This window comes from Streptomyces sp. NPDC001714 (genome assembly GCF_042892755.1).
Lineage (GTDB): Bacteria > Actinomycetota > Actinomycetes > Streptomycetales > Streptomycetaceae > Streptomyces.
The window spans coordinates 1-53,382 of sequence record NZ_JBIAUL010000042.1 but is presented as its reverse complement, the minus strand read 5'-3'; the positions used below and the strand labels follow the sequence as shown (position 1 = coordinate 53,382).

Below are 53,382 nucleotides of genomic sequence, written 5' to 3'. Positions count from 1 at the left end.
GCCCTTGCCGGTCCCGACCTGCTGACCCGCATCCTGCACCAACTCCCCTCCGGCTATGCGCTGCTGTTCGGCCGCGCCGAACTCACCCCCGCCGCGTAGCAGGCGACGTACGTGCTCGGGGCGGACACGACGATTGCCGTCGCTGTCCGCCCCATGCCCAGGCGGGCTCTCCCGGCCCATCGCGGGAACGACGGGACGTATCCCCCAAGAGAAGGGATTCGGGTTCATGTGTGTGGAGTGGCAAGGCGTCAGCCGGACGCGTTGCCCGAGACCCATTCGTTCCACGGCATGTTCCAGTCGCTGAGGCCGTTGTCCGGGGCCAGGGCGGTCTTGTCCGCGGAGTTCTTGACGACCACGACGTCACCGGGCATCGAGTTGTCGAAGAACCACGCGGCGGGCTGCTTGCCGTCGCCGCCGCCCTTGACGTCGTTCAGGCCGATGCAGCCGTGGCTGGTGTTGGCCCTGCCGAAGATCGAGTCGGCACCCCAGTAGTTGCCGTGGATGAAGGTGCCCGAGGCGGTCAGGCGCATGGCGTGCGGTACGTCGTTGATGTCGTACGCGGGCTTGCCGTCCTTCATGAGGCCGACGCTCGCACCGTTCATGTGGGTCTGCCCGAACTTCTCGGAGATGACCATCCGACCGTTGTACGTCGGGTGCTCGGGGCTGCCGGACGAGATCGGGATGGTCTTGATCGTCTTGCCGTCCCGTACGACGGTCATCTGCTTCGTCCTGGCGTCGACGGTGCTGATCTGGCTCCGGCCGATCTTGAACGTGGCCGTCTTCTGGATGCCGTGGTGGGTGAGCTTGACGGTGACGATGGACCCGGGTGTCCAGTAGTTCTCGGGGCGGAAGTCCAGGCGGGCGTCGTTGAGCCAGTGGCCGACGACCCGCTGCCCGCTGCTGGTGCTGACCTGGATCTCCGACTCCACGGCGGCCTTGTCGCCGACCGCCTTGCCGAAGGAGATCGTCACCGGCATGCCCACGCCGACGGTCGAGCCGTCCTCGGGCGAGAGATGCCCGATGAAGTCGTTGGCCGGGGAGACCGTGGTGATCGTGGCGTTCCCGGTGACGGGGCGGGCCTTGGCGTCCTCGGCCTCTGCGGCGACCTGATACCTGGTGGCTCGCTCCAGCGGGCCGTTCGGCTTCCAGGACGTGCCTTCCGCGGACAGGGTGCCCGGAATCGCGGCACCGGTCGCGACGTCGGTCATGGTCACCTTGGTGAGCTCGCCGTTGCTTACGGTGACTTCGACGGGGTCGTCGATCCCGACGCCGTAAGCGCCCTGCCCCGGCGTGATCACTATGCGGGCGTCGGAAGCGTCCTGGGTGCCCGCCTGGTCTGCCTGCGCCTGCGATGTCGGCTGGTTACCGGTGTCGTTGCCCCCGGTGGCAGCGTTGCTGGTGCCGCCGAGGGCCGTGAGCGCGAGTACGCCGCCCAGTACGCCGGCCGTAGCCATCAGCCCGGTGGTTCGCTTACGTACCGTGATCAAACGCTTCTCCCGTGACACTGGTCGTTGAGTCCCTGGAGCTGGTTACCGGCGGAGTGCAACCAGCTTTAAAGAACTACTTTTATGGGTTCATACGCTCAGAAGATAGGCATTGTGGCGAATTGCACGCGTTGCGAGACTGCCGCCGAGGCTCTGCTCGACGGTCGGATGGCGGGTAGCCGATCCGCTCTCGCTGATCGGCGCAGGCCGTAGGGCGACCGAACCGAGGTCGTGGTGCAGGCTTCGGATCGGTCTGTGGTGATCCTTTCTCACAGCGCGTACTGCTCGGCGGGCACGGGCTCGTGGGGCGGAGCCGTGAGCACGGCATGCTCGTTCGCGGCGGCTCGGACAGTCGGCCCGGGCGAGCTGAATCCCCGGCGGCGTTTCGCCCACCTGGCCAGGGCCTCACCTGTCGGTGATCTCGGAGAGCCATGCCGTGTCCTCCGGGCCCGGCGCCTCGAGGCCGGGTGCGGGCAGCCAGCGGACCTCTCCCGTGCGCAGGGCGACCGTGGCCCGTGGGTGCATCGGTCCGTCGCCCCTGCGAGACAGCAGGGCGAGTTCCCACACTGTCGCCGTCATGGCGTCGAGCCGGGTGGCGCAGTCGGTGCTGACCCGCCGCAGATCCCGGGTCCGGCCCAGGGACAGATGCGGGGTGAAGTTCTTGGCGGGCCCACGACAGCGCGGGAACCGCTGCTGCAGTACGCGGTGCAGGTCCGCCCACGGCGAATTGCCGGCTGCCGCCGGGTCGAGCCACACGGTGAAGTACGCCCTGTGCCGGAAGGCGCGCACCCCGTCCAGCCGTGCGGTGAAGACCGGCGTCCCGGCCGCCGCCGCGGCGAGATGCGGGGCGGCCCGCTCGAAGTCGGACTCCGGCACGAAGCCGAAGAGCACATTGACGTGCGGCGGCCAGCGGTGGATCTGCGGATCGTAATCCCGGCGGACGTCCTGGATCGGCGGCCACAGCTCCGCGGGCGGGATCCAGGCCACCGCTGTGCGGGCGGTCGGGGGCACGTCGACGCTGCCGGCGGGCTCGGCCCCGCCCGAGTTCGTGTCGGCACGCAGGTCCGCTTGCGGGCCCCGCAAGCGCCCGGCGCCCGACGCGTCGATGCGGTCGACCCCCGTGGCCCGGTCCCAGACCACCTCGCCGTCCGCCTCGATGAACACCACCCGGTGCCACGGAATGTCGCCTCCCGGCACGAAGTAGGGCAGTGGGATGCGTTTGCAGGCGTCCCCGCGCTGACTGATCCCCAGCACGAACCGGGCCGGGTCGAACCGTGGGTCCCAGCGGATCCAGTGATAGATCTCGTCGCTGGTTCGCATGACGCCTCCTCGACCGCCGCGGCACCCCCTCCTCCAGGGTGCCGCTCACCCTCTCCACGACCGTCTGTTCCCGCGCACCGCGACCTGACAGGTGCGGTGCGCGAGGGAGCGGGCGTGCGCCGAGGCGAGTGGTCTCGTCAGGATCGGTGATCGGTGCGGCAATGGGTGCAACGGGAGACTGTCCGCGATGCCCTGATGGGGCCGACGGCCCGACGGGAGCCGTGGAACGGTTCGATCGGCCCCTCTCCCGTCGCATGTCTGGACGGCAACAAGCAGGGGGGGGCCGGCCCGGCGTGGGCGGTCGCAGGGTGCGGACGCACACCGTGAGTGACGGCAAATTGTTGAATGAAGATCGTGCACAGTGGAGGGATGCGCGAGTCCTCGCTGCCGGGTGGCCTGATCAATCACGTAGTGCGTGTCGGCGCCACCGTGCGCCGTCCCGCCTCTGCCGGTACGCGGTTCGTCGGCGACTTGTTGACGTTCCTTGAGGCCGGCGGCTGGCCCGGTGCGCCGCGCTACCGCGGCATCGACGAGGAGGGCCGCGAGGTCCTCAGCTACCTCGACGGGCATGTGGCCTGGAAGCCGCAGCAGCCGCCAGACGTGTACTGCGACGGGAGTCTGATACGGGTCACGCGGCTCGTGCGGGAGTTCCACGACCTGACGGCGGGCACGGAACTCGCGGGCTCGCACGAGGTCGTCTGCCACAACGACCTCGCGCCGAAGAACACCGTCTATCGACCCGTCGGCGGCGTCCTGCGCCCGGTGGCCTTCATCGACTGGGATCTGGCGGCGCCGGGCGAGCGCATCCATGACATCGCCCACGTCTGCTGGCAGTACCTCGGGCTCGGGCCAGGCATCGAAGACCTCTCCGGCACTGCGCGCCGGTTGCGGTTGATCGCCGATACCTATGAGCTCGTCGACCGGCGTGATCTCGTCTCTGTGATCCTGTGGTGGCAGGACCGGTGCCGGCGTGGCATCGAGGCTGCTGCCGACTCCGGAGACCTCGCGATGATCCGTCTCCGCGAGGCTGGGGTGGTGGCAGAGGTGCGGCAGGCCTATCAGTGGGTCTCCGAGCACCGGGCGGCCATGGATCGCGCCTTGCGCTGACCGACTGGGGTGTCAGTCACCACCAAGAGCTGCGGCAGCCGGGGACGGGTGGCCGTCGTCGTCACGAGTCTCGGGGTGGCCGCGACGTCGAGTGGAGCGCGCGGATCCGGTTGATTCTCGATGCGACGCCGTCTGGTTTACCCTTCAACCATATGGTGTCGTGAGGAGGTCGCACCATGACGGAACTCGGTCTGGGGGACACGGTCGGCATCCTGCGCCAGCCCGGCGTGCGGACACGGCGCAGCAGCTCAGGGCTCGGATGGGAGCGGCTGTACCTCTCCACGCAGGTGGAGCAGCCCTACTGCGCGGCGTTCGACGCGGCCCCCACCCACCTGCTGATCCTGCACCTCAGCGGCCCCGTCACCGTCCGGCGGGGACAGGGTGCGGACGGGCGGTCACGGACGATCCCGGCCGGTGGGCTCTTCCTGCAGCCGGCCGGCCGGCGGCTCGCCGTCGAGCTCCGCGGGCGGCTGGACACGATCCACGCCTACCTCACGGACGACGCCCTGCGCGAGGCGAACGGCGGGCGGCCCGTGGAGCTGACCGAGGAGCTCGGGGCCAGCGATCCACTCGCCGAGCAGCTCATGCTCGCGCTGGAGGGCACGCTCCGCTCCTGGGAACCGTCGGCCCGCACGTACATCGACCAGCTGACCGGGATGCTCGCCGCGCAGCTCGTACGCCGCCATGGTGCCGGTGAGACCGCGCCCCCGCCCGCCCGGTCCGGGTTGTCCGACCGGCAACTCGCCGCCGTCCGCGAACTCATGGAGCAGCGCCTCGCCGAACCGCTGCCGATCGCGGACCTCGCCGCCTCGGCCGCGCTGAGCCCGAGCCAGTTCACGAGGGGGTTCCGGGCGAGCACCGGCCAGTCGCCGCACCAGTTCCTGCTCCGCCTGCGGCTGGACGCCGCGTGCCGGATGCTGCGCACCGGCTCCACCCCGATCGCGGAGGTGGCCGCCGCGTGCGGGTTCTCCCACCAGGAGCACCTCACCCGGGTGATGCGTGCCCGGCTCGGCACCACCCCGGCCGTACTGCGCCGGTCCGGCTGAGGAGCCCCTGCGGTCACGGCTCAGCGTTCCAGCACCAGGGCCAGCGCCTGACCCACCCCGATGCACAGCGCCGCAAGGCCGGTGCCGCTGCCCGCCGCGGCCAGCTGGTGTGCCACCGCTCCCGTGATACGGGCGCCGGACGCGCCCAGCGGGTGGCCGATGGCGATGGCACCGCCGCGCGGGTTCACCACCTCCGGGTCGAGTTCCGGCAGGGCGGCCAGGCAGGCCAGCGCCTGGGCCGCGTAGGCCTCGTTCAGCTCGACCGTGTGCAGGTCGCCCGGAGTCACCGCCGCCTTGCTCAGCACCTTGCGGACGGCGTCGACCGGGCCGAGCCCGAAGTACTGCGGCTCGATGCCCGTCACCGCCGCCGCCCGGATCCGGGCCAGGGGCTCGCGCCCGATCGCCGCGAGGCCGTCCTCGTCGGCGAGCAGCAGCGCGGCCGCCCCGTCGTTGAGCGGGGAGGCGTTGCCGGCCGTGATCGTGCCGCCCGCCGTGAAAGCCGGCTTGAGCCGGGCGAGTGCCTCCAGCGAGGTGTCGTCCCGGATGCCTTCGTCGCGGTCCAGGTCCACCCCCTCGACGGGCACGACCTCTCCGGCGTACCGGCCCTCGCGCCAGGCGCGGGCGGCGTTGCGGTGGCTGGCCAGGGCGAACTCGTCCTGAGCGGCCCGGGTGACGGCGTACTTGGCGCCGACGAGCTCGGCACTCTCGCCGAGCGGGATCGTCCACTCCACGGGCATCCGCGGGTTCACCATCCGCCAGCCGAGCGTCGTCGAGTACAGCTGCTGATCCTTCACCGGGAAGGCCCGCTCCGGCTTCGGCAGTACCCAGGGCGCGCGGCTCATGGACTCGACACCGCCCGCCACCGCGATGGACGCGTCGCCGAGCGCGATGGCGCGGGCCGCCTGGATGACGGCTTCCATGCCGGATCCGCAGAGCCGGTTGACCGTGGCGCCGGGCACGGTGACCGGGAGTCCGGCGAGCAGGACGGCCATGCGGGCGACGTCGCGGTTCTCCTCGCCCGCGCCGTTGGCATTGCCGAGCAGCACGTCATCGATGCGGGCGGGGTCCAGGCCGGGGCTGCGGCCGACCAGGGCGCGCAGCACTCCGGCGGCGAGGTCGTCCGGCCGTACGCCCGCCAGGGCACCGCCATAGCGGCCGACGGGGGTACGGACGGCGTCGACGACGTACACGTCACGAGGTTGCTCGATCATCGGTTGCTCCCGGCAGCATGCTCACGAGGGGTCGTCAGGGGTGTGTGGGCCGCGACCTGGCCGGCGGCCCGCGGCGAGCAGGATGCCGAGACCACGGCCGTCGACGCCGCAGTTGTTCGACACGACCGCCGGGCCGCTCGCCCCGCTCTCAGGGCAGCGATGAGCACCTCGGGCACGCCGCTCAGCCCGAAGCCGCCGACGGCGAACGACTGTCCGTCCGTCACGTCCGTCACGTCCGCCAGGGCCTCCGCGGCCGTGGCCGTCACCTTGTCCATCCTGGTTCTCTCCTACCGGGCCAGCACCCGGCGCAGTGCGCCGAGCAGCTCGTCCTGGGCCGACCGCGCGGTCTCGGGGGCGGTGGCGCGGCGCCAGGCGACATGGCCGTCCGGGCGCACCAGCAGCACGCCGTCCTCGGCGATCTCGCTGACCCGGCTCCATTCGCCGTACGCGTCACGGCAGTTGTCGTCGCCGATGCGCACCACCCGCAGTGGCACGCCGAGGTCCGCCCGGCACGCGGTCGCGGCGGTGTCCCAGACGCCGCCCGACAGGCCGGTCAGCACGGTGAAGGTGCCGTCGCCGACGACGTCCAGCGTGGACAGACGCTCGCCGTCGGCGTCGACGAGCCATGCGTGCGGCAGTTTCGCACCGGGCCGGGTCGTCGGCTGGGCCATCAACTCCCGGTCGCTCTCCCAGACTTCGGCGGGTGCGTCGTCGGGAAGCACGGCTGTGGAGACATAGCGCTGGTTCATCTCGACACCGTGCGCGTTGAACTCGTAGTTCTTGAGCTGGATGGCCTCTTCGAGCCGGCGTCGCTGCTTGGCACCCTCGGGCGTCGGCGCGCCGATCGCCGCGAGCCCTTCGGCGATGGCCGCGTGGTCACCGCCGCCGGCCAGGCCGAGCACCTCGAAGATCGGGCCGAACTGGTCGCGGCTGAGGTTGGCCCGCTCGACGATCTGCCGCCCGACGGGGGCCCGTTCGGCGGAGTAGGTGTCGAGCAGCCCGGGGCCGGCCTCGCCGCGGATCACCATCGCGAGCTTCCAGGCCAGGTTGTACGAGTCCTGTATGGAGGTGTTGGAGCCGAGCCCGTTGGACGGCGGATGACGGTGCACCGCGTCGCCCGCGCAGAACACCCTCCCGGACGAATACACCGACGCGTGGCTGTGGTTGACCGTCCACAGCGAAGTGGAGGTGATCTCCACGGGCAGGTCGGGGTCGCCGACGAGGTCGCGCACGATCTGCCGCGCCGACTGCTCGTCCACCTCCGGGGGCGGCTGCTCGATGTCGTACCCCCACACCAGCAGCCACTCGTTCCACGGGCGGACCATGCGGACCAGGCCCATGCCGATGCCGCCGGTCTCCGCCCCGGGCTGCAGCACCCAGTACAGGACACTGGGCCGGTGGGCGCAGTACCGGGTGAGGTCGGCCTTGAAGACGATGTTCATGCTGCCGGCCTTGGCCATCCGGCCGTCGAAGGGGAGGCCGAGCTGCTCGGCGACCGTGCTGCGCCCGCCGTCGGCGCCGATCAGGTAGCGGGCCCGTACGGTGAACTCGTCGCCGCGCACCCGGTCGCGCAGCAGCGCGGTGACGCCGTCGTCGTCCTGCGTGAAGCTGACGAACTCGGTGTCGAAGCGGACCTTGGCACCGCGGGCCGCGGCGTTGTTCACCAGGATCGGCTCGAGGTAGGTCTGCGGCAGGTCGACCATCTGGCAGGGGCTCTTCGAGGCGTACTCGGTGGCCGCCGCGGGCCCCGTGCCCCAGCTGTGGATGCGGCCGATCTCCGGCCCGGTCAGCGACGTGCACAGCACGGTGTCGCCCATGAGGTGGGACGGGCTGCCGACGGCCAGCGCCTCGGACTCCACTCCGAGGTCGCGCAGCACCTCCATGGTGCGCTGGTTGGTGATGTGTGCCCGCGGTGTGTTGGCGAGCCAGCCGTACTTCGTCACGAGCAGGGTGCGGACGCCGTAGCCGGCCAGCAGCAGTGCGGCGGAGCCCCCGGCGGGGCCGCTGCCGACGACGAGGACGTCGGTGTCGTACGTGTCGGGTGCTTCGGTCGTGGTCATGGGTGGGCGCTCCTCGGTCATCCGGCCAGGGGGGCGAGACGGAAGGTGTAGGCGAGCCGGCGCCACGCGCCGTCGACCTGGCGGCCGTCGGGGGTGGGGCCGGTCTGCGGCGTGAAGTCGACGATGAGTTCGTCCTTGACGCCGAAGACGGTGTCGCTGTCCATGTAGGCGCCGCCCGACACGAACAGCTGCGTGATGAGCCGGCGGTGGCCCGGCGCGTCGAACATGAAGTGCAGGTGGGGCGCGCGGTAGGGGTGGCGGCCGATCGCGTCGAGCATCTGCCCGACCGGCCCGTCCCCCGGGATCGGGTACTCCGAGGGCAGGATGGACCAGAACGCGATCCGCCCCTCGGCGTCGGTGCGCAGCCGGCCGCGCAGCACCGGTCCTTCCAGCTCCGGGAGCTGGACGTCGTAGAAGCCGTCCGCGTTGGACTGCCACACGTCCACGACCGCGCCCCCGATGGGCTCACCGTCGGTGTCCGTGACCCGCGCGTCCACCCAGAGGGGCACGCCGGGCAGTCCGCCGGAGATGTCCCCGCCGTTGGCGGTCTCGGGCGGGCCCTCCACGTAGAAGGGACCGAGCACCGCCGACGGAGTGGTGGCGGGCGTACGGGAGTTGGTGAGCAGATCCACGGCGCTGGAGACCCCCAGGGTGTCCGACAGCAGCACGAACTCCTGGCGGGTCGGGCCGCACATCTGGCCGGTGCGGGTGAGGAAGTCGATGGCGTACTGCCACTCGTCCTCGGTGACGTCGTTGGTCGCGACGAAGGTGTGCAGGTGCCGGACCAGGTCGCTCAGCAAGGTACGGACGCGCGGGTCGGAAGCCTGCTCGAAGCTCGCCACGACCCGTTCGGTGAGACGGGCCAGCCGGGCCTGCGTGGAGGGGGGACCCTCGGGGCGACGTCCGTGCCAGGCGCCGGCCAGCAGCTCCGCGATGCCCTCGGCGGTCAGCTCACGCGGGTTCGGGTACGGCGTCGAGGTGGCCAGCTCCGCGGCGCGGGGCAGACCGGACTCGGGCATGCCCAGGTCGCGCAGCGAGGTGGGGCCGCCCAGGGAGGCGACCAGGTCGTACACGCCGCCGGGGGCGTCGGGCACGCCCAGCGCGTCGGCGATGCGGCGCATCACGTCGGGCACCGCGGGCGCGTTGTAGGCCATGGCGTGCGGCAGGACGACGGTGTGCGTCTCGGCGTGCGGCAGACCGAAGCTCCCGCCGAGGGTGTGGCAGAGCTTGTGGTGCAGGCCCATACCCACGGTGGCGAGACAGGTCCCGGCGAGCCAGGCCGCGTGCAGCAGGTCGGCACGCGCCTCCCGGTCGGCCGGGTCGGCGGCGAGCCGGGGCAGCGCCCGGCCGATGCGGGAGACCGCGTCGAGGGCCTGTCCGTCGGTGACCGGGTTCGCGTCGGCCGAGTACAGGGCCTCGACGGCGTGGGCGAGCGCGTTGACACCGCTCGTGACCGTCAGGGGCAGCGGCAGGGTGAGGGTGAGGTCGACGTCGTAGACGACGGTCTCGGGCAGGACGTCCGGAGACGACCGGGTGACCTTGCGCCCGTCCCGGGTCTCACCGAGGACGGGGGTCACCTCGGAGCCGGCGTACGTGGTCGGCAGGATCACCTGCGGCAGTCCCGTGCGCAGCGCCAGCGCCTTCGACAGGCCCGTGGTCGAACCGCCCCCGACGGCGACGATGCCGTCCGCCGAGGCCTCTTTGAGCACGTCGAGGGCCTGCTGTGTCACCTCCACCGGGGTGTGCATGGCCGCGCCGTCGAACTCGGCCACGAGAAGGCCGCCGAGCGCCTGGCGAACCCGCGCGGCGGCCGCTGCGAGGGGCCCGCTGGACAACAGCAGCACCCGGGAGCAGCCGAGCCGCTCGACCTCCTCGCCGAGCCGCCCGACCGTGCCGGCACCGAAGACCACCCGCGTGGGGTGGGATGTGTAGACGAACGTCCGCATGGAACTCTGCCTCCGCCTGTCATCGGGTCGCGTCGGTCTCCTGAGCCACCGAGTATGCGAAGGACGTCCGCGTGAACTCCTGCACGATCCGCGCGCCCCACTGCACGAAACACGCATGCGTGCTGCGGCGGACCGGCTGGGGGAGTGGTCGTCTCGTCCGCTCGTTCGCCGCGCGGACCACACCGCGTGCCGGGGCGGCACGGAAGGACCGAAGGGCCTGACCGAGAGCGCTGCGACAGCGCACGCCCTCGGGCATCAACCGGGGAGGACGCGAGGGCGTCACTTCCTGGGAGCGGCGTTGGCCTCGCGCAGGGTGCCCATGGCATCGGCGAGCTTGCCCGAGAGGTTGCGATCCCGTACGGAAAGCCTCGGGTTCCCATGAGGCATGACCGTCGAGGTTGAAGAACAAGCCGAACAGAAGGGGCGGTCCGCGGCGGCGCGGTCTATCGACAGCAGGGTGTCGGTCAGGGGCACGAGCGTCTTTGACGCCGCACCGCAGGTGCGCCACAGCGAGCAGTGACCGGCACCCCGCCCCCGGTCCAGCCGCGTGGAGGCTCTGAGGGCAGGATGCCTTCATGTCCACCATGGTTGTCGAGATCCACGTGCCGTTGCTGCCGCCGTCCGACCTGCCGGACGGCTCCTATCCGTTTCCCTGGATCGACGAGGTCGAGGACTTCCTGGCCGGTCTCGAGGACCAGGGTGACGTGGAAGTCTTCGATGAGGGGGAGCAGGACGGCGACGTCTACGTCTTCTTCGTCACCGGGGCCGGTGAGGGGGATCTGTTGGCGGTGGCGTCCCGTGTGGCCACGCTGCCCGGGGTCCCTGCGGGAACCGTTGCCGTGGTCAGCAGCGACGAGGCCGAGGAGTTCGGTCTGGGACGACGGGTGACGCTTCCGCTGCCTGGGCTCTGAAGTCCGGTGCGGAGCCACCGACGTGAAGCTCCTGGATGTCGGCGGGCGGCTGACGGCGCCCTTCGGGCCCCTCGGGCCTCGATGCTTCCGTACTGGCCCATACGAATGATTCACCGGCGCCGCAGGGTGAACGACCGCACTCTGTGCCCCGAGTCGGCGGCCGGCAGCCGCTCGCGACCCTACGTTGACTCGTGTGCCGCTGAGCTATGCCTTTGTGAACCTGAAGCCCGGGGTGGGAAAGACGACCAGCGCGGTCTGGTTGGCCCACGCACTACACGAGTCGGGCATCCCACCGCTGCTGGTCGACAGCGACCCCGCTTCCTCCGCGCTGCGCTGGAGCGAACTGGCGGGTGGTTTCCCGTTTCCCGTGGTCGCTCTTCCGGTGGGCGATGTGCACCGGCGCGTCAACGACTTCCTGGGCGACCGGCAGGCCGTCGTCTTCGACGCTCCGCAACTGGAGGACCACGCGCACATCGCCCGCAGCATCATGCGATACGCAGGCGAATGGATCGTGCCGGTCACCCCAGCCCCCATCGAGCTGGATCGGATGGCGCCCATCGGCGGCGAGATGGGCGACGTACAGTCCCTGCGCGTCCAGCCGGCCCACGCCTCCGTGCTGCTGAACCGGACCAATCGCGCCGACGCCACCCGGACGGGTCCCGACGCCGACGCCCGCGAGGCGCTCACCGAGCGGGGTTTCGACGTGTTGTCCACCCACATTCCGCGGCTCGACCTGTACGCCCAGTCGTTCGGAAGTCCGGTGAAGGTCAAAGGCTCTGCGTACATGGACCTCGCAGACGAACTCATCGAGCGACAGGACAAGGCATGAACCAGCGCAAGGACACCTACCGAGCCGCACTGCAGCGCGGACCGGAGGCGGTCGTACCGCGTCCCGTCAAAGTCAGTCAGCTGCACACCCGTTACGTGCGGCTGACCATCGAGCTCGACACCGGCTTGCCGCGTGACCTCGTGCAATGGGCAAGGTCGCCGCTGTCCGCGATGGTGCGGGCAGGCGCCGCTGCCCTACGGCCCTCGAGCAGCGCTCCGTAAGCCCGGCGAGGCAGGGGGGACCCGGCGGATCTCGGAGACCGGGCCGCCCCCGCGCCGGCACGAGCGTCTCGTCGGCGCCCAACTCGCCGGTCCCCCTTCGCAGGAGCCTCGGCCGGGCGGTCGAGGGACCCGGCGTGTCCCACCGCGACCGGCTGCGCGCCATCGCGACCGCGACGAAAGCCTTTGCGCGGGCCGCCGCCGGGATGATGGGGTGGCACGGTGTTCAACCGAGATGACACGGGGGCCGTCCGACCCTTGGCCCTGGCCTGGGTGAGCCGGCATCTGGCGGTCGGCGAACGCGTCGTCGCGACCGAGGCGCTGCACGGGGGCATCACCGCCGAGATGCGGCGGCTGACCATCGGCACCCGGGACGGGGGCACCCGTGACCTGGTGCTGCGGACCTTCGCCGACCCGTCGTTCGTGGAGCACGCCGAGGACCTGCTGAACCGCGAGGCCGGCGTCCTCGCCCTGCTCGCGGGGACAGGCGTGCCGGCTCCCGGACCGGTCGCGGTCGATCCGGCCGCCGCGCACTGCGAGTATCCGTCACTCCTGATGACACATCTGCCGGGCCGGACGGTCCTCGAGGACCGGGGACTGGAGGCGCGCGTCCCCCTGCTGGCCCGTCAGCTCGTGGCGATCCACGCGTTGGGGCCCGCCGAGCGGCCCCGGGAGTACCAGGCGTGGACGTCCGCCGACGCGGTCGTCCCGCCGGACGGCGCCGACGCGGTGGCATGGGCCGCGGCGACGGACGTGATCCGCAAGCCGGCGCCGCTCTACGAAGGGCGGTTCCTGCACCGGGACTTCCACCCCGGCAACGTGCTGTTCGACGTGGAGCCGCCGGGCCTGGCCGGCCCCCGGATCACCGGGGTCGTCGACTGGGTGCAGACCTCCTGGGGTCCGGCGGATCTCGATGTGGCGCACTGCTCCACCAATCTCGCGATGCTGCACGGCCCGGCCTGGGGTCTGCGGTTCGCCGAGGCGTACGAGGAGGCCGGCGGGGTGCTGGCCGCGGCCGCGAGCGAACGGCTGTACTGGCGGCTGCTGGACGCTCTGGCGTTCTCGGGGCAGGTGCGGTGGGTGGCGCGGCCGTGGCAGGAGGCGGGCAGGACGGAACTGACGACGCGGACGGTGGAGGGGCGGCTGGATGCCTACGTCACCGCGCTACTGGACACCCTGCGCTGAGCCAGGGCGACCCGCCGGCCCCAGGACTCCCTTCCGCAGGACGAGACTCCGAGGTGCGCCTCGCGGGGCGGGCTCGAGTCGGTTGTCGCACAGCGGGCGGTCAGCGGCATCTGGATCAACCTGTGGCCAGGCTCGACCGTGCGCCTCCCCTCTCTCGTCCTGCCCGGATCAGAGTCGTTCGAGGCCACCGTGCTCCGCGAGGAACTGGTCACGGCCCTGGACGCGGCAGGCTGTGAGCACCACGTCAACGACACCCTCACCTTCGGCCGGCAATCCAGCATCCTCACCCGGCCCGCCGACGTCTGCGCGGTCTTCAGTCTCCCCGGCCGAGACAATCACGTGCCGCACCGAGACCGTCACCACCTCGACGTGATGCACAAGCACCCGGCTTGGCATGGCTTCACCACCGAGCCGGTGGCAGCGATGTTTGATCACTGACGCCGGGTGCTGGGTCAGTAGCCGACGGTGAAACGCTCGCCGATGTGCCGCGACAGTTCGATCTCGTCGAGCAGGGCGACTGCGTAGTCCTCGGCGGAGATGCGGCTGGTGCCGTCCTCGGCCACGATCAGTTGGTCCGTGGCGGTGCGGTAGGTGCCTGTGCGCTCGCCCGGCTCGATCGTCGCGGCCGGGCTCAGGGACGTCCACCTCACGTCCTTGACGGTGCGGCAGAAGTCCAGGGCGTCCCCGTGGGCGTGCATGATCTGGAGCAGGAACTCCGGCAGCCCCTCCGCGTCCCAGACCTGTGTACCGTCCGGCTTGCGCAGGGAACCGGCGCCGCCCACCAGGATGAGCCGGGGTGCGTCGTCTCCCAGCGTGCGGACGCCGGCGACCAGGGCTTCGGCGCTGGGCCTGATGGTGGCGATGTGGCCCGGCCCGTCGCCTCCGCCGACCGCGCTGATGACGACGTCCTGTCCCGCGGCGTGCGCGGCCACCGACTCCGGGTCCAGAACGTCGCCGGTGACCACCGTCAGGTTGGCGTCGTCCCGGGTGATCTTCGCCGGGTTGCGTACGACCGCGGTGACCGTGTGGCCACGACGGAGCGCCTCGTCCAGGATGCGGGATCCGAGGGTGCCGGTGGCGCCGAACAGGGCGATCTTGGACATACGAGGCTCCAGTTCCCGTTGACCGTCACAGGGCCCGCAGACTAGTGAGATCTCCCGCAGATCTCCCGCGACAGACATGCGATGTCGGACCACTCCGGGAGAACACGACCCGATCGGGCGAGATCTGCTGCCCCCACCGGCCGTCTCGATCCCCGCACTGTGCGGCGCTCAGCACAACGGTGCTCCGTCACAGCGGCGACGGGGAACTCGGCCCGGCAACCGTGGACCGGCCCGCTCGTCCTCCGGGAAGCTCCACCGGGAAGCCGTCAGGACGCCTTGCGCTGTCGCCTGATGGGTTCCCCCACCCGGTGCAGGTGCGAGAGGGCCTCGCAGTAGGACCGCAGCAGCCCGGTCTCGTGGTACGGCACACCGATCTGCGCGCAGTACTCCCGCACGATCACCTGGGCGCGTCGCAGATGAGGTGTGGGCATGCTCGGGAACAGATGGTGTTCGATCTGGTAGTTGAGCCCGCCGAGCATCACGTCCGTGAAGCGACCGCCCCTCACGTTGCGGGAGGTGAGGACCTGTCGCCGCAGGAAGTCGGGCCGCTCGTCGCCGGTGATGGTGGGCATGCCCTTGTGGTTCGGGGCGAACGTGCAGCCGAGATAGACACCGAAGAGACACTGGTGGACGACGAGGAACGCCACGGCCCTGCCGGGAGAGAGCACCAGGAACAGCGCGGACAGGTATGCCGCCAGGTGCAGGATGAGCAGCGCGCCCTCCAGCACCCGGTTCTTCATGGACGGCGAGCGCAGCGCCCGCAGACTCGACACGTGCAGGTTGAAACCCTCCAGTGTCAGCAGCGGGAAGAACAGGAACGCCTGGTGGCCGCCGATGAGCCGGGCCAGGCCGCTGCTGTTGCGTGCCTGGCCGGTGGACCACACCAGGATGTCCGGAGCGACGTCGGGGTCGAGTTCCTCGTGGTTGGGGTTGGCGTGGTGACGGGTGTGCTTGTTCATCCACCAGCCGTAGCTCATGCCGATGGCGAGGTTGCCGAAGAGGCGGCCCCACGCCTCGCTCGGGCGGCGCCGGCGGAAGACCTGCCGGTGAGCCAGATCGTGTGCCACGAGCGCCACTTGGCCGAAGACGAAGGCCAGGGCGGCGGCGAGAGCCAGCTGCCACCAGGTGTCGCCGAGCGCGAAGAAGGCCGCTCCGCCACCCAGCAGAGCCGCGATCACCAGGCCCAGCCGCACGGTGTAGTAGCCCGGGCGCCGGTCCAGCAGGCCTGCCTCGCCGACGCGTTGGGACAGCCTGGCGAAATCGCTGCCGGGACCGGAGGGCCGCGCAGGGGCGGCGGGCGCGGCGGGCGCGTCGATGGAGAAGGTCATGCCGCCGAGTCTGGGCAAGGCCCGCACCGCGCCGACAGCTGGCCAGCTACCGGATCCGCCGGGGGAATGCCTCCCGATCCTCCTGGGGCTACCACCACTCCCAAGCCGCTGACCTCGGCTTCGGATGTCGTCTCCGCCGCTGCCGTGGGCTCAACGGATCGGTCGCCGGTGCGGTTCGCGGTGTTCGGCGTCTTCTCGCCGGGCCCTTCGGGGCCGTGTCCACCGGACGGGCAGGGTCATGCCCGGTGGTGTGCCGTGTAGACGGTCGCGGTCATCGGCGCCGTCACCGGGCCGGTGCCGAGGAGGCCGGTCATCAGAGGACCGGCACCAGATGGCGTTCGTAGGCCTCGGGCATGGACCGCGTCCACCGCCGGTTCGCATCGTCTGCGGTCAGCCGACGGAGACCAGTCCCGCGGGAGGCCCTGTGGCCGGGGGCCGCGCCGGGACGCGAGACCTGGCTCCCCCCGTGCGAGGCCGTAGGAGGCCGTAGCGGGGGGCGGCCCGCCGCGCAGAGGCGGCGAGGCCCCCGGTGGGCGGACGGATCAGCGCAGTCCGGCGAAGAGGTCGTTCTCGGGCACGGCCGCACCGGTGGTGTCCTGGACCCGTACGAAGGTCTCGACGCCCATCAGCTCGGTGAACCTCTCCCGGCCCATCTGGAGGAAGAAGATGTTCTCGCCCTGGCTGGCGTGCGCGGCCAGCGCGTCGAACTTCTGGCCGCCGAACGCGGTGGTGTCCACCCAGGTGGTGATCTCCTCGTCGGGGAGCCCGATCTCCGCCATCGCGGCGGCCTCGGCGGGATCCGGCTCCGGCACGTCCGCACCGAACTCGCGCATGGTCTCCCCGAGCCGCTGCATCATCGAGCGGGGCGCCGTCGTCCAGTACACCTTCGGCGTCGGCGCGGTCATCGCCAGGGCCGCCATCGTGATGCGGTGGGCCTGAATGTGGTCGGGGTGGCCATAGAAGCCGTTCTCGTCGTAGGTGACGACCACATCGGGCCGGTAGCGCCGCAGGAGTTCCGCGAGCCGGGCGGCGCTCTCCGCCACGGGTGTGCGCCAGAAGGAGCCGGGGGCGTCGTTGGCCGGCCAGCCCATCATTCCGGAGTCGGCGTAGTCCAGCGTCTCCAGATGGCTGATCTTCAGGACGTCGCAGCTCGCCTCGAGTTCCTGACGCCGTATCAGGGCGACGGCCGCCGGATCGTGCCCGGGATCGCCCGGCTTGACACCCCCGGGTCCGTCGCCGCAACCGCCGTCGGTACATGTCACGAGGACCGTGCGCATGCCCTCCGCCGCGTACCGCGCGAGGACGCCTCCGGTTCCGGTGGCCTCGTCGTCGGGGTGGGCGTGTACCGCCATGAGCGTCAAGGGCCGGTCGTTCATGAAACAGTCCTCCTGGATGGCAAGGTCTCGGTCCGGGGCCGCGGCGGGTAGGTGAGCGGGCGTCCCTGAATAGCAGATCACCGGGTGTACCGCGGACCCGAGGGGCCCCGGATCACGCGGGGTGGGCGGCCTTCCGGTCTCCGTGTTCCCCCGGCGCGGTGCGGGTCCCTCGGTCGGTGCAACAGCGTCGGCCGGACAGGCTGTTCCCCCCGGGCAGGGCAAGATCCGGTCCAGCCGTCTCGCACACGCACCCCGCGGTCACCGGCCGTTCGCGACGTGTGCGGGTCGGCGGAGTGTGGACGCGGTGCTCGGCACCCGCGCGGGTCGGGATCATGGAATCCGAGATTTGCGAACTTCAGCAAGAAACTTGCAGTGATTGCCTGATAAATTCCTTTACCTAGTCGGAATCTGGCGGGGTGGATGGCGGCTCTGTATGGTCGGGGCGCCGGATCCCCGCATTCCTTGAGGAGCACCACATGATTCCTCGAGGAGCACCACATGCTGACGATCCCCAGACCCCGTCGACCGGCGGTGGCCGTCGGCGCCGCGGTCGGCGCGCTGTGCGTGTCCGTCTTACCGGCCGCCGCGGCACAGGGGGCGCCGCCGTCCCAGGCGCTCCGCGTGGCGCGACGGCCCCCGCTTCCCGGCGGACGCAGGGGGTGTGCGCGACGAGCCGTTCTCGGTCCACGAGGCCGAGGCGGGAACGCCGGGTGGGGGCGCGACCGTCCGGTCGCTGACCTCGGCGCCGACGCCCCAGTGCTCGAGCGCCGCCCTGGAGGCGTCGGGCCACTCCTGAACGGGGTGTTCCGGCAGTCGCTGAACCTCAACTCGCGGCAGAGCTGGGTGTACGAGGGAAACGGCAACTGCACCACGAACGACAACCAGAACCCGGCCGACGGCGACCCCGGGGTCTTCCGGGACGAGTCGCACGACATGGAGAACCCGCCGGCGCCGCAGACGCAGCCGGCGAACTCGATCTCGATCACGAGCTGCCGTGCGGTGCCGGACGACGCCCCCACCGACGGCGCGGCCGACAGCCGGGCGGTGGACAGCCGGGCCGCCGTCACCGCCGACGACGGCCGGCCCGTCGGCCAGGTGTCCGAGTTCCAGGTCTGGAGTTCCTGACCCGCCGCTCGTCCCGCAGTGCTCCCGGACACCTGTCCGGCGGCGCCGGCACGCGCGGTGCCCCATAGCATTAGATCTTGCATGTCAAATTTTTATTGTTGCAATGCTCTGTCTAGTTATTGCGCGACAGTGTCACGGATATTACGGTCCCCCTGCGTTGCCACCACCCCCGCCTCCCCTCCCGACCCTGGTGACGCCAGCGGAACAGTTCGGGCATTCCGTGATGAAAGGAGTGGTAAGTGTTCCATTCCATCCGAGATCTGAGACGCGCCCTCGTCTGGGCGGTCAGCACCGCGATGCTGGCCGTCGCCGGTGTCCTCGCGCTCGCCGTCCAGCCGGCCGCGGCCGCGGCCGCCGCCACGGGCGGCAGCGGCGCGAGCCTGCCGTACGTCGAGGTACAGGCGGAGAACTCCGCCACCAACGGCACGACCATCGGCCCGAGTTACACCCAGGGGCAGTTGGCCGACGAGGCGTCGTACCGCAAGGCGACGACGCTGCAGGGCACCGGCCGGTACGTCACGTTCACCACGCCGGTGGCGACCAACTCGATCAACTTCCGGTACAGCATCCCCGACACCTCGGGCGGCTCGGTCTACACCGCCGCGCTGTCCCTGTACATCAACGGCGTCAAGCAGCCCGACTTCACCCTGACCAACGCCTACAGCTGGTACTACGGCAGCTACCCCTTCACCAACACCCCGGGCAGCAACCCGCACCACTTCTTCGACGAGGCCCACCGCCTGTTCTCCACCACCTATCCGGCGGGCACCACCTTCAAGCTCCAGGTCGACTCAGGCGACACCGCCTCCTCGTACACGATCGACTTCGCCGACTTCGAGCAGGTCGGCGCCGCCCTGACCGCGCCCTCGGGGTCGGTGTCGGTGACCAGCAAGGGCGCCGACCCGACCGGTGCGACCGACGCGACCAGCGCGTTCAACGCCGCGATCAGCGCGGCCGGCCCCGGCGGCACGGTGTGGATCCCGCCGGGCACCTACAACATCCCCGGCCACATCAGCGTCAACAACGTCACCATCGCCGGCGCCGGCATGTGGTACTCGACCGTCACCGGCACGGCCCCCGGCTTCTACGGCAACTCCGCGCCCTCGGCCAGCACCGGCGTGCACCTCCAGAACTTCGCCGTCTTCGGCGATGTGCAGGAGCGCAACGACAGTGCGCAGGTCAACGGCATCGGCGGCGCGATGAGCAACTCGACCGTCTCCAACCTGTGGATCGACCACATGAAGGTCGGCGCCTGGATGGACGGGCCGATGGACGGCCTGACGTTCAGCGGCATGCGCATCCGTGACACCACCGCCGACGGCATCAACTTCCACGGCGCCGTCACCAACTCGAAGGTCACCAACAGCGACATCCGCAACACCGGCGACGACGGCATCGCCACCTGGGCCGACTCCGGCGTCGGCGCCGACGCCAACGACACGATCTCCAACAACACCGTCTCCCTGCAGATCCTCGCCAACGGCATCGCGATCTACGGCGGCCACGACAACACCGTCAGCGGCAACCGGGTGGTGGACTCCGGCATCACCCAGGGCGGCGGCATCCACGTCGGGCAACGTTTCTCCTCCACTCCGGTCGGTACCACCACCATCTCCGACAACACCATGGTCCGGGACGGCAGCCTCGACCCGAACTGGCAGTTCGGCGTGGGCGCACTGTGGTTCGACGGCAGCCAGGGCGCGATCACCGGTCCGATCAACGTGACCAACGCGCTGATCCAGCAGAGCCCGTACGAGGCGATCCAGTGGGTCGAGGGCACCATCAGCGGGGTCAACCTCAACAACGTGACCATCGCCGGCACCGGGACCTTCGCCCTGCAGGAACAGACCGGCGGCGCGGCCAAGTTCACCAACGTCACCGCCACCGGCGTCGGTTACTCCTCCCCGGTGTACAGCTGCTCGACCGGCAGCTTCACGGTGACCGACGGCGGCGGCAACTCCGGCATCAGCGGCACGCCGTACTGCGGAGGTTGGCCGGCCCCGGTCTACCCGCCCTACCCGTCAGAAGGCGTGACGGCCACCCCCGGCGCACTCAACTTCGGTTCGGTCCCGACCGGTTCGACCAGCGACGCACAGACCGTGACGGTCTCCAACCCGACCAACACAGCCGCCGCCGTCTCGTCGGTCTCCATCAGCGGCGACTACTCCCAGACCAACACCTGCGGCTCGTCGATCGCGGCGAACGGCTCGTGCACCGTCAGCGTGAAGTTCGCGCCGACGGCGACCGGCAGCCGGAGCGGCACGCTGACCGTCAACGCGGGCGGACTCACCAACACCGTCACCCTCTCCGGTACCGGCACCACGCCGGGCCCGGCCCTGACCACCGACCCGGTGAGCCTGTCCTTCGCCGCCACGGTGGTCGGCTCCTCGGCCGACACGCAGACGGTGAAGGTGACGAACTCGGGCACCGCGTCGGCGACCGTCTCGGGCGTCTCGGCGACCGGTGACTTCAGCCAGACCAACAACTGCGCCACCCTCGCGGTCGGCGCGTCCTGCACGGTGACCGTCGGGTTCAAGCCCACCACAGGCGGCACGCGCACCGGCAACCTGACCGTCACCAGCAACGCCAACAACAGCCCGACCGTCGTCGCCCTGACCGGCAGCGGCATCGACAGCACCACCGACATCGCCGCCGGACGGCCCGCGACGGCGAGTTCGAGCAACAGCCCGTACGTCGCCTCGAACCTCACCGACACCGACGCCTCGACGTACTGGGAGGGCACGAACGGTTCGTTCCCGCAGTGGGCGCAGGTCGACCTCGGCCAGAACTACGGCGTCGGCAAGGTCGTGCTCAAGCTCCCGCCCGCGACGGCGTGGTCGGCCCGCACGCAGACCCTGTCGGTGCAGGGGTCCACGGACGGCTCCAGCTTCTCCACGATCAAGGCGTCCGCCGGGTACACCTTCGACCCGAACGCCAACAACAACACGGTGACCATCACGTTCAGCTCCGCCACGGCGCGATACGTACGGGTGAACATCACCGCCAACACGGGCTGGAACGCGGCCCAGTTGTCGGACTTCGAGGTGTTCCCCAGCGACGGCGGCTCCTCGCCGGCGACCCTGTCGGCCAACCCGACGTCGCTGACGTACCCCACCCAGGCGCTCAACACCGCCAGCAGCGCGCAGACGGTCACGGTGACCAACACCGGTACCGCGGCCGCGACGGTCTCCGGCATCACCGTCACGGGCGACTTCTCGCAGACCAACACCTGCGGGGCGTCGATCGCGGCGGGGGCCTCCTGCACGGTGGCCGTCACGTTCACGCCCACCGCGTCCGGCACCCGCACCGGCGGCCTCAGCATCGCCAGCAACGCGTCGAACGGCACGACCACGGTCGCGCTGACCGGCACCGGCGCCGGCACGGTGAGCAAGAACCTGGCGGCGGGCGCGGCCACCACCGAGTCCAGCCATACCGACGTGTACCCGTCCTCGAACGTGACGGACGGCAACCAGGGCACCTACTGGGAGAGCGCCAACAACGCCTTCCCGCAGTGGGTGCAGGTGGACCTCGGTTCCGCGCAGAGCGCGAGCCGCGTCGTCCTCCAGCTCCCCGCGACCTGGGGCTCCCGCAACCAGACGCTGTCCCTGTCCGGCAGCACCGACGGCTCCTCCTTCACCACCGTCAAGTCGTCGGCCACGTACACCTTCGACCCCACCACCGGCAACACGGTCACCATCACGTTCACCGCGACCACCCAGCGGTACTTCCGGGTGAACATCACGGCGAACAACGGCTGGCCGGCCGGCCAGATCTCCGAGTTCCAGGTCTGGAACACCTGATCCGATCCGACGGTGCCGCGGGGCGCGGGTGAGCACGCGCCCCGCGGCACCGAACACCGAGGGCCCCGAGAGGAGTTCAGATGGGTGTCACACGCAGAGTTTTCCTGAGGGCCGCTGTCGCGGCCGGCGCGGTGGGAACCGTGGGCACCACCGAGACCGTACTCGCCCCGACCGCGTCGGCGGCCGGCGCGCCGGGCGACGTCGTCGGCAAGATCACCGTCGGCTACCAGGGCTGGTTCGCCTGCGTCGGCGACGGCGCGCCCATCAACGGCTGGTGGCACTGGAGCCAGGACTGGGGCAGGTCGCCGTCGCCGACCAACACCAACATCAAGTGCTGGCCCGACATGCGTGACTACACCAACACCTACCAGACCTCGTACGCCGCCTTGGGCAACGGTCAGCCCGCCAAGCTGTTCTCCTCGTACGACCAGCAGACGGTGAACACCCACTTCCTGTGGATGCAGCAGAACGGCATCGACACCGCCGCCCTGCAGCGCTTCAACCCCACCGGCGGCGAGGGCCCCACCAGGGACGCCATGGCGACCAAGGTGCGCAGTGCCGCCGAGGCGTACGGCCGGAAGTTCTACATCATGTACGACGTCTCCGGCTGGACGAACATGCAGTCCGAGATCAAGACGGACTGGACGAACAAGATGTCGGCGCACACGGCGAGTTCCGCGTACGCGAAGCAGAACGGCAAGCCCGTTGTATGCATCTGGGGCTTCGGCTTCAACGACCCCAACCACCCCTTCACCCCCGACGCCTGCCTCGACGTCGTCAACTGGTTCAAGAACCAGGGCTGTTACGTCATCGGCGGCGTCCCGCGTGAATGGCGGACGGGGACCGGCGGCTCGCGGCCCGGCTTCCTGGGCGTCTACCACGCCTTCCACATGCTCTCGCCGTGGATGGTCGGCGCCATCGGGAACGTCACCGAGGCCGACAACGCGTACACCACGTACACGGTCCCCGACCAGGCCGACTGCAACGCCAACGGCATCGACTACCAGCCCTGCGTGCTGCCCGGTGACGTCTCCGGCCGGCAGCGCGCGCACGGCGACTTCATGTGGCGGCAGTTCTACAACATGGTCCGCGCCGGCGTGCAGGGCATCTACATCTCCATGTTCGACGAGTACAACGAGGGCAACCAGATCGCCAAGACCGCCGAGACCCAGGCATGGGTGCCCGCCGACTCCGGGTTCCTCGCCCTCGACGAGGACGGCACCGCCTGCTCCGCCGACTACTACCTGCGCCTCACCGGGGACGGCGGCCGCATGCTCAAGGGCCAGATCGCGCTCACCGCCGCCCGCCCCACCCAGCCGGTCGTCCCCACCGACCCCCCGCCCGGCACCACCGACCTTGCCCTGCACCGCCCCACCGCGGAGAGCAGCCACACCCAGATCTACGCCTCGTCCAACGCGACCGACGGAGACACCAAGACCTACTGGGAGTCCGCCAACAACGCCTTCCCGCAGTGGGTCCAGGTCGATCTGGGCGCCGCCACCGGCGTCAGGAGGATCGTCCTCGACCTTCCTCCGTCGACCGCCTGGGCCACCCGCACCCAGACCCTCTCCGTGCAGGGCAGCACGGACGGCGGCACCTTCACGCAGCTGCTCGCCTCCGCGGGCTACACCTTCGACCCGGCGACCGGAAACACCGCGACCCTCACCCTCCCCGCCACGGCCACCACCCGCTACGTACGACTCACCTTCACCGCCAACAACGGCTGGCCGGCCGGGCAGGTCTCGGAGTTCCAGGTCTTCGGCGCCTGACGGCCTCGCCTCGTCCGAGGGGTGACAGTTCGGCGGCGGCACGTCCGTCGAGCCCGGGGTGACCAGACCCGTCTCGTCCGCGGCGATGACCGCCTGGGCACGGTCGCGGAGCCGGAGCTCGGCGAGGGCGTGCGTCACGTGCGTCTCCACCGTCGCCTGGCTCAGATGGAGACGGACGGCCAGTTCCGCGTTGGTCAGACCGCGGGCCAGGATCTCCAGGACCTCGAGCTCCCGGCGCGTGAGCGCCCACAGGTCGCGGTGCAGCGCGGTGGCACCCCCCGAAGGCCTGGCGAAGCGGTGACCCGGGCATGGCGGTGCGCACCGACGCCGCGTCGGGGACGCGGCTCGGGCTGAAGACCGTCGGCGGGGTGGCCACGAGCTCCGACGACGACCGCTCCTCGACCGTCATCGTGGTGATGCGGACGCTGATCGCGATGCTGACGGTGATGCTGGTGGCGGTGGCCTGCCTGTGCGTTCTCAACACGGTGGTGCTCGGCACCCGCGAACGCGTCCACGACCTCGGGGTGTTCAAGGCGCTGGGGATGACACCCCGGCAGACCGTCACCATGGTGCTCGTCCCGGTGACGGTGACGGTGACCGGACTGGCGGCCGGTGCCGTCGACGTACCGCTGGGCGTGGCACTGCACCACTTCGTCGTGCCGGCGATGGGCCGGTCGACCGGCACCGAGATCCCGGCCGCCGACATCGACGTCTACGGTCCGGGGCCGCTGGTACTGCTCGCCCTGGCCGGCGCGGTCATCGCGGCGGCTCGTACGAGCACGGCCCGCGCGCCGCGCACGGAGTGGGACCCGGGGCTTCGCGCGTGCGTCAGGCGCGACGCCGGGCGGCTCACCGTCGACCTATAGTGCAGCGCATGAGTCGCTGGCATGAGCTGACCGGTGGGACGTCCGGACAGGAGTACGCCGCACGGTTCGCGGCCGTGGCCCGGAGCGGTAAGGACGTGCACGGTGAGGCGCGCTTCTGCGCGGCGCTCGTGCCCGTCGGAGCGCGCGTGCTGGACGCCGGGTGCGGTACCGGACGGGTCATGATCCGGCTCGCGGAGCTCGGGTACGACTGCGTCGGGGTGGACCTCGACGCGTCGATGCTGGCAGTGGCCCGGGAGCAGGCGCCGCAACTGCTCTGGTTCCAGGCCGATCTGGCCGCGTTCGAGCCCCGCCGGCTCGGCATCGCGGCGGACTTCGATCTCGTGGTCGCGGCGGGCAACATCTTCCCGTTGCTCGCCGCCGGCACCGAGGCCACCGTCGTCGAACGCCTGGCCGCGGCCCTGCGCCCGGGCGGTCTGCTGGTCGCCGGCTTCGGTCTGGACGAGGCCCACCTGCCCGTGCCGCCCGGCATCACCCTGCCGGAGTACGACGACTACTGCGCCGCGGCCGGCCTCACCCTCGTCGACCGCTTCGCCACCTGGGACGCCGACCCGTACGACGGCGGCGGCTACGCCGTCAGCGTCCACCGCCGCTGAACATACCGGCCATCCCGCCCGGCATCCGGCCGACGGGACCGCTTCCCGTGAGCCGCCGGTGAAAACCCTGTGGAAGCCGTGTCGGTGCGGCCGCTTATGCTGCACCGGAATTGATCACGCGAAACCTGGGGAGGGCGCGGCATGTTCCAGAAGCTGTTCGGCAGGGGCGGGGGCAGACCGGCGGCGGACCCGCATGCCATCCCCGCCCCGCGCGTGCTGAGGAACGGGATGTACACGCTGCACGCGCTCGGGGACACCCGCGTCTCCGCGCTGGTGGACGCGGCCACCGCGGGCGACTGGACGGTGGTCAGGGCGGCGCTCGCCCCCTTCGATCTCGGCCGGGACGACCTGGTCCTCGGTGAGCTTGCCGACCTGGACGGTGTGCAGGACTGGATCGGCCGGGCCGCCGAGGAGGACAAGGAGCACCGGGCGACGGCCCTGCTGATATCCGGGGCGCGCCACATCAGCTGGGGCTGGGAGGCACGCACCCGCGCGTCTGCCGTGGACGTCAAGCCCGAGCAGTGGCGGGTCTTCCGCGAGCGGCTCCTCATCGCGGAGGAACAGCTGCTTGAGGCTGCCGAGTTGCGGCCGGACTGGGTCACGCCGTGGCGCCGCCTCCTCACCTCCGGCCGCGGCATGTCGCTGGGCTCCGCCGTCAACGAGACCCGGCTCGACGCCGCCCTCCGCCGCGACCCCCTGGACCTGGAGACCCACGTCGAGTGGGTCTCGCAGTTGCAGCCCCGCTGGGGAGGCGAGCCCGGGGAGGCCCTGGCGTTCGCCCGTGCGGCGTTCGCCGGCGCGCCCGACGGCCATCGCCTCGGCTGCGTGATCGCCATCGCGCACATCGAGGACTGGGTCGAGTCCGACCGCAAGAACTGCCTCATCACCCCCGAGATCCAGGACGAGTTGCTGGAGACGGCCGAGCGCAGCATCCTCCACCCCGCCTACGTGCGTCGCCCGGGCTGGCAGGTCGACTTCAACATGTTCGCCATGGCCCTGTCCCTGGCCAACGGGAGGCTCGCGTTGCCGCGTGTCTTCCGCGCGCTGGGCGGCGCCTACACGCCGTGGCCCTGGAGGTACATGGCGCAGCCGGAGAAGAAGTACGCCGCTGCCCGGCGCAACGCCTGACCCCGCCCGCCGCCCGTCACTCACCTCACCCCGGACTGCCCGATGACTCTGCCCACCACCCCTTCGAGCCCGGCCGGCGCCGACCGCACCTTCCAGGTGGACCTGCGCGGGCTCGTCGACCTCCTCTCCCACCACCTCTACTCCAGCCCCCGCGTCTACCTGCGCGAACTCCTGCAGAACGCGGTGGACGCGCTGACCGCCCGGCACGGCCTCGAACCGGGCGCCGCCGCCGACGCGTTCGGCATCCGCCTGTACGCCGACGGTTCGGTGGTCCGGGTGGAGGACGACGGCGTCGGCCTCACCGAGGCCGACGTGCACACCTTCCTCGCCACGATCGGCCGCAGCAGCAAGCGTGCCGATCAGGTGGCCGAGCAACGCGCGGACTTCATCGGCCAGTTCGGCATCGGTCTGCTCTCCTGCTTCCTGGTCGCCGACGAGATCCACGTCGTCAGCCGTTCCGCCCGCACGCCCGACGCCCCCGCCGTGGAGTGGCGGGGCCGCGGCGACGGCAGCTACACCGTCCGCGCCCTGCCCGCCGCCGCCCGTCCCCGGCCCGGCACCACCGTCACCCTCACGCCCCGCGCCGACGCGGGGGAGTGGACCAGGCCGGTCCAAGTGCAGGCCCTCGCCCGGCACTTCGGCTCCCTGCTGCGCCACCCGGTGACCTTCGACGACGGCACTGGCGGTCCGGGCGCACCCGTGAACCCCGAGCCCGCCCCCTGGGCGCGCACCTACCCCACCCCGGGCGCACGCTCCCGCGCGCTGGCCGCGTACGGCGAGGAGATCTTCGGATTCACACCGCTGGACACCATCGACCTGGACCTGCCGGCCGTGGGCCTGAAGGGCATCGCGTGCGTGCTCCCCGAGGCGGTGCCGGCCGGGCGCCGCCACGGCCACCGCGTGCACGTCAAGGGCATGCTGCTGTCCGAGCAGGCCGAGGAGATCCTGCCCGAGTGGGCGTTCTTCGTCCGCTGCGTCCTCGACGCCGAGAGCCTGCGCCCCACGGCGTCCCGCGAGTCCCTGTACGAGGACGACACCCTCGCCGCGGTCCGCGACGCCCTCGCCGAACGGCTGCGCGCCTGGATCGCCCGGACCGCCGCCAGCGATCCCGACCTCCTCGGCCGCTTCCTCCAGACCCACCATCTGGCCGTGAAGTCCCTGGCCGTGCACGACGACGAGATCCTGCGGATGCTGCTGCCGTGGCTGCCGTTCGAGACCACCGACGGACACGCCACCCTGGACGAGTTCGCGCGCACCCACCGCACCGTGCTCGTGACCTCCAGCGTGGAGGAGTTCCGGCAGGTGGCGGCGATCGCCGGGGCGGCCGGGCTCGGCGTCGTCAACGGCGGCTACACCTACGACCGCGAACTGGTCCACCGGCTGCCGGAGATCAGGCCCGAGGTCGCCGTCGCCGACCTCGACCCGGGCACCCTCACCGCCCACCTGGACCCCGTCGACCGGGAGACGGAACTCGCCGCCGCGGCCTACCTCGCCCTGGCCCGCGACGCCCTGGCCGTCTTCGACTGCGACGTGGCGCTGCGCACCTTCCAGCCCGCCTCCGCCCCCGCCCTCCTCCTCGACAGCCGCGAGGCCCGGCACGAGCGCACCCGCTCCCAGCTCGCCCGCGAGCAGCAGGGCGGCGTATGGGGCGACATCCTCGGCCACCTGCGCCAGGAGGCCCCGCGAGCCCAGCTGATCCTCAACCAGCTCAACCCGCTGGTCCGCACCGCGGTCGCCATCGACGAGCCGGAACTGGCCCGCACCAGCGCGGAAGCCCTCTACGGGCAGGCCGCGATGCTGTCCCGGCGCCCGCTCCGGCCCGCCGAGTCGAGCCTCATCAACCGCTCCTTCCTCGACCTCCTCGCCCACGCCCTCCGCAAGGACAGCTGACGATGCCGACCGCACCCCAGACCACCGACGAGCTGTACCAGGCGCTCCAGGAGAACGACCGGCGGCCCTACGGCCGCACCCGCACCGTCACGGCCGAGGAACTGGCCGAGGCCGCCGAGCAGTTCGCGGAGCCCCGGCCGCTCGTCCACGCGCTCCTCGAACTCCAGGAGGCCTACACCTACGGCTCCGAACCACGTAAGTCGCCCGTCGTCTTCGCCCGGCTGCTCACCCTCTTCGACGAGCAGCCCGACGTCTTCGACGAGCGGTTGCGGCACATGCTGTTCTGGCGGTTCAAATGGGTGGCCAACGCGCTGATCGCGCTGCCCGAGATCCCCCTCGCGAGTCTGCGCCAGTGGCTGACCGAGATGCGCGACCGGTACGAGAAGGCCGGTCTCGCGCTCCAGCCCTGCTACGCACAGGCCTACCGGCTCGCCGCCCACGTGGGCGAGGACACCGACCTCGCCTACGAACTGTGGGCGGGGCGCACCCGCACCCAGCTCAGTGACTGCGAGGCCTGCGAGATCTGCGAGCGCGCCCTGTACCACCTCGGCGCGGACGACGACGAGCGGGCGCTGCGCACCTGGGAGCCCGTCCTGGACGGGAAGGAGTCCTGCCAGGAGGAGCCCGCCCGCTCCGTCTCGTACGCGCTGCTTCCCCTGCTGCGCACGGGCGCCGCCGACCGGGCCCGTGCCCTGCACCTCTCCGGCTACCGCGCCTGCCGCCGCAACCCCTCGATGGCCGGCGAGGTCGGCCGGCACCTGGAGTTCTGCGCGCTCACCGGCAACGAGGCGCGCGGCCTGGAGCTCCTCGCCGAGAACCGGAACCTGTTCGACGAGGTCGACTCGCCGCTGGACCAGCTCAGTTTCCTCACCGGCGTGGAGGTCCTCCTCCAGCGCGTCGAATCCCTCGGCCACGGCGACCTGCCCGCCGCCGGATACGCGGGCCGCACCTGGACGGTGGCCGGCCTGCGCGCCGAGGTCCGGGGCCGCGCCGACGACCTCGCCGCCCGCTTCGACGCCCGCAACGGCACCACGGCCCACGCCGACCGGCGCCTGGCCCGCCTCGACCGCGCCCCCCTCCTGGACGCACTCGAACTGACCCTGCGCGCCCGCGGCCTGGACGACGTGGCCCCGGCCGCCGTACCCGCCGCGGCCGCCCCGGCCGGTGCCGTCCCCGAGTCGCTGCCCGAACTCATCAACCGGGCGCGGGAGCTGGACGAGCAGGGACACCCCGGGGCAGCGGCCTGCTGGGCACGGCTGCGCAAGCTGGTCGCCGCCCCCGGCTACACCCACCCCGACGACCCGGCCGTGGGACCGCTCGTACGGCTGCACGCGGACCTGCTGGAGGACGAGGCGGGCAGGGCGGGCGAGAAGGAGGAGTTCGACGAGGCGGCCGCCCTGTACGAGGAGGCGGCGGGCCTGTACGAGGAGGCCGGGGCACCGGGCCATGCGGCGCTCGCCCGGGCCTGCGCGCTGCTGCCCGCGGGGGGCCTTCCCGGCGGGCACGGCGACGGGGCCGAGGCACAGGCCGCCGCGCTGACCGCCGCCCACGCGGCCCTCGTCCGGCTGCACGAGGAGACGACCGGACTCGCCCCCTACCAGGAGGCGCGGCTGCTGCGGCTGCGGGCGACCGCGCTCGGCATGCGGCTGCAGGCGTCGAGGAACGAGGAGCACCGCGCGCAGGTCCTCGCCGAGGTGGACCTGCTGCTCGCCTTCGCCACCCGGCACGACATCGCCGGCCAGGTCGCAGGCGCCCACCTGCTGCGGGCCAGCACGTACGCCGTCTCCGGCGACCTGGCCACCGCGATCACGGAGATCGACGCCCTCCTCGACCGGTTGAAGGCGCACGGCCCCGCCTGGCACCTGCCCCGCACGCTCGCCCTGCGCGGCCGGATCCAGCTCGGCCTCAAGGACGCGCAGGCCGCGCACGCGGACCTGACCGAGGGCCTGCGACTGGCAGCCGACTGGCCTTCCAACGCCGGCGGCGTCGCTCGCCTCCACAGCGATCTGGCCGAGGCGTCCATGCATCTGGGCCGCCCCGACGAGGCGCTGCGGCACCTGACGCGCTCCGCGGAGCTGGAACTGCGCCGCGGCAGCCGGATCGACGCGTTCTGCACCTACAGCAACGCGGCCCAGCTCAGCCTCGACCTGGGCCGCGTCGAGGACTGCATCGCGCTGCTCGACTCCCTCCTGGCCGAACCGGACATCGCCGCCGGGGAGGTGGACGACCGGCTCGTCGCCCAGCTGCGCCTGAGCCGCGCCCGCGCGCTGCACGCGGGGGAGGACCTCAAGGCCGCCACCGCGGAGTACGCCGCCCTCGCGGCCGAGTCGGCCGGCTGGGACGACGACCCCGCGAGCCACGCCATGATCGCCGCGGAGACCGCCGTACTCCTCGCCGAGTCCGGTGAGTTCGGCCGGGCCCGGGAGGCCGCGGACCAGGCCCTCGCCGCGCACGCCCGGGCGCCGCGCTACGAGCAGCTCAGCAGCTGCCTGCGCGAACTCGCCCGCCTCCAGGCCCAGCACCAGGGGGCCGAGGGCCTGGCCGACGCCCTTGCCCTGCTCGCCGACGCGGGCCGGGTCGCCGACGAGGCCCGCGCCGCCGGGTACGAGAGCCGCGGCCGTGACCTGGACAGTGCCCTCGCCTACGAGCACGGGCGGGTCAACGCCTACGCCAGTGAGTACGAGACCTCCCTGACCGCCCTGGACAAGGCGCTCACCCTCCTCGGCGAACCCGAACCCGAGTCCCACGACAGGGACCACGTCGGCGAGTGGGCCGAGTGCGTCCGGCTCGCGGCCGTCGTGGAGGGCCTCTACCTGGAGCGCCCCGCGCCCGCCCTCACCCGCCTCGACGACGCGGTCTCCCACCTCACCGCCCTGGGCCACAGCGGGGAGACGGAGCCGCTGACCACCCTGGCCGCCCGGCTGCGCGACGAGGGGTGAGACGACGGGCGCGCCGCCCTCACCAGGTCACGGGCAGCTCCCTGACCCCGCCGGTGAGGGTGGTGCGCATCGTGAGGTCGTCGACATCCTTGGCGAGCCGCAGGCCCGGCAGGCGCTCGGCCAGGGCGGCGAAGACGACGCGCAGCTCCGTGCGGGCCAGGCTCGCCCCGATGCAGAAGTGCGGGCCGTGGCCGAATCCGAGGTGGTTGCGTTCCGGACGGTCGGGGTCGAACGCCTCGGCGTCGGTGTAGACCGACGCGTCGCGGTTGGCCGAGTTGACGGAGAGGATCACGGCGTCGCCGGTGCGGATGGTGACCCCGGCGACGTCGACGTCGGTGTGGGCGTAGCGCAGCAGACCGAGGTCACCGGGCGCGCCCAGGCGCATGATCTCCTCGACGGTGGCGTTGACCCGCCCGGCCGGGTCGGCGGTCAGCGCCTGCCACGGGCCGGGGCGGGTGAGCAGGAAGAGGGTGCCCAGCCCGATGCGGTTGACGGTGGTCTCGTGCCCGGCGAACAGCAGCCCCACGCAGAGTCTGATCATTTCGGCGTGGTCGAAGTCCGCGTCGGCGCTCTGGGCGCGCACCAGGTCGGAGATGACGTCCTCGCCCGGCCGGGCGCGCTTGGCCTCGGCGAGAGCGCTCATGTAGTCGTTGAACTCCTCCCGCGCCCGTTCGGCCCCGTCCCCGATGGCGTAGTCGGCCATGCGCTCCGACAACGAGGCGAAGTGCTCGCGGTCGCTCTCGGGCACGCCGAGCAGCCGGCAGATCACCGCGACCGGCACCGGGAAGGCCAGCCCCGCATGCAGGTCGACGACCCCGTCGGGCGCGGCGGCCCGCTCGACCAGCATCCGGTCGATGCAGCCGTCCACCAGCTGCCGTACGTGCTCGGAGAGCATCACCATGCGCCGGGCGGAGAAGGCCGGGGTCAGCAGCCGGCGCATCCGGGTGTGGTCGGCCTCCTCGGTGGCGTAGTTGCCCGAGGGACCCTCCTGCACGGCGGCGCTCGTGATGCGGGACGCCTGTTCGGGCTCGGGATGGGAGCGGCCGAGCCGCTTGTCGGCGAGGAGGTCGCGGACCTCCTCGAAACGGGTGACCAGCCAGGCCGGATCCCCGGCCGGTGTGGTGACCGGTGTGATCGGCGCCTCCCGGCGCAGCACCTCGTACAGAGGCGCTAGATCGAGCACGTTCGGCCGTGCGAAGGGCAGTCGGGAACGCTCGGCGGCACCGTTCATGGTCCTCCTCCTGGACCTCGGAACGCGATCTTCCGGCACTTCGACCGTAGCACTTTATTGTCAGTGACTGCCAATAATGTTTCGGCCAGTCGTCCCGTCGCCCCGGCGTGATTGGATCGCCCGATGGAGGACGTGACGGCGGACAGTGGCCCGATAGCACCCCGTCGGGGCCGGCCCCCGGTGAGCGACCGGCAGCGGCAGCGGCAGCGCCTCGACATCTCCCGCCACGCGGTCCGGCTGTTCGCCGCACAGGGAGTGGCCGCCACCTCCGGCGGGCAGATCGCGCGGGCGTCCGGAGTCTCGGAACGCACGCTGTGGCGCTGCTTCCCCAGCAAGGAAAGCTGTGTGGAGCCGCTGCTCAGCCAGTCGCTCGCGGCCTTTCAGGCGGTGCTCCACGCCTGGCCGCCCGGCGTCGACCTGACCGAGCACCTGCGCGCCGCCTACCGGCCCGCGCCCGACGCGTCGTCCGACGAGGACACCGAGGCGGTTCTCACCGTGATCCGGATGACTCACGAGGAGCCCGCGCTGCGGGCCGTCTACCTGGTGCTCCGGGAGCGCGCGGAGGAGACGTTCACCGAGGTGCTCGGCGAACGCGCGGGCGGGTCGGCCGACTTGCTCGACATCCGCATGCGGGCCGCCACCATGAGCGCCGTGCTCAAGGTGGCCACCGACGACCTGGCCGTGGCCGTGGCCGAGAAAGGCATCACCCCCGAGGCGCTGCGCCGGCACCGGGAGCAACTCGCCGACGCCCTGCGGGTCGTCACCGGAGCCGCCGGGCAACGGTGAAGCCTGCGCGCGCACTCCGCGGTGGACCTGCCGGCGAACGCCGTCCCGTGAGGACGGGCCGCCGCCCGCCGCCGGAAGGGGTGCCCGGCGGCCGCCCGCGCTATCGGGTGACCGTCACGGTGACGTCGTAGCGTCCTTGGCCCGGCGGGCAGCGCATGGCCTCCCCGCACGCATTGCGTCCGGCGGTGACCTGAGCCGTGCCGGGCCGCAGGGCGGTGAACCGCGCGGAGGAGATGCCGCAGCCGCGGCCGGGCGGGCAGGTCGCGGTGGCCGTGGTTCCGCCGCCGACGGGGGCGAGCACCCGCGGGTCCGAGCCGGCCGGGGTCGACCAGTAGGCGCTGTGCAGGCGCACCACGACGAGCGTGCCGGTGGTCACCCGGACCGTGGTTCCGCGGGCCCGTTCGTCGAGCACGACCGACCGGGCGGCGGATCCGGACGGTGCGGATGACGCGGACGAGGCGGGAGCCGGCGACGGCGGAGGGGAAACCGCCGGTCCGGTGGGGCCGGACGAACAGCCGCCCAGGGCGGCCGTCGCGGCTGCCGCGGCCAAGGCGGCGAGCCCGGCGCGCAGCGCGCGCCGGGCGGGGCACATGCGGACTGACGAACGGAACACGGGCCCTCCGGTGGATGCCGCCCGGTACGGGCGCTTGGACGGCGGTGGGGGCGAGCCGATGGCTCGCCCCCACCGTACGGTTCGAGGGGTCAGGAGACGGTCACGTCGTCGTAGTAGGTGTAGGTCGCGTCACCCGCGTAGTTGTCGTCGTTGTTGGTGAGGGTGAGCGTGTACGTGTGGCCCGGGGTCACGGTGCCGGAGACCTTCTTCCAGCCCGCACCCTGGGTGCAGGTCTTGGCGAGCAGCGTCGTGGTGGTGCCGGCCGTGGTGTCCTGGAGGGTGGCCGTCGCCCAGTCGTAGGTCACCGTGTCCGGGCAGGTGACGTCGTACCAGAAGGAGACCTTGCTGGTGCCGGACGGGGCGGTGAAGGACTGGGAGACCGAGGAGGCGTTCGTAGGGCTGGTCGAGCCGACCAGCGCGCCGTAGCTGCCGCTGTGCGCCGCCGAGGCGGTGGCGGAGGTGCTGCCGCTGGTGGTCCAGCTCGACAGGCTGCCGGTCTCGAAGGTGCCGTTGGTGAGGGTGCCGCCGCCACCGCCGCTGCTGCCGCCGCCGACGATCGCGTGGGAGATGGCGCAGCTGTTGGTGTCGTTGGACCAGCTGGCCTGCTCGGCGAAGGTACCGGTGCCCATGGTGACGTTGGCCGCCCCACCCGTGCTGCCGGGCGAGAGCCAGGCGCATTCGTCGGAGTTCTCCTGGCCGTCGTACGAGCTGCCGGTGTGGTTGGTCCAGCCGCCGGCCGGGTTCTGGTCGGACATCATCTCGTGCCATTCGTGGCCGAGCGTCATGGTCCAGCCGTCGAGCGTGCCGGGCGAGTTGACGAATCCGACGCCGCAGCCGGAGCCGGAGTCCATGTTGTACGGCTGGTTGCTGAACGCGATGTCCCCGTAGGAGGAGGACACCGCACCGCCGGTGAGCGTGCTGTCGCCGTTGTAGTCGTGCCAGGCGCAGTACTGGCCCTGGTAGCTGTCCGGGTTGGTGTTGTGCGGCGAGAGTACTACGTAGTAGGCGTCACGGTTGGACGCGGCGGTGGTGTTGCCGAAGTGTCCGGCCGCCTTGACGGCTTCGGCGCCGAGCTGGTGCCCGGTCGCGGCGCTCGGCGAGGCCGCCGAGTTATCGTACCACACGCCGGACAGCACGCCGCCGCTCTGGTACGGGATGAAGTTCGCGTTGGACGGGCAACTGGTGGCGCCCGACGACACGTTGGGCCCGTCACACCACTGGGTGAGGTCCGCGGACCACCGCTCGTTCCCGGTGCCGATGTCCTTGAACATCTCCTGGGCGACCGGGGCCGCGCCGTCCGGGTCGCCGGAGAACGTGGCGTCGCCGCTGCTGTTGGTGCTCTGCGTGCCCCACTGCGAGCCGTAGAAGACCAGGTAGACCTTGGAGTGGCCGCTCTGGACACCGATGCCGTCGATGCCGCCGCCGTAGGACAGCGTCTCCGGTCCGGTCGCCGCGGCGGCGGCCGGGTGGCTGGCCGCCCAGGACTTCATCTTGGCGTTCCGCTGGATGGTCGGTATGACGCCGTGCCGGTAGGAGTGCTGGTAGGCCGGGCTGTAGGGGTTGGATCTCACCGTGTGACCCGTGGCCTGGGGAGCGGCTGTCGCCTGGGGTACGGAGGCGAGTGCCGCAGCGGTGACGAGGGACAACGACGCGAGACCGGTCAGGGTCGCTCGGGCTGCGCCGCGGAGGTGGGGAGTGCCCATGGGTGATGGGGCCCTTTCTTCGCATGGACTCCGCCGTCGGTCCGGCGGAGGTGAGGTGCATGGAACGTCGACGAGGCGCATCACCGCCGGCCTGCTCCGGCCGTCGACGTTGACGCCCGTTTCGTCGCAGAGCAGGAGGAGAGGCCCGAGCGGCACCGGGGTGACTGCACGGGCGATGTGCTCGGCAGTTGGGGACTCACGCACGGTGTTGCGATCCGCGGGGAACTCTCGTCCTCGACCGGACTGATGGAAAGGCAGCAAGAAGCGTTAGCACTACGGCTTCTTGCCGTCGGAATGGTGATGTGTTGTCAGACGCGGAGAAGCAAAGCAGAGTTGACGGGTTCAGGTCAATGGAAAACGAATAGCTTTCTCACAGGAAGCCGTTCCGCGCCGTTCCGGACCGGATCGCCCAGCCGTCGCGCATCTGGCGCTTTCGCTGGTCGAGGGGTCAAGTCCGCGTAACCGCCGGTCAGTTGTGTGAACGGGCGCACGGCGGATCGGGGCAGGCCGTCCGCCGTGAGTGGGATCGCTCTACACAACGCACTTCTGAATTCGAAAAAGTTCGAGAAAATGCTCGGTCAAGAAGCGGTAAGCGATGGTCAATTGATTGCCGTGACAGCTATTCGGGTTTTTTCCTCTCCGGGGAATCCCGGCACGGTGCCCGGCATCGTGACGGCTTCCGTCGAGCGGGTCGCGCCTCGGTGCGGGTGCCACAGGTTTGCCGGTCCGGCGACAGCGCCGCGGCGGTTGTCCTGGCCGGTGCGTGCGCGGTGGAGGCGGCGGTGGCGGTGCGGAGGGAGCCTTAGGCCGGGAACCGTCACTGCCGCAAGTTCCGGCGGCTCGGCCCGTCCGGCCGGCCGGTTCCGCGCCCGGGGTGGGTTCGCGTCCTCGTGCGGGGTGAGCTCGGGCGCAAGGGCCGGCCGCGGTGCGGCCATCCGGGTCCATATCTGACCATCTGTGAACTTCGCGCGCAGAAAGTCTTGTTGGCCTCGTTGACATGCCGCAAGCACAGGCGTTTCACTCGACTCTCGTGCATGGCAACGTTGTCAGGACGCCGTGGGGGCGACCGGGTTCGTTGCCTGTCGCCGGCATTCCGGTGTTTCTCGGCGCGCCGACACCTGATGTGCGAAGCACGAACTGCTGCGGAGGCAACCGATGGTGAGACCCCGACGTTCAGCCGCACCACCCTCCACCCGAGCGAGATTCCGCCGACGCCTTGCCGTGGCCTGTGTCCTGGGCATGGCGGCCCTGCCGCTCTCGGCGACGGGCAGCGCCCTGGCCGCGAGCGCCGGGACGCCGGCCCTCGTGACGGACCCCGCGTCCCTCGTCAACCCCCTCATCGGCACCTCCGGTGCGGTGGACACCTTCCCCGGCCCCGACATGCCGGCCGGCATGGTGCAGTGGGGTCCCGACACGACGCCGGACCGCCCCGACGGCGGCGGCTACGAGTACGCCGACAAGAAGATCTCCGGCTTCAGCCTCACCCACGTCTCGGGCCCGGGCTGCCCGGTCGCGGGCGACCTGCCCGTGCTGCCGGTGACCGGCGCGCTCTCGGGCGACCTCGGCAGCACGTCGGTCGGCTTCGGCCACACCGACGAGCAGGCCGCCATCGGGTCCTACAAGGTCACCGACGCCAACGGCGTGAAGACCGAGCTGACCGACACCACCCGCGCCGGTCTGGGCACCTTCACCTTCCCTGCCGGACCGCAGGCGAACCTGCTGTTCAAGCTCAGCGGGGGCGCCACCCAGGTGGACGGGACCCGGGTCCAGGTGGTCAACAGCAAGGAGATCAGCGGCGCGATCGACAGCGGCCACTTCTGCGGCGCGAGCAACCGGTACACGCTGCACTTCGACATCAAGTTCGACCGGCCGTTCGCGGCGAGCGGCACCTGGGTCGGCAGCACCATCACCCCCGACGCGACGTCGCTGAAGGCGGGCAAGGTCCGGCAGGCTCCGCGGAAGTCCACGTCGAAGCCGCTGAAGGAGAAGCACTTCACCGTCCCCGCGAAGCCCGCCCCGACGGTTCACGGGAGCGCCGCCAAGGCCTCCGCCAAGGCCTCCGCCACGGCCTCCGCAACACCGAGCGCCAGTACGGCATCCCGGCTGTCCAAGGCCGCCCGGGCCGCCCAGCCGCCCACCACCGGCGCCAACGGCATGTACCTGACCTTCGACACCTCCTCGAACACCACGGTGTCGGCGAAGGTCGGCATCTCGTACACGAGCGACGCCAACGCGGCGGCCAACCTCGCCACCGAGATCAAGAACTGGAACGTCGGCGCCGTCGAGAAGGCCAACCACGACGCGTGGAACGCCGTGCTGAAGAAGATCCAGGTGGGCGGTGGATCCGCCGACCAGCAGACGCAGTTCTACACCGCGCTCTACCACGCCCTGCTGCACCCGAACGTCTTCTCCGACGACAACGGCCAGTACATGGGCATGGACAACCAGATCCACAAACTGGCCAAGGGACAGCAGGCCCAGTACGCCAACTACTCGGGCTGGGACACCTACCGCTCCCAGACCCAGCTGATGGCGATGGTCGAGCCCAAGGTCGCCAGCGACGTCGTCACCTCGATGCTCAACGGCTACGACCAGACGGGCCTGCTGCCCAAGTGGGCCTCGAACAACGGCGAGAGCTACGTGATGGTCGGTGACCCGGCCGCCGGCATCATCACCGACGCGTACGCCTTCGGCGCCACCGACTTCGACACGGCCAAGGCCCTCGCCGCCCTCCAGCACGAGGCCACCGTCCCGAACAACGACCGCCCCGGCGAGTCGGTACGGGACGCCAAGGGCTACCTCCCGCTGGACGAGAACGACTACAACTGCTGCAACTTCTACGGTCCGGTCTCCACCCAACTGGAGTACGACAGCGCCGACTACGCCCTCGCCGCCTTCGCGAAGTCGCTCGGCAGGACGTCCGTCTACCAGAAGTTCGCCACCCGCGCCCAGGACTGGATGAACGTCTTCAACCCGCAGACCGGCTACCTGCAGGCCAAGAACAAGGACGGCCAGTTCGCGGGCGGCTTCACCCCCGGCACCTCCAACGGCTTCGTCGAGGGCACCTCCGCCCAGTACACCCCCATGGTCCCCTTCAACCTGCAACAGCTCATCCAGGCCCGTGGCGGCGCCAAGGCGTACTCGTCGTACCTGGACAGCCTCCTCGACGACATCACCAGCCCCGGCGGCACCGACGCCGACCTGAGCAACGAGCCCAGCGTCGAGATCCCGTGGGAGTACGACTACACCGGTCAGCCGTGGAAGACCCAGGCGGCCGTCCGCGCGGCCCAGCAGGGCCTGTACTTCAACGCCCCGGTCGGCTCGTTCGGCAACGACGACCTCGGCGCCATGAGCTCCTGGTACGTCTGGTCCGAGCTCGGCATGTACCCGGAGACCCCGGGCACGGACACCCTGGTGCTCGGCAGCCCGGCGTTCCCGACCGCCCAGGTGACCCTCGGGAACGGCAGGACGGTGAAGATCAACGCGCCGCAGGCCGCGCCCGACGCGCCGTACGTGCAGTCGCTGAACGTCAAGGGCAAGGCGTGGAACACCTCCTGGCTGACGTTCGGGCAGTTCGAGGGCGCGGGCACGCTCGACTACACGCTCGGCACCCAGCCGAACACCTCCTGGGCGTCCGGCCCGTCGGCGGTGCCGCCGTCGGACACCACGGGCGGCGGCCGGGTGCTGGCCGCGACCGGTCCCAGCAACGGTCTCGTCCTCCAGCCGGGCACGGGCGGTGACAGCACGCTCGACCTGACCAACCTCGGCAGCAAGCCCGTCACGGTCGACTGGACGGCGACGGCGCCCTTCGGCGTCACCCTGGACACCGCGTCCGGCTCGCTGACCGTGCCCGCCTCGGGCAGCGTCGAGGCGAAGGTCCACGTCACGGCGGGCGCGACCGAGGGAACCTACCCGGTCGCCTTCGCCCTCACCGACCACAGCACCGGTACGGCACTGTCCGGGGCGACCCTCCGGGTGGCCGTCGCCAAGGCCGGTGCGCTGTGGCCGTACGCCACCAACGAGGGCATCTACCCCGACGACACCACCTACTCGGGCGGGTTCGACGGCGGCGGCTGGGCCTACTCGCAGAACGCGCTGTCGGCGGCCGGTGTCACGAGCGGCTCTGCCCTCACGGTCGACGGCATCTCCTACACCTGGCCGACGGTGACGTCCGGTCGGCTGGACAACCTGGAGATGGCCGGCCAGACGATTCCGATGCCGGCCGGCACGTCGGGGGCGTCGCTGGGGCTGCTGGGCGCGGCGGTCAACGCGCCGACCGACGGCAGCGGGGTCTCGGGCACGCTGACCGTCACCTACACCGACGGCACCACCACCCAGGCGACGGTCGGGTTCTCGGACTGGACGCTCAACGGCGGCCCGAGCAAGCCGCTGCCGAGTGACACGACGGCCGTGACCACCGCCTACCGGAACACCGGGAGCGGCGGCCGCGACGGCGTGAAGACCTACGTCTTCGCGACGAAGGTCGCGCTGGATCCGTCCAAGCAGGTGGCGTCGGTGACGCTGCCGGTGACCGGCCAGACCGGCACCGACCACCTGTTCGCCTACGGCTTCGGCCAGTAGGACGTCACGGCGGCACAGGTGAGGGGGCCGGTTCCCCGGGCACACGCCCGGGGAACCGGCCCCCTCGTCGATGTGCCGGTACTCAGCTCAGGGTGAAGTCGTCGGCGTCGACGTTGGACTGGCCGTACCAGCCGTGCACGTACACGGTGACCGTTCCGCTGCTGCCGGTGGTGAAGCTGACGGTGAGCTGGTTCCAGCTGCTGCTGTTCGACCAGGTGCTCGCGGTGGCGCCGCCGCTGACCCCGACGTAGGCGTACGGGCCCTGCACCCAGGCGGTGAGGGTGTAGGTGTGGTTGGCGGACAGGGTGACGCTCTGGTCGCACTCGCCGGTGCTGCTGGAACTCGGCGCGACCTGCAGGCTGTGGCTGCCGCTGTGGACGGGGCTGGAGACCACCGCGCTGCCGCCCGTGCAGGTCCAGGGGCTCGGACTGCCGGACTCGAAGCCCGCGTTGGTCAGTGAGCCGCCGCCGCCCCCGCCGCTGCCGGAGGACGTGACCGTGAGCGAGTAGGTCGCGCTGTGGCTGCCGCTCGCGGCCGTGCCGGTGACGGTGATCGGGTAGGTGCCCGCGGCCACGGACGAGCCGACCGTCGCCCTCAGCGTCGAACTGCCGCCGGACGTCACGGAGGTGGGGCTGAAGGAGACGCTGACACCGGAGGGCGCGCCGGAGGCGGAGAGGCTGACGGACTCGGCGCTGCCGGAGGTGACGGCCGTGGCGATGGTCGCGGTCGCCGAACCGCCCTGGGCGACCGAGGCGGAACCCGGCGACAGGGACAGCGAGAAGTCGGTCGTGGTGCCTCCGCCGCCACCGCCCGAGCTGCCCTCGTAGGGCACGAACGTGTCGGTGAACGCGAGCGTGTTCTGGCTGATCTCGCTGCACGTGGACAGCGAGTTGGCGCTGCCGCTGCACGGCTGGTCCCGGTTGGCCGACCAGAACGACAGCCGTCCGATGCCGTTCTGCGCGGCGAAGGACTCCACCGTCTGGGCGTCCGCGAGCGTGAAGGTGGACCCGTCGTCGTTCTTGCCGATCATCGGCGTGATGCCGAGGTTGGCATAGGTGTAACCGGAGTCGACGGACTGCATCTGCGCCAGCGTGGCCTTGGCCGCGGAGACCGCGCCCTGGCCCATCTCGGTGCCGGTGCCCGCGTAGTAGTCCATGGCCATGATGTTGACCACGTCGATCTTGATGCCCGCGGTCTTTGCGGCCTTGAGGATGTTGACGCCGTCGCCGGTCAGCCCGCTGGTCAGGACCGGCAGGGTCATGGAGAACCTCAGGTTCGGGTTGGACGCCTTGAGGTCCTTCATCGCCTGCATCTGGCGGGCCGCGGCGGCGGTGTCCGCGATGGCGGCGCCCTCGACGTCGAAGTCGAGCTGGGTGACGCCGTAGTCGTTGATGATGGCCTGGTACCCGGCGTCGATGCTGCTCTGGGTGGAGCAGGTCCAGGCGAGCGGCTCACCGCTCGCCCCGCCGGAGGAGATGATGACGGAGGCGCCCTCGGACTTCGCCCTGGCGATCTCGGGGTCGGTGTAGGAGTCGTTGCCGATGGGGAGCGTGTCGCCCCAGATCTGGGTGCAGCCTTCGCCGAGGACGAAGGCCGCCGTGTAGGCCTTGAGCCCGTGTCCGGTGATGGCCGTGTCGAGCAGTCCTTCCTGACCGTTCGACATGTCGACGTAGGGAGCCACGGAGTAGACGCTGCTCCCCGCGGCGCTGCCGGCGGGGGCCAGGGCGACGGTGACGCCGGTCGTCGCGAGTGCGAGCGCACAGGCGGAGGCCGCAAATCTTGCCAGGTGCATGACAGTGGCCCTTTCGGGATGCCCATCGAGGGCGGGGTGGTGGGGGGTGGGCCGAGATTTGGTACATACCAAACCGCCGCCGGGGCCCGTCAGTCAAGAGGACTAGACCAACTCCATACCATTCGCGAGCGGTGTCGCCCGGACCCGCCTCCCCGCGCCGCATCTCGGACCGGGAGTGTCTCCCGCCTCCGGCGGACGGGCCGGAGACGGGAGACCCCGGCTCACCGCGCGGCCAGGAACTCCTCCGCGGCCGGCGGGCGGTTCGCGATCCGGATGTCACCGGCACTGCCGTGGAACACCATGTCGACGGCGCCCGCGTACGCGTGGCCGCCCGCCAGCCACGGCAGCCCGAGCGACGACGCCTCCTGCGGCGTCCGGTTGACGCTGTCCTGGCTGCCCCGGTAAAGGGACTGGGCGTCCGGCATGACCGCGAGGGTGAACCGGAGGGCGTTCGGACCCGGTCTCCAGGCGCCGGCCTCGGCGCTGCCGGTGGCCTCCGCGGCGGACGCGGGCGTCGCGCCGAGCACGGCCGCGCCGGTTCCTCCGGCCGCCGCGCCCGCACCGGCCGGTGCCGTGCTGCGGAGAAAACCACGCCGGCTCTGCCCGGCGCTCTCCTGTACGGGGGTGTCGTCTCGATGGGACATGGGGCCGCCTTTCCCGTGCCGATGGCTCGAACGCGACGACGCCACCCAGCGGCGCTCCCGGCCGGGCGGCCACGAGGTGACGGTCGAAGAGCAGGCGGCCGTGCGGGACTTGAAGGATCGGGACGGCCGGTCGAAAACCGGGTGCCGCGCCCCGCACCCCCTGCCTACACTCATCCACTGTCACGCACCGTAGCCGCGACCCGCGGCCGCGGTGTCCTGCCGTGACGAGTCCGGACGAACGAGGGGAGAGGGCCATGCGGGACCGCACCGCCGTCGCCCCCTCCCTTTCCCGGTACGACGTGATCCTGGTGTCCCCGTCCCTCCGGTGCCCGCCGCGCGGCCGGCTCCGGACTCCGTGACGAGCGACCGGATCAGTCAACCACCGCCACATGCAGGTCTTCTGATATTTCGTCATATGTGACCGGTGGACTTCGCCGCACGGGAAATCGCGCTGCCCATTCCGGCAACCGTCATCCGAGAGGCACCGGGCCATGCGCACCGAACTCCGCACGAACTCCGTCAACCCCCTTGCCGCCGTACGCAACCTGGGCATCCTCGCCCACGTCGACGCCGGCAAGACCACCGTCACCGAACGCGTCCTCTTCGCCACCGGCACCATCCACCGACGCGGCGAGGTCCACGACGGCACCACCGTCACCGACTTCGACCCCCAGGAGCGCGACCGCGGCATCACCATCTTCGCCGCGGCCGTCAGCTGCGCCTGGAGCGGCCACCGCGTCAACCTCATCGACACCCCCGGCCACGTCGACTTCGCCGACGAGGTCGAGCGCTCGCTGCGCGTCCTCGACGGCGCGATCGCCGTGTTCGACGCGGTCGCCGGCGTCGAGCCGCAGAGCGAGTCGGTGTGGCGGCAGGCCGACCGGCACGGCGTCCCCAGGATCGCCTTCGTCAACAAGCTGGACCGCGCGGGCGCCGACCTCGACAGAGCCGTCGGGTCGATCCGCACCCGCCTGCACCCGGCCCCGCTCGTCGTCCAACTGCCCATCGGCACGGAGGACGGCTTCACCGGCGTCGTCGACCTCGTGCGCATGCGCGCGCTGGTCTGGGCGGACGACGGCGGTACGGCGACGGAGGGGCCCGTTCCGCAGGAGCTGAGGGAGCAGGCGGACCGGCGCCGGCACGCGCTGGAGGAGACGGTGGCCGCGCTGCACCCGGCCGCGCTGGAGGAGTTCTGCGCGCCGCCCGGCCGGCTGTCCGACGCCACGCTGGCAGGCGCCCTGCGCGATCTCACGCTGAGCGGCGAGGGCGTCGTCGTCCTGTGCGGCTCCGCCTACCGCAACCGGGGCATCGAGCCGCTCCTCGACGCGGTGGTGGCCTACCTGCCCTCGCCGCTCGACGTCCCCGCCGTGCGCGGTACCCATCGGGGCGCCGAGCAGCGGCGGGCCGCCGACCCCCAGAGGCCGTTCGCGGCACTCGCGTTCAAGGTGACCGCGACCGCCACCGGGCGCCTCACCCACGTCCGGGTCTACTCGGGCACGATCGAGAAGGGAGACACCGTGTGGGACCCGGCGACACGCCGCGCCGAACGCGTGGCGCGCATCCTGCGTGTCATGGCCGACCGGCACGAGCCCCTCGACCGGGCGGTGGCCGGTGACATCGTCGCCGTCGTCGGGCTGAAGTCGGCCCGCCCCGGCGCCACGCTGTGCGCTCCGGACGCCCCGCTGCTCCTGGAGCCGCCGGCCGCCGCGGAACCGGTGGTCTCGGTCGCCGTCGAGGCCCGCCGCCGCATTGACACCGACCGGCTGGCGATCGCGCTGGCCCGGCTGGCCGAGGAGGACCCCTCGCTGGTGGTGCGCACCGACGCCGAGACCGGGCAGACCGTGCTGTCCGGGATGGGTGAACTGCACCTGGAGGTCGCGGTGGAGAAGATCCGCCGGGACGGCGGCCCCGAGGTGACGGTGGGCCGGCCGCGGGTCGCCCTCCGGGAGACCGTGGACCGTGGGGTGACCGGCTTCGTCTACCGGCACGTCCACCAGACCGGCGGCGCCGGGCAGTTCGCCCACGTCGTCCTGGATGTCGAACCCCTCGGCCACGAGGGCGGGCGCCAAGGCGGGCACCACGGCCGCCACGAAGACGGGGACGAGACCGGCTTCGTGTTCCGGTCGGCGGTCGTCGGCGGCCGGGTGCCGCAGGAGTACGTCCGCGCGGTCGAGGCCGGCTGCCGGGACGCCCTCGCCGAGGGTCCCCTCGGCGGGCATCCGGTCACCGGGCTGCGCGTCACGCTGACCGACGGCTCGACGCATGTGAAGGACTCCTCCGACACGGCGTTCCGCACGGCAGGGCGGCTCGGCCTGCGGGAGGCCCTGCGGGCCTGCGCGATGACGCTCCTGGAGCCGGTCGCCGAGGTCACGGTCACCGTGCCCGAGGACGTGGTGGGCGGCGTGCTCGGCGACCTGGCCGCCCGGCGCGGCCGGGTCACCGGTTCCGTGGCGCGGGGCGGCGCGGTGGTGCTCACCGCCACCGTGCCGCTGGCCGAGCTGTTCGGCTACGCGACCCGGCTGCGCGGCCGCACCCAGGGCCGCGGCACCTTCACCACCCGCCCGGTCGGCCACGCCCCGGCCCCGGCCGCGGCGCCCGTCCGGTGAACCACGGCGGGTGCCGGGGACCACCTCCCCGGCACCCGCCGCCGCCCGGCCACGCGCCGCCGCCGGTACCCGTACCCGACGGTCTCCTCCGCCTGCACCGTCGTACCCGCCTTCCGGATCCGCCTCCCGGCGCCTGCGACGCCTTCGCCGACGGCGCCCGGCGACGCCTTCGCCGACGGCGCCCGGCGACGCCTCCGCCGACGGTGCCCGCCGACGCCCTCGCCGTCCGCGCCCGGCTGCTCGCACCTGCCGACGCGCAAGGCGCCCGGCCCCGTCCCCTCGCCCGCGACCACCCGTCGAAACACAACCGTTGTGGAACGCCGGCCGCCCCCTCCTTGCGCAGGTCACCCCGCTCCGGCCCAGGTCACGCCGCCGGGGCGGGGGAGCCGCCGCTGCGGAACCAGCTGTTCCCCGGCCCGCCTGCGCGGATACCCGTGCCGGATCCCTTGACGAGCTCCTGTTCGGGGGATTAACTCACGTCCTAAATTAAGCCATGAGGGGCTTCGGAAGCCGAACGTCGGTCCAGGCGTCCGCACACGCGGGCGCCGGCCTTCGCGAAGCCCTCTCGGGGTTCTCGACTCCCGGAAAGGCACAGCTGGAGCCATGCGCAGCATCCGAGCCGCGGCCGTAGGCGCCGTCACCATGTCTCTCGCCCTCGCGGCCACGGCCTGCGGTGGCGGTTCGTCCACCGGGGGCGGGTCCGACGACTCCCCGAAGACGCTCACCTACTGGGCCTCCAACCAGGGCGCCAGCATCGAGGTCGACAAGAAAGTACTCCAGCCGGAGCTCGACAAGTTCCAGAAGCAGACCGGCATCAAGGTCAAGCTGGAGGTCGTGCCCTGGTCGGACCTGCTCAACCGGATCCTGACCGCGACCACCTCGGGCCAGGGCCCCGACGTGCTGAACATCGGCAACACCTGGAGCGCCTCGCTGCAGGCGACCGGCGCGCTGCTGCCCTGGGACGCGAAGAACTTCGGCAAGATCGGCGGCAAGGACCGCTTCGTCGACTCCGCGCTCGGCTCCACGGGCGCCGAGGGCAAGGACCCGGCGGCCGTACCGCTGTACTCGATGGCGTACGCGCTCTACTACAACAAGAAGATCTTCGCCGACGCCGGCATCGCCAAGCCCCCGGCCACCTGGGACGAGCTGGTCGCCGACGGCAAGAAGATATCGGCGAAGGGCAAGTCGGTCCTTGGTGCCGAGGGCGGCAACGTCTCGGAGAACATCCACCACGTCTTCGTCTTCGCCAAGCAGCACGGCGCCGACTTCTTCACCGCCGACGGCAAGCCGGACTTCACCAACGACAACATCGTCGCCGCGGTGAAGCAGTACGTCGACCTGATGGCCAAGGACAAGGTCATCCCGACCGGTGACGCCGAGTACGCGCAGAACCAGTCGGTCAGCGACTTCGCCAAGGGCAAGCAGGCCATGCTGCTGTGGCAGTCGGCCTCCTCCAACCTCAAGTCGCAGGGCATGAGCGACAGCGACTACGGCATCGCCCCGGTGCCCGTGCAGTCCGGCACCCCCGGCACCGGCACCCAGGTCAACTCGATGGTCGCCGGCATCAACCTGGCGGTCTTCAAGAACACCAAGAACCTCGACGGCGCCACCAAGTTCGTGAAGTTCATGACCAGCGACGACGAGCAGAAGATCCTCAACACCGCCTACAGCTCCATCCCGCCGGTCAAGACCGCCCAGGAGGACGCGGCCTTCAACACCCCGGCCAACGCGGTCCTGAAGAACACCCTCGCCACCAGCGCCGCGGCCCTGCCCCAGGTGGCCTCGGAGTCGCAGTTCGAGACCACCGTCGGTACGGCGGTGAAGAACCTGTTCGCCGACGCGGCCGCCGGGCATGCCATCACCACCGACTCCGTGAAGGCCGAGCTGGAGAAGGCCCAGCAGCAGATGCCGGCGGCCTGAGCACCATGACGACCACCACCACCCCCGTGCAGGAACCGGCGCGGGTGAACTCCCCCGGGGCGGCGGGCGGCTCGGGCCGCCGCCCCGGGCGGATCCGCCGCATCGGACTGCCCTATCTGCTGCTCCTGCCCGCCCTGCTGCTCGAACTCCTCGTCCATCTCGTCCCGATGGTCATCGGCGTCGTGATGAGCTTCAAGGAGCTCACCCAGTTCTACATCCGCGACTGGACCACCGCCCCCTGGGCCGGATTCGGCAACTACAAGCTGTCGGTCGAGTTCAACGCCCCGATCGGCAAAGCCCTGTTGCACTCGTTCTTCGTCACCGTCGGCTTCACCCTGCTCTCGGTCGGCCTGTGCTGGCTGATCGGCACCGCGGCCGCGGTCTTCATGCAGGACACCTTCAAGGGCCGGGGCCTGCTCCGGGCCCTGTTCCTGGTGCCCTACGCGCTGCCGGTCTACGCGGCCGTCATCACCTGGGTGTTCATGTTCCAGCACGACAACGGCCTGGTGAACCACGTCCTGCACGACCAGCTGCACCTCACCGGCAAGCCGTCCTTCTGGCTGATCGGCGACAACAGCTTCTACGCACTGCTCACCGTGTCCGTGTGGAAGGGCTGGCCGTTCGCCTTCCTGATCGTGATGGCCGGCCTGCAGAACATCCCGAAGGAGCTGTACGAGGCGGCCGCCCTGGACGGCGCCGGCATGTGGCAGCAGATCCGCCGGATCACCCTGCCGTCGCTGCGCCCGGTCAACCAGGTCCTGATCCTGGTCCTGTTCCTCTGGACCTTCAACGACTTCAACACGCCGTACGTGCTGTTCGGCAAGTCCGCCCCGGAGGCCGCCGACCTCATCTCGGTCCACATCTACCAGGCCTCCTTCGTCACCTGGAACTTCGGCACCGGCTCGGCCATGTCCGTGCTCCTGCTGCTCTTCCTGCTGGTGGTGACCGGCGTGTACCTGGTGTTCACCTCGCGCGGACGGAGGACCTCGGATGTCTAGCCCCAGCTCACCCATGGCCCCGCCGCGTTCCTTCCTCTGGTCCCGGCGGATCTTCCTCACGCTGCTCACCGGGTTCGTGCTGATCCCCGTGTACGTGATGATCTCCAGCTCGCTCAAACCCCTCTCGGACGTCACCGGCAAGTTCCGCTGGCTGCCGAGCGGGCTGACCATCCGCCCGTACATCGACATCTGGTCGACGATCCCGCTCGCCAGGTACTTCGTGAACTCGCTGATCGTGTCGGTCGCGGCGACCGTCTGCTCGGTTGTCGTCGCAGTGTTCGCCGCCTATGCCGTCAGCCGCTACGAGTTCCGCGGCAAGCGCGTCTTCACGGTCACCGTGCTGTCCACGCAGATGTTCCCGGGCATCCTCTTCCTGCTCCCGCTGTTCCTGCTGTACGTCAACATCGGCAACGCCACCGGCATCGCCCTGTTCGGCTCCCGCGGCGGCCTGATCCTCACCTACCTGACGTTCTCGCTGCCGTTCTCGATCTGGATGCTGATCGGGTACTTCGACTCGGTGCCGCGGGACCTTGACGAGGCGGCCCTGGTGGACGGCTGCGGGCCGCTCGGCGCACTGCTGCGGATCGTCGTACCCGCCGCGATCCCCGGCATCGTCGCGGTCGCCGTCTACGCCTTCATGACCGCCTGGGGCGAGGTGCTGTTCGCGTCGGTGATGACCAACGACACCACCCGCACCCTGGCCGTCGGCCTCCAGGGCTACTCCACGCTCAACAACGTGTACTGGAACCAGATCATGGCCGCCTCGCTCGTGGTCAGCGTTCCCGTCGTGGCCGGCTTCCTGCTCCTCCAGCGCTACCTCGTCGCCGGGCTGACCGCCGGCGCCGTCAAGTGAACCCGCTTCGCAACGAAGCCAGTTCCGAAGGGAATTTCGTGACCATCGACCTCGCCGCCCTCCCGCACGACTTCCTGTGGGGCACGGCAACCGCGGCGTACCAGATCGAGGGAGCCGTCGCCGAGGACGGCCGTGCACCCTCCATCTGGGACACCTTCTCGCACACCCCGGGGAAGATCGACAACGACGACAACGGCGACGTCGCGTGCGACCACTACCACCGCTGGCGCGAGGACATCGACCTGATGCGGCAACTGGGCGCGAACGCCTACCGGTTGTCGGTCGCCTGGCCGCGCGTGCGGCCCGGCGGGGACGGTCCGGTCAACGCCAAGGGCCTCGACTTCTACGACGAGTTGATCGACGCCCTGCTGGCAGCCGGCATCACCCCGTCGGTCACCCTCTACCACTGGGACCTGCCGCAGGCACTCCAGGACCGGGGCGGCTGGCCCGAGCGGGCGACCGCCGAGCACTTCGCCGCGTACGCCTCCGTCGTCGCCGAACGGCTCGGCGACCGCGTCCAGCACTGGACCACCCTCAACGAGCCCTCCTGCTCGGCCTGGATCGGCCACCTGGAGGGCAAGATGGCCCCCGGCCGGACCGACCTGACGGCCGCCGTCCGGGCCTCCTACCACCTGCTCCTCGGCCATGGCCTGGCCGCCCAGGCGATCCGCGCCGCCGCGCCCGGCGCCGAGGTCGGCATCGTGAACAACCTCTCCACCGTGTTCGCCGCCACGGACCGCCCCGAGGACGCGGCCGCCGTCCGCCGCCACGACGGGCACGTCAACCGCTGGTGGCTGGACCCGGTGCACGGCCGCGGCTTCCCGGCCGACATGGTCGAGACCTACGGCGTCGAACTCCCGGAGCGCCCCGGCGACCTGGAGACCATCGCCGCCCCGCTCGACTGGCTGGGCCTGAACTACTACTTCCCGGCCTACGTCGAGAACGACCCGGACGGCCCCGCCCCGTACGCCCGTTCGGTGCGCCGCCCCGACGTCCCGCGCACCGGGATGGACTGGGAGATCGACGCGAGCGGCATCGAGACGCTGCTGCTGCGCCTCACCGAGGAGTACGGCGCCCGCAAGATCTACGTCACCGAGAACGGCTCGGCCTACCCGGACGTGGTCCGCCCCGACGGCACGGTCGACGACCCCGAGCGCCAGGCGTACCTGGTCGGCCACCTCGCGGCGTGCGCCTCGGCGGCCCGCAAGGGAGCCCCGCTGGCCGGCTACTTCGCCTGGTCGCTGCTGGACAACTTCGAGTGGGCGTACGGCTACGACAAGCGCTTCGGCCTGGTCCACGTCGACTACCGCACCCAGGTCCGCACGATCAAGGGCAGCGGCCACCGGTACGCGGACATCATCCGCGACCACCGGGGACAGGCCCGCCGGGCGGCCTGACACACACCGCGGTGGGCGCGGACCAGGGGAGTTCCGCGCCCACCGCACCTTCGACCGTCGTGCAGGTGAGCGACGACCGCGCACCCTTCCAGGGGTGCGATGCGTACGCTGCGTCAGCGTACGAGGGCAATCCGTAGACGGTACGCGGATCCTGCCGCCACTCTGGGGCGGCTGAGCGCGGGGAGCGGAGTGCGCACGTACCTGGAGGTGGCCGCGTATGACGAACGGTGTGGACGAGAGTGAGGGCGAGGACCTGACGGGCTGCGAGGTGGTGGAGCGCGAGCCTGATCCCTCCGACAGCCTGCGGACCTTCGGGGCCGTCGTCCATGCCCTGCGGGAGCACGCCGGGTACAGCAGGACCGAGTTCGCCGAGCTGGTGCGGTACTCGAAACACACGGTGGCGTCCGTGGAGTTGGGCAGGCGGATGCCGGACCGGGCGTTGGTGGAGCGGGCCGAGGAAGTGCTCGGCAACACCGGGGCGTTACGGAAGGCGGCCCAGTTCCTGACCCGCGGCGACCGGGGGCTGGCGGTCTGGTTCCGGCGGTGGGCCCGGCTGGAGCGGATCGCGGTCAGCCTGTGCACGTACGAGTGCAGGCTGGTGCCGGGGCTGTTGCAGTCGGAGGGATACGCGCGGGCCGTGTTCGACGGCACCATTCCGGTGGTCACCGACGAGGGGCTGGAGAACCTGCTCGACGTACGGATGACGCGGCAGCGCATGCTGTACGAGCGGCCGACGGTGCCGTTCAGCTTCATCGTCGAGGAGCACGTGTTCCTGCGGCGCTTCGGGGGCACGGAGCGGATGCGCGAGATGTACGACCACGTGCTGGAGCGGGCCGCCCTGCGCAACGTGACGCTGCAGATCGTGCCCTTGGAGGCGGGGCTGCACGCGTGTCTGGACGGACCGGTGCAGCTCTTGGAGACGCCGGAGGGGCGGCGCTTCGCCTACTCGGAAGGGCAGCAGAACGGGCGGCTGATCGGTGACGTGAAAGAGGTGAGCCTTCTCCAGCAGCGCTATGACACACTGCGCTCGCAGGCCCTGAACCCCGAAGATTCGCGGGGCCTGTTGGAGCGACTGCGAGGAGAACTATGAGCACGACGGAACTCGCCTGGTTCAAGTCCAGCCACAGCGGTAGCCAGGGAGACAGCTGCATCGAGGTCGCTGTCACCGCACAGACCGTCTGCGTACGGGACTCCAAGGACGTGTCCCGGCCGCACTTCGCGGTGTGCCGGGAGGGCTGGACGGAGTTCGTGGCGTTCGCCTCCGAGGCCTGATCCTCGCGGCACCCGCCGGCTCCAGGCGTCGCGCGGGCGGAGACGGGCTCCGCCCGTCCTCGTCCCAGAGCGAACGGTGACCGCCGCACGGGAAAACCCCAGCCATGAGTGAACGGGGCGTCGGCGCGGCGCGTATCCCCCCAGCGTGGGAGGATCGCTCACCATGAATGCGTCACCGGCGGTACGGAGCCTGCGCGCCGCGGTGTTCGCCGCGGTGTGCGTGCTCCTGGCCGCCGTCGGGCACGGGCTCGCCATGGGCGATCTGCCGCCGCTGTGGGCCGACGCGGCCGGATTCGCGGTCGTCTTCGCGCTGAGCCGGGCCCTCGCCGGACGCGAGCGCGGGCTGCATGAGATCGGCGTGGGCATGCTGCTCACCCAGGCCGGTCTGCACTTCGGCTTCGACGCGGCCCGCGCGGTCACCCCGGCACCCGCGCCTGCGTCCGCGCCCGCCATGACCATGGCCCACATCCGCCCGCACGGCGATGTCATGACCGGCATGGCGGGTATGGGCGGTACGGGGAGTGGTGGGCCGCAGTACCCGCACCTCCACGTCCTCCTGACCGCGCACGCCACCCTCGCCCATGTCCTCGCCGCGCTCGTCGCCGCCTGGTGGCTGCGCCGCGGCGAGGCCGCGCTGTGGTCGCTGCTGCGGCGCACCGCCGCGCTCGTCCCCGGCCTGGCCGCCTGGTGGCAGGACGCCCCACTGCCCGCCCCGGCCGGCGGGCCCCGCCCGGCCCCGGCCGGCCCGATACGGCCCCGCCCGCTGCTCGCGCTGCGGCACGCGGTGAGCAGACGCGGCCCCCCGAGCCCGATCCCGTACCCGGCCTGACCCGCAGGACCCTCTGCCAGACTTCACTCGTACGGAGATCGACTCACCCATGTCCACCACCCGACTGACCCTCCGCCGCGCCGCCACCGTCACCGCGCTCACCGCCGCGTCGGTGCTCGCCGCCGCCGGTGCCGCCGCCGCGCACGTCACCGTCCACCCGGAGAGCTACGCCAAGGGCGCCACCGACGGCCTGCTCACCTTCCGCGTGCCCAACGAGGAGGACACCGCCGCCACCACGAAGGTCCAGGTCTACCTGCCCACCGACCACCCGGTCCTGGGCGTCCTCGGCACCCCGCACGACGGCTGGACCGCCAAGGTGACCACCACCAAGCTCAAGACGCCGGTGAAGACCGACGACGGCACCATCACGGAGGCCGCCTCCGAGATCACCTGGACCGGCGGCAAGATCGCTGCCGGCCAGTTCGAGGACTTCGACGTCGCCTTCGGGCAACTGCCGGAGGACACCGACCAGCTGACCTTCAAGACCCTGCAGACCTACTCCGACGGCAAGGTCGTCCGCTGGATCGAGCAGGCGCAGAGCGGCGACGACGAGCCGGAGAACCCGGCGCCGACGCTCAAGCTGACCGCTGCGGGCGACCAGGCCGCGGCCTCGTCCGCGCCGGCCGCCACGACCGGCACCAAGGCGACGGCCACCGCCGCCGACTCCACCGCCCGCGGCCTCGGCATCGCGGGCCTGATCGTCGGCGTCCTGGGCCTGACGGCGGCCGCGTTCGCCGTCGTACGGACGCGCGGCGCACGGTCGTAACCGACAACCAGAAGGGGGGCCCGGACCGATCCCCGGACGCCGACTCTGTCGGGGAGTGTGTCCTGAACACGATGAGGAGCTCTATGTAGGAATTGCATCCTCAAGTGATGCTGTGCGGGAGATGAAGGAATTGGCC

General features: G+C 71.2%; 40 protein-coding genes and 3 pseudogenes. 28 read left to right on the top strand and 15 right to left on the bottom strand.

What is annotated here, in order from left to right; genetic code table 11:
• A pseudogene (locus ACFY0P_RS50350) lies at positions 1-99 on the top strand (DUF2267 domain-containing protein); the annotation flags it as partial.
• Positions 100-248: 149 nt separating this feature from the next.
• On the opposite strand, the gene ACFY0P_RS50345 reads toward ACFY0P_RS50350, so the two are convergent.
• On the bottom strand, positions 249-1,454 hold the full coding sequence (locus ACFY0P_RS50345; RefSeq protein ID WP_388929227.1) for an Ig-like domain-containing protein: 1,206 nt from the start codon (positions 1,452-1,454) through the stop codon (positions 249-251).
• A 435-nt stretch (positions 1,455-1,889) separates the two neighbouring features.
• On the bottom strand, positions 1,890-2,804 hold the full coding sequence (locus tag ACFY0P_RS50340; protein WP_388929226.1) for an RNA repair domain-containing protein: 915 nt from the start codon (positions 2,802-2,804) through the stop codon (positions 1,890-1,892).
• 369 nt (positions 2,805-3,173) lie between these two features.
• Between ACFY0P_RS50340 and ACFY0P_RS50335 the strand changes: the two genes are divergently transcribed.
• Together ACFY0P_RS50335 and ACFY0P_RS50330 are read left to right on the top strand one after the other, a co-directional pair.
• Positions 3,174-3,911: a phosphotransferase gene (locus ACFY0P_RS50335; protein WP_388929225.1), complete on the top strand. Its 738-nt coding sequence runs from the start codon at positions 3,174-3,176 to the stop codon at positions 3,909-3,911.
• A gap of 176 nt (positions 3,912-4,087) precedes the next feature.
• Positions 4,088-4,957 carry a helix-turn-helix domain-containing protein gene (locus ACFY0P_RS50330; protein ID WP_388929224.1) on the top strand — a complete coding sequence of 290 codons (870 nt, stop codon included), beginning with the start codon at positions 4,088-4,090 and terminating at the stop codon, positions 4,955-4,957.
• 20 nt (positions 4,958-4,977) lie between these two features.
• On the opposite strand, the gene ACFY0P_RS50325 is transcribed toward ACFY0P_RS50330, so the two are convergent.
• The 4 genes and pseudogenes from ACFY0P_RS50325 to ACFY0P_RS50310 form a co-directional block, all read right to left on the bottom strand.
• Positions 4,978-6,168, bottom strand: coding sequence for a thiolase family protein (locus ACFY0P_RS50325; RefSeq protein WP_388929223.1), 1,191 nt, complete (start codon positions 6,166-6,168; stop codon positions 4,978-4,980).
• A 63-nt stretch (positions 6,169-6,231) separates the two neighbouring features.
• Positions 6,232-6,443: pseudogene (locus ACFY0P_RS50320) on the bottom strand (CoA-transferase); the annotation flags it as partial.
• A 12-nt stretch (positions 6,444-6,455) separates the two neighbouring features.
• Positions 6,456-8,228: an FAD-dependent oxidoreductase gene (locus ACFY0P_RS50315; RefSeq protein ID WP_388929222.1), complete on the bottom strand. Its 1,773-nt coding sequence runs from the start codon at positions 8,226-8,228 to the stop codon at positions 6,456-6,458.
• Between the two features lie 17 nt (positions 8,229-8,245).
• Positions 8,246-10,174, bottom strand: a complete 1,929-nt coding sequence (locus ACFY0P_RS50310; RefSeq protein ID WP_388929221.1) for a maleylacetate reductase and hydroxyquinol 1,2-dioxygenase domain-containing protein — start codon at positions 10,172-10,174, stop codon at positions 8,246-8,248.
• 575 nt (positions 10,175-10,749) lie between these two features.
• Here ACFY0P_RS50310 and ACFY0P_RS50305 point away from each other — a divergent pair.
• The 5 genes from ACFY0P_RS50305 (at position 10,750) to ACFY0P_RS50285 (ending at position 13,755) form a co-directional block, all read left to right on the top strand.
• Positions 10,750-11,085, top strand: coding sequence for a hypothetical protein (locus ACFY0P_RS50305; RefSeq protein WP_388929220.1), 336 nt, complete (start codon positions 10,750-10,752; stop codon positions 11,083-11,085).
• A 193-nt stretch (positions 11,086-11,278) separates the two neighbouring features.
• The gene (locus ACFY0P_RS50300) at positions 11,279-11,914 is read left to right on the top strand and encodes an AAA family ATPase (protein WP_388929219.1); all 636 of its coding nucleotides are present in this window, start codon (positions 11,279-11,281) and stop codon (positions 11,912-11,914) included.
• Entirely contained in the window at positions 11,911-12,135 is a 225-nt protein-coding gene (locus ACFY0P_RS50295) for a hypothetical protein (RefSeq protein WP_388929218.1), read from the top strand. Before ACFY0P_RS50300 ends, ACFY0P_RS50295 begins: the two co-directional genes overlap by 4 nt.
• 270 nt (positions 12,136-12,405) lie before the next feature.
• Positions 12,406-13,317 carry a phosphotransferase family protein gene (locus ACFY0P_RS50290; RefSeq protein WP_388929217.1) on the top strand — a complete coding sequence of 304 codons (912 nt, stop codon included), beginning with the start codon at positions 12,406-12,408 and terminating at the stop codon, positions 13,315-13,317.
• Positions 13,318-13,506: 189 nt separating this feature from the next.
• Complete coding sequence (locus ACFY0P_RS50285; protein ID WP_388929216.1) at positions 13,507-13,755, top strand: hypothetical protein; 249 nt, start codon at positions 13,507-13,509, stop codon at positions 13,753-13,755.
• A gap of 14 nt (positions 13,756-13,769) precedes the next feature.
• On the opposite strand, the gene ACFY0P_RS50280 is transcribed toward ACFY0P_RS50285, so the two are convergent.
• The 3 genes from ACFY0P_RS50280 to ACFY0P_RS50270 all read right to left on the bottom strand — a co-directional run bounded on the left by ACFY0P_RS50280 (position 13,770) and on the right by ACFY0P_RS50270 (position 17,124).
• Positions 13,770-14,420, bottom strand: a complete 651-nt coding sequence (locus ACFY0P_RS50280) for an NAD(P)-dependent oxidoreductase (protein ID WP_388929215.1) — start codon at positions 14,418-14,420, stop codon at positions 13,770-13,772.
• Positions 14,421-14,686: 266 nt separating this feature from the next.
• On the bottom strand, positions 14,687-15,748 hold the full coding sequence (locus ACFY0P_RS50275) for a fatty acid desaturase family protein (RefSeq protein ID WP_388929214.1): 1,062 nt from the start codon (positions 15,746-15,748) through the stop codon (positions 14,687-14,689).
• Positions 15,749-16,290: 542 nt separating this feature from the next.
• The gene (locus tag ACFY0P_RS50270) at positions 16,291-17,124 is read right to left on the bottom strand and encodes a PIG-L family deacetylase (protein ID WP_388929213.1); all 834 of its coding nucleotides are present in this window, start codon (positions 17,122-17,124) and stop codon (positions 16,291-16,293) included.
• A 661-nt stretch (positions 17,125-17,785) separates the two neighbouring features.
• Here ACFY0P_RS50270 and ACFY0P_RS50265 point away from each other — a divergent pair.
• The 4 genes from ACFY0P_RS50265 (at position 17,786) to ACFY0P_RS50250 (ending at position 23,818) form a co-directional block, all read left to right on the top strand.
• Positions 17,786-17,920 (top strand): hypothetical protein, encoded by a 135-nt coding sequence (locus ACFY0P_RS50265; RefSeq protein ID WP_388929212.1) that lies wholly within the window; start codon positions 17,786-17,788, stop codon positions 17,918-17,920.
• Positions 17,921-17,925: 5 nt separating this feature from the next.
• A complete protein-coding gene (locus tag ACFY0P_RS50260; RefSeq protein WP_388929211.1) occupies positions 17,926-18,249 on the top strand; it encodes a hypothetical protein in 324 nt (107 codons plus the stop codon).
• 239 nt (positions 18,250-18,488) lie between these two features.
• Positions 18,489-22,049 carry a choice-of-anchor D domain-containing protein gene (locus ACFY0P_RS50255; protein ID WP_388929210.1) on the top strand — a complete coding sequence of 1,187 codons (3,561 nt, stop codon included), beginning with the start codon at positions 18,489-18,491 and terminating at the stop codon, positions 22,047-22,049.
• Between the two features lie 80 nt (positions 22,050-22,129).
• Complete coding sequence (locus ACFY0P_RS50250) at positions 22,130-23,818, top strand: discoidin domain-containing protein (protein ID WP_388929209.1); 1,689 nt, start codon at positions 22,130-22,132, stop codon at positions 23,816-23,818.
• A gap of 33 nt (positions 23,819-23,851) precedes the next feature.
• Here the strand turns inward: ACFY0P_RS50250 and ACFY0P_RS50245 are convergent.
• Positions 23,852-24,115 (bottom strand): annotated as a pseudogene (locus ACFY0P_RS50245) (response regulator transcription factor); the annotation flags it as partial.
• 11 nt (positions 24,116-24,126) lie between these two features.
• On the opposite strand from ACFY0P_RS50245, the gene ACFY0P_RS50240 reads away from it, so the two are divergent.
• The 5 genes from ACFY0P_RS50240 (at position 24,127) to ACFY0P_RS50220 (ending at position 31,255) form a co-directional block, all read left to right on the top strand.
• On the top strand, positions 24,127-24,684 hold the full coding sequence (locus ACFY0P_RS50240; RefSeq protein ID WP_388929208.1) for an FtsX-like permease family protein: 558 nt from the start codon (positions 24,127-24,129) through the stop codon (positions 24,682-24,684).
• A gap of 8 nt (positions 24,685-24,692) precedes the next feature.
• A complete protein-coding gene (locus ACFY0P_RS50235) occupies positions 24,693-25,298 on the top strand; it encodes a class I SAM-dependent methyltransferase (RefSeq protein WP_388929207.1) in 606 nt (201 codons plus the stop codon).
• A 141-nt stretch (positions 25,299-25,439) separates the two neighbouring features.
• Positions 25,440-26,426: a hypothetical protein gene (locus tag ACFY0P_RS50230; protein ID WP_388929206.1), complete on the top strand. Its 987-nt coding sequence runs from the start codon at positions 25,440-25,442 to the stop codon at positions 26,424-26,426.
• A gap of 42 nt (positions 26,427-26,468) precedes the next feature.
• Entirely contained in the window at positions 26,469-28,316 is a 1,848-nt protein-coding gene (locus ACFY0P_RS50225) for an HSP90 family protein (protein ID WP_388929205.1), read from the top strand.
• A 2-nt stretch (positions 28,317-28,318) separates the two neighbouring features.
• Positions 28,319-31,255 carry a hypothetical protein gene (locus ACFY0P_RS50220; protein ID WP_388929204.1) on the top strand — a complete coding sequence of 979 codons (2,937 nt, stop codon included), beginning with the start codon at positions 28,319-28,321 and terminating at the stop codon, positions 31,253-31,255.
• 19 nt (positions 31,256-31,274) lie between these two features.
• Here ACFY0P_RS50220 and ACFY0P_RS50215 read toward each other — a convergent pair whose 3' ends face one another.
• Entirely contained in the window at positions 31,275-32,486 is a 1,212-nt protein-coding gene (locus tag ACFY0P_RS50215) for a cytochrome P450 (RefSeq protein ID WP_388929203.1), read from the bottom strand.
• Between the two features lie 180 nt (positions 32,487-32,666).
• Here ACFY0P_RS50215 and ACFY0P_RS50210 point away from each other — a divergent pair, with 180 nt between their 5' ends.
• Positions 32,667-33,272, top strand: coding sequence for a TetR/AcrR family transcriptional regulator (locus ACFY0P_RS50210; protein ID WP_388929202.1), 606 nt, complete (start codon positions 32,667-32,669; stop codon positions 33,270-33,272).
• 100 nt (positions 33,273-33,372) lie between these two features.
• Here ACFY0P_RS50210 and ACFY0P_RS50205 read toward each other — a convergent pair whose 3' ends face one another.
• Entirely contained in the window at positions 33,373-33,885 is a 513-nt protein-coding gene (locus ACFY0P_RS50205) for a hypothetical protein (RefSeq protein ID WP_388929201.1), read from the bottom strand.
• Positions 33,886-33,974: 89 nt separating this feature from the next.
• Positions 33,975-35,456, bottom strand: a complete 1,482-nt coding sequence (locus ACFY0P_RS50200) for a hypothetical protein (RefSeq protein WP_388929200.1) — start codon at positions 35,454-35,456, stop codon at positions 33,975-33,977.
• 1,371 nt (positions 35,457-36,827) lie between these two features.
• On the opposite strand from ACFY0P_RS50200, the gene ACFY0P_RS50195 reads away from it, so the two are divergent.
• The gene (locus tag ACFY0P_RS50195; protein ID WP_388929199.1) at positions 36,828-40,169 is read left to right on the top strand and encodes a lectin; all 3,342 of its coding nucleotides are present in this window, start codon (positions 36,828-36,830) and stop codon (positions 40,167-40,169) included.
• An 82-nt stretch (positions 40,170-40,251) separates the two neighbouring features.
• Here ACFY0P_RS50195 and ACFY0P_RS50190 read toward each other — a convergent pair whose 3' ends face one another.
• Together ACFY0P_RS50190 and ACFY0P_RS50185 are read right to left on the bottom strand one after the other, a co-directional pair.
• Positions 40,252-41,961: a carbohydrate binding domain-containing protein gene (locus tag ACFY0P_RS50190; RefSeq protein WP_388929198.1), complete on the bottom strand. Its 1,710-nt coding sequence runs from the start codon at positions 41,959-41,961 to the stop codon at positions 40,252-40,254.
• A 221-nt stretch (positions 41,962-42,182) separates the two neighbouring features.
• Positions 42,183-42,605: a hypothetical protein gene (locus ACFY0P_RS50185; protein WP_388929197.1), complete on the bottom strand. Its 423-nt coding sequence runs from the start codon at positions 42,603-42,605 to the stop codon at positions 42,183-42,185.
• Between the two features lie 491 nt (positions 42,606-43,096).
• Here ACFY0P_RS50185 and fusA point away from each other — a divergent pair, with 491 nt between their 5' ends.
• From fusA to ACFY0P_RS50140, 9 genes are all read left to right on the top strand, one after another.
• Positions 43,097-45,211 carry an elongation factor G gene (gene fusA / locus ACFY0P_RS50180; protein ID WP_388929196.1) on the top strand — a complete coding sequence of 705 codons (2,115 nt, stop codon included), beginning with the start codon at positions 43,097-43,099 and terminating at the stop codon, positions 45,209-45,211.
• A gap of 603 nt (positions 45,212-45,814) precedes the next feature.
• A complete protein-coding gene (locus ACFY0P_RS50175) occupies positions 45,815-47,131 on the top strand; it encodes an ABC transporter substrate-binding protein (protein ID WP_388929195.1) in 1,317 nt (438 codons plus the stop codon).
• 5 nt (positions 47,132-47,136) lie between these two features.
• Positions 47,137-48,129 (top strand): carbohydrate ABC transporter permease, encoded by a 993-nt coding sequence (locus ACFY0P_RS50170; RefSeq protein WP_388929194.1) that lies wholly within the window; start codon positions 47,137-47,139, stop codon positions 48,127-48,129.
• Positions 48,130-48,142: 13 nt separating this feature from the next.
• Positions 48,143-48,982 (top strand): carbohydrate ABC transporter permease, encoded by an 840-nt coding sequence (locus ACFY0P_RS50165; RefSeq protein ID WP_351959383.1) that lies wholly within the window; start codon positions 48,143-48,145, stop codon positions 48,980-48,982.
• A gap of 38 nt (positions 48,983-49,020) precedes the next feature.
• On the top strand, positions 49,021-50,379 hold the full coding sequence (locus ACFY0P_RS50160; RefSeq protein WP_388929193.1) for a GH1 family beta-glucosidase: 1,359 nt from the start codon (positions 49,021-49,023) through the stop codon (positions 50,377-50,379).
• 217 nt (positions 50,380-50,596) lie between these two features.
• On the top strand, positions 50,597-51,469 hold the full coding sequence (locus ACFY0P_RS50155) for a Scr1 family TA system antitoxin-like transcriptional regulator (RefSeq protein ID WP_388929192.1): 873 nt from the start codon (positions 50,597-50,599) through the stop codon (positions 51,467-51,469).
• The gene (locus ACFY0P_RS50150; RefSeq protein ID WP_388929191.1) at positions 51,466-51,651 is read left to right on the top strand and encodes a DUF397 domain-containing protein; all 186 of its coding nucleotides are present in this window, start codon (positions 51,466-51,468) and stop codon (positions 51,649-51,651) included. The genes ACFY0P_RS50155 and ACFY0P_RS50150 overlap by 4 nt, the downstream gene beginning before the upstream one ends.
• Before the next feature lie 163 nt (positions 51,652-51,814).
• Positions 51,815-52,480 carry a hypothetical protein gene (locus ACFY0P_RS50145; RefSeq protein ID WP_388929190.1) on the top strand — a complete coding sequence of 222 codons (666 nt, stop codon included), beginning with the start codon at positions 51,815-51,817 and terminating at the stop codon, positions 52,478-52,480.
• A gap of 49 nt (positions 52,481-52,529) precedes the next feature.
• The gene (locus tag ACFY0P_RS50140; RefSeq protein WP_388929189.1) at positions 52,530-53,246 is read left to right on the top strand and encodes a YcnI family protein; all 717 of its coding nucleotides are present in this window, start codon (positions 52,530-52,532) and stop codon (positions 53,244-53,246) included.
• Positions 53,247-53,382: the final 136 nt, after the last annotated feature.

Excerpts from the sequence above, each read along its gene's own strand:
- ACFY0P_RS50345 (WP_388929227.1), bottom strand. The coding sequence starts at position 1,454 with ATGGCTACGGCCGGCGTACTGGGCGGCGTACTCGCGCTCACGGCCCTC.
- ACFY0P_RS50340 (WP_388929226.1), bottom strand. The coding sequence starts at position 2,804 with ATGCGAACCAGCGACGAGATCTATCACTGGATCCGCTGGGACCCACGG.
- ACFY0P_RS50335 (WP_388929225.1), top strand. The coding sequence starts at position 3,174 with ATGCGCGAGTCCTCGCTGCCGGGTGGCCTGATCAATCACGTAGTGCGT.
- ACFY0P_RS50330 (WP_388929224.1), top strand. The coding sequence starts at position 4,088 with ATGACGGAACTCGGTCTGGGGGACACGGTCGGCATCCTGCGCCAGCCC.
- ACFY0P_RS50325 (WP_388929223.1), bottom strand. The coding sequence starts at position 6,168 with ATGATCGAGCAACCTCGTGACGTGTACGTCGTCGACGCCGTCCGTACC.
- ACFY0P_RS50315 (WP_388929222.1), bottom strand. The coding sequence starts at position 8,228 with ATGACCACGACCGAAGCACCCGACACGTACGACACCGACGTCCTCGTC.
- ACFY0P_RS50310 (WP_388929221.1), bottom strand. The coding sequence starts at position 10,174 with ATGCGGACGTTCGTCTACACATCCCACCCCACGCGGGTGGTCTTCGGT.
- ACFY0P_RS50305 (WP_388929220.1), top strand. The coding sequence starts at position 10,750 with ATGTCCACCATGGTTGTCGAGATCCACGTGCCGTTGCTGCCGCCGTCC.
- ACFY0P_RS50295 (WP_388929218.1), top strand. The coding sequence starts at position 11,911 with ATGAACCAGCGCAAGGACACCTACCGAGCCGCACTGCAGCGCGGACCG.
- ACFY0P_RS50280 (WP_388929215.1), bottom strand. The coding sequence starts at position 14,420 with ATGTCCAAGATCGCCCTGTTCGGCGCCACCGGCACCCTCGGATCCCGC.
- ACFY0P_RS50275 (WP_388929214.1), bottom strand. The coding sequence starts at position 15,748 with ATGACCTTCTCCATCGACGCGCCCGCCGCGCCCGCCGCCCCTGCGCGG.
- ACFY0P_RS50270 (WP_388929213.1), bottom strand. The coding sequence starts at position 17,124 with ATGAACGACCGGCCCTTGACGCTCATGGCGGTACACGCCCACCCCGAC.
- ACFY0P_RS50250 (WP_388929209.1), top strand. The coding sequence starts at position 22,130 with ATGGGTGTCACACGCAGAGTTTTCCTGAGGGCCGCTGTCGCGGCCGGC.
- ACFY0P_RS50240 (WP_388929208.1), top strand. The coding sequence starts at position 24,127 with ATGGCGGTGCGCACCGACGCCGCGTCGGGGACGCGGCTCGGGCTGAAG.
- ACFY0P_RS50235 (WP_388929207.1), top strand. The coding sequence starts at position 24,693 with ATGAGTCGCTGGCATGAGCTGACCGGTGGGACGTCCGGACAGGAGTAC.
- ACFY0P_RS50230 (WP_388929206.1), top strand. The coding sequence starts at position 25,440 with ATGTTCCAGAAGCTGTTCGGCAGGGGCGGGGGCAGACCGGCGGCGGAC.
- ACFY0P_RS50225 (WP_388929205.1), top strand. The coding sequence starts at position 26,469 with ATGACTCTGCCCACCACCCCTTCGAGCCCGGCCGGCGCCGACCGCACC.
- ACFY0P_RS50220 (WP_388929204.1), top strand. The coding sequence starts at position 28,319 with ATGCCGACCGCACCCCAGACCACCGACGAGCTGTACCAGGCGCTCCAG.
- ACFY0P_RS50215 (WP_388929203.1), bottom strand. The coding sequence starts at position 32,486 with ATGAACGGTGCCGCCGAGCGTTCCCGACTGCCCTTCGCACGGCCGAAC.
- ACFY0P_RS50195 (WP_388929199.1), top strand. The coding sequence starts at position 36,828 with ATGGCGGCCCTGCCGCTCTCGGCGACGGGCAGCGCCCTGGCCGCGAGC.
- ACFY0P_RS50190 (WP_388929198.1), bottom strand. The coding sequence starts at position 41,961 with ATGCACCTGGCAAGATTTGCGGCCTCCGCCTGTGCGCTCGCACTCGCG.
- ACFY0P_RS50185 (WP_388929197.1), bottom strand. The coding sequence starts at position 42,605 with ATGTCCCATCGAGACGACACCCCCGTACAGGAGAGCGCCGGGCAGAGC.
- fusA (WP_388929196.1), top strand. The coding sequence starts at position 43,097 with ATGCGCACCGAACTCCGCACGAACTCCGTCAACCCCCTTGCCGCCGTA.
- ACFY0P_RS50175 (WP_388929195.1), top strand. The coding sequence starts at position 45,815 with ATGCGCAGCATCCGAGCCGCGGCCGTAGGCGCCGTCACCATGTCTCTC.
- ACFY0P_RS50170 (WP_388929194.1), top strand. The coding sequence starts at position 47,137 with ATGACGACCACCACCACCCCCGTGCAGGAACCGGCGCGGGTGAACTCC.
- ACFY0P_RS50165 (WP_351959383.1), top strand. The coding sequence starts at position 48,143 with ATGGCCCCGCCGCGTTCCTTCCTCTGGTCCCGGCGGATCTTCCTCACG.
- ACFY0P_RS50155 (WP_388929192.1), top strand. The coding sequence starts at position 50,597 with ATGACGAACGGTGTGGACGAGAGTGAGGGCGAGGACCTGACGGGCTGC.
- ACFY0P_RS50150 (WP_388929191.1), top strand. The coding sequence starts at position 51,466 with ATGAGCACGACGGAACTCGCCTGGTTCAAGTCCAGCCACAGCGGTAGC.
- ACFY0P_RS50145 (WP_388929190.1), top strand. The coding sequence starts at position 51,815 with ATGAATGCGTCACCGGCGGTACGGAGCCTGCGCGCCGCGGTGTTCGCC.
- ACFY0P_RS50140 (WP_388929189.1), top strand. The coding sequence starts at position 52,530 with ATGTCCACCACCCGACTGACCCTCCGCCGCGCCGCCACCGTCACCGCG.